Origin of the sequence: uncultured Muribaculum sp. (genome assembly GCF_910583865.1) — a bacterium.
GTDB lineage: Bacteria > Bacteroidota > Bacteroidia > Bacteroidales > Muribaculaceae > Muribaculum.
In genome coordinates, this window is the sequence record NZ_CAJTYX010000022.1 from 1 (window position 1) to 48,022 (window position 48,022).

The 48,022-nt window shown below is 52.4% G+C and carries 33 protein-coding genes and 2 pseudogenes; 23 read left to right on the forward strand and 12 right to left on the reverse strand.

All coding sequences use genetic code 11. The features are described 5' to 3' along the window. Positions 1–320 precede the first annotated feature (320 nt). Positions 321–1,025, forward strand: coding sequence for an outer membrane beta-barrel protein (locus tag QZ303_RS06435; RefSeq protein WP_295730771.1), 705 nt, complete (start codon positions 321–323; stop codon positions 1,023–1,025). 100 nt (positions 1,026–1,125) lie between these two features. On the opposite strand, the gene QZ303_RS06440 is transcribed toward QZ303_RS06435, so the two are convergent. The 5 genes and pseudogenes from QZ303_RS06440 to QZ303_RS06460 all read right to left on the reverse strand — a co-directional run bounded on the left by QZ303_RS06440 (position 1,126) and on the right by QZ303_RS06460 (position 8,433). Beyond that, positions 1,126–2,472 (reverse strand): sodium-dependent transporter, encoded by a 1,347-nt coding sequence (locus QZ303_RS06440; RefSeq protein ID WP_295730773.1) that lies wholly within the window; start codon positions 2,470–2,472, stop codon positions 1,126–1,128. Between the two features lie 16 nt (positions 2,473–2,488). Beyond that, positions 2,489–3,868, reverse strand: coding sequence for a sodium-dependent transporter (locus QZ303_RS06445; protein WP_295730776.1), 1,380 nt, complete (start codon positions 3,866–3,868; stop codon positions 2,489–2,491). Positions 3,869–4,048: 180 nt separating this feature from the next. Further along, positions 4,049–5,161, reverse strand: a pseudogene (locus QZ303_RS06450) (PIG-L family deacetylase); the annotation flags it as partial. Between the two features lie 95 nt (positions 5,162–5,256). Next, positions 5,257–6,042: a glucosamine-6-phosphate deaminase gene (gene nagB, locus QZ303_RS06455; protein WP_295730778.1), complete on the reverse strand. Its 786-nt coding sequence runs from the start codon at positions 6,040–6,042 to the stop codon at positions 5,257–5,259. Between the two features lie 42 nt (positions 6,043–6,084). Continuing rightward, entirely contained in the window at positions 6,085–8,433 is a 2,349-nt protein-coding gene (locus tag QZ303_RS06460; protein ID WP_295730781.1) for a family 20 glycosylhydrolase, read from the reverse strand. Between the two features lie 287 nt (positions 8,434–8,720). Here QZ303_RS06460 and QZ303_RS06465 point away from each other — a divergent pair, with 287 nt between their 5' ends. The 10 genes from QZ303_RS06465 to QZ303_RS06510 all read left to right on the forward strand — a co-directional run bounded on the left by QZ303_RS06465 (position 8,721) and on the right by QZ303_RS06510 (position 25,551). After that, a complete protein-coding gene (locus QZ303_RS06465; protein ID WP_295730783.1) occupies positions 8,721–10,091 on the forward strand; it encodes an MFS transporter in 1,371 nt (456 codons plus the stop codon). 62 nt (positions 10,092–10,153) lie between these two features. Continuing rightward, complete coding sequence (locus QZ303_RS06470) at positions 10,154–11,110, forward strand: glycoside hydrolase family 130 protein (protein ID WP_295730786.1); 957 nt, start codon at positions 10,154–10,156, stop codon at positions 11,108–11,110. Then, positions 11,107–13,335, forward strand: coding sequence for a GH92 family glycosyl hydrolase (locus QZ303_RS06475; protein ID WP_295730788.1), 2,229 nt, complete (start codon positions 11,107–11,109; stop codon positions 13,333–13,335). The genes QZ303_RS06470 and QZ303_RS06475 overlap by 4 nt, the downstream gene beginning before the upstream one ends. A 690-nt stretch (positions 13,336–14,025) precedes the next feature. Further along, positions 14,026–17,124, forward strand: coding sequence for a SusC/RagA family TonB-linked outer membrane protein (locus QZ303_RS06480; RefSeq protein ID WP_295730789.1), 3,099 nt, complete (start codon positions 14,026–14,028; stop codon positions 17,122–17,124). Positions 17,125–17,148: 24 nt separating this feature from the next. Then, entirely contained in the window at positions 17,149–18,735 is a 1,587-nt protein-coding gene (locus tag QZ303_RS06485) for a SusD/RagB family nutrient-binding outer membrane lipoprotein (RefSeq protein ID WP_295730792.1), read from the forward strand. A gap of 29 nt (positions 18,736–18,764) precedes the next feature. Further along, positions 18,765–19,850: a glycoside hydrolase family 18 gene (locus QZ303_RS06490; RefSeq protein WP_295730795.1), complete on the forward strand. Its 1,086-nt coding sequence runs from the start codon at positions 18,765–18,767 to the stop codon at positions 19,848–19,850. Between the two features lie 13 nt (positions 19,851–19,863). After that, positions 19,864–20,853 (forward strand): DUF1735 domain-containing protein, encoded by a 990-nt coding sequence (locus QZ303_RS06495; RefSeq protein WP_295730799.1) that lies wholly within the window; start codon positions 19,864–19,866, stop codon positions 20,851–20,853. Between the two features lie 38 nt (positions 20,854–20,891). Beyond that, positions 20,892–22,130 carry a DUF1735 domain-containing protein gene (locus tag QZ303_RS06500; protein WP_295730800.1) on the forward strand — a complete coding sequence of 413 codons (1,239 nt, stop codon included), beginning with the start codon at positions 20,892–20,894 and terminating at the stop codon, positions 22,128–22,130. Between the two features lie 235 nt (positions 22,131–22,365). Further along, positions 22,366–23,070 carry a DUF1573 domain-containing protein gene (locus tag QZ303_RS06505; RefSeq protein ID WP_295730802.1) on the forward strand — a complete coding sequence of 235 codons (705 nt, stop codon included), beginning with the start codon at positions 22,366–22,368 and terminating at the stop codon, positions 23,068–23,070. A gap of 183 nt (positions 23,071–23,253) precedes the next feature. Then, positions 23,254–25,551: a glycoside hydrolase family 3 N-terminal domain-containing protein gene (locus QZ303_RS06510; RefSeq protein ID WP_295730848.1), complete on the forward strand. Its 2,298-nt coding sequence runs from the start codon at positions 23,254–23,256 to the stop codon at positions 25,549–25,551. Between the two features lie 846 nt (positions 25,552–26,397). Here QZ303_RS06510 and bioA read toward each other — a convergent pair. Beyond that, positions 26,398–27,651, reverse strand: a pseudogene (gene bioA / locus QZ303_RS06515) (adenosylmethionine--8-amino-7-oxononanoate transaminase); the annotation flags it as partial. A gap of 50 nt (positions 27,652–27,701) precedes the next feature. Next, positions 27,702–29,369 (reverse strand): AMP-binding protein, encoded by a 1,668-nt coding sequence (locus QZ303_RS06520; protein ID WP_295730806.1) that lies wholly within the window; start codon positions 29,367–29,369, stop codon positions 27,702–27,704. A gap of 159 nt (positions 29,370–29,528) precedes the next feature. Between QZ303_RS06520 and mtaB the strand changes: the two genes are divergently transcribed. From mtaB to QZ303_RS06545, 5 genes are read left to right on the forward strand one after another with little or no spacing between them, the layout of a single operon-like run. Beyond that, complete coding sequence (mtaB, locus tag QZ303_RS06525; RefSeq protein ID WP_295730808.1) at positions 29,529–30,857, forward strand: tRNA (N(6)-L-threonylcarbamoyladenosine(37)-C(2))-methylthiotransferase MtaB; 1,329 nt, start codon at positions 29,529–29,531, stop codon at positions 30,855–30,857. Further along, entirely contained in the window at positions 30,854–31,801 is a 948-nt protein-coding gene (locus tag QZ303_RS06530) for a lysophospholipid acyltransferase family protein (RefSeq protein ID WP_295730810.1), read from the forward strand. The genes mtaB and QZ303_RS06530 overlap by 4 nt, the downstream gene beginning before the upstream one ends. Then, the gene (locus tag QZ303_RS06535) at positions 31,798–32,805 is read left to right on the forward strand and encodes a glycosyltransferase family 2 protein (protein ID WP_295730812.1); all 1,008 of its coding nucleotides are present in this window, start codon (positions 31,798–31,800) and stop codon (positions 32,803–32,805) included. The genes QZ303_RS06530 and QZ303_RS06535 overlap by 4 nt, the downstream gene beginning before the upstream one ends. A 17-nt stretch (positions 32,806–32,822) precedes the next feature. Beyond that, a complete protein-coding gene (locus QZ303_RS06540; protein ID WP_295730814.1) occupies positions 32,823–33,893 on the forward strand; it encodes an endonuclease in 1,071 nt (356 codons plus the stop codon). After that, positions 33,890–34,348, forward strand: coding sequence for a hypothetical protein (locus tag QZ303_RS06545; protein ID WP_295730817.1), 459 nt, complete (start codon positions 33,890–33,892; stop codon positions 34,346–34,348). Before QZ303_RS06540 ends, QZ303_RS06545 begins: the two co-directional genes overlap by 4 nt. 16 nt (positions 34,349–34,364) lie before the next feature. On the opposite strand, the gene lgt is transcribed toward QZ303_RS06545, so the two are convergent. The 5 genes from lgt to QZ303_RS06570 all read right to left on the reverse strand — a co-directional run bounded on the left by lgt (position 34,365) and on the right by QZ303_RS06570 (position 39,120). Beyond that, on the reverse strand, positions 34,365–35,234 hold the full coding sequence (gene lgt / locus QZ303_RS06550) for a prolipoprotein diacylglyceryl transferase (protein ID WP_295730819.1): 870 nt from the start codon (positions 35,232–35,234) through the stop codon (positions 34,365–34,367). Between the two features lie 42 nt (positions 35,235–35,276). Beyond that, the gene (locus QZ303_RS06555) at positions 35,277–36,176 is read right to left on the reverse strand and encodes a diaminopimelate dehydrogenase (protein WP_295730821.1); all 900 of its coding nucleotides are present in this window, start codon (positions 36,174–36,176) and stop codon (positions 35,277–35,279) included. A gap of 63 nt (positions 36,177–36,239) precedes the next feature. Further along, entirely contained in the window at positions 36,240–37,442 is a 1,203-nt protein-coding gene (locus tag QZ303_RS06560; RefSeq protein WP_295730824.1) for an acetate/propionate family kinase, read from the reverse strand. 13 nt (positions 37,443–37,455) lie between these two features. Then, entirely contained in the window at positions 37,456–38,469 is a 1,014-nt protein-coding gene (pta, locus tag QZ303_RS06565; protein WP_295730826.1) for a phosphate acetyltransferase, read from the reverse strand. A 189-nt stretch (positions 38,470–38,658) separates the two neighbouring features. Further along, positions 38,659–39,120, reverse strand: coding sequence for a peroxiredoxin (locus QZ303_RS06570; protein WP_295730828.1), 462 nt, complete (start codon positions 39,118–39,120; stop codon positions 38,659–38,661). A 190-nt stretch (positions 39,121–39,310) separates the two neighbouring features. Between QZ303_RS06570 and ftsY the strand changes: the two genes are divergently transcribed. The 7 genes from ftsY to QZ303_RS06605 all read left to right on the forward strand — a co-directional run bounded on the left by ftsY (position 39,311) and on the right by QZ303_RS06605 (position 47,903). Continuing rightward, positions 39,311–40,273 carry a signal recognition particle-docking protein FtsY gene (ftsY, locus tag QZ303_RS06575; RefSeq protein ID WP_295730830.1) on the forward strand — a complete coding sequence of 321 codons (963 nt, stop codon included), beginning with the start codon at positions 39,311–39,313 and terminating at the stop codon, positions 40,271–40,273. Positions 40,274–40,319: 46 nt separating this feature from the next. Next, positions 40,320–41,633, forward strand: a complete 1,314-nt coding sequence (rimO, locus tag QZ303_RS06580) for a 30S ribosomal protein S12 methylthiotransferase RimO (protein ID WP_295730833.1) — start codon at positions 40,320–40,322, stop codon at positions 41,631–41,633. Beyond that, a complete protein-coding gene (locus QZ303_RS06585; protein WP_295730835.1) occupies positions 41,626–42,684 on the forward strand; it encodes a chorismate-binding protein in 1,059 nt (352 codons plus the stop codon). The genes rimO and QZ303_RS06585 overlap by 8 nt, the downstream gene beginning before the upstream one ends. After that, complete coding sequence (locus QZ303_RS06590) at positions 42,681–44,165, forward strand: GDSL-type esterase/lipase family protein (protein ID WP_295730838.1); 1,485 nt, start codon at positions 42,681–42,683, stop codon at positions 44,163–44,165. The genes QZ303_RS06585 and QZ303_RS06590 overlap by 4 nt, the downstream gene beginning before the upstream one ends. Further along, positions 44,149–45,471, forward strand: a complete 1,323-nt coding sequence (locus QZ303_RS06595) for a GDSL-type esterase/lipase family protein (RefSeq protein ID WP_295730841.1) — start codon at positions 44,149–44,151, stop codon at positions 45,469–45,471. The genes QZ303_RS06590 and QZ303_RS06595 overlap by 17 nt, the downstream gene beginning before the upstream one ends. 5 nt (positions 45,472–45,476) lie before the next feature. Beyond that, positions 45,477–47,006, forward strand: a complete 1,530-nt coding sequence (locus tag QZ303_RS06600; protein ID WP_295730844.1) for an MBOAT family protein — start codon at positions 45,477–45,479, stop codon at positions 47,004–47,006. A gap of 435 nt (positions 47,007–47,441) precedes the next feature. Beyond that, entirely contained in the window at positions 47,442–47,903 is a 462-nt protein-coding gene (locus QZ303_RS06605; RefSeq protein WP_295730846.1) for a hypothetical protein, read from the forward strand. The last annotated feature ends 119 nt before the right edge of the window (positions 47,904–48,022 follow it).

Sequence of the window (48,022 nt, forward strand, 5' to 3'; positions counted from 1 at the left end):
CGACCTTTGGGTTATGAGCCCAACGAGCTACCACTGCTCCATCCCGCGATGTTTCTGTTTTGCGAGTGCAAAGTTAGTGCATGTTTTATTAAGATGCAAATAATATATGTGAAATAAGGTTAAAATGGTCTATGCGCTTGGACTTGTTATTGATAATCAGTTGGATATGTTGCCATCCGGTTTCGCGCTAATGACATGTGCGTCTTAATTTCCTCGTAATGTGAACAATACTGTATTTAGAATTGTCGTTTATATCAATAGGCCTTGAGGCGTGCTTATTCATTGGTCGCTTAAGGGCGTTGTACATAATATTGTCTATTATGAAAAAGTTATTATTGACTGCGATGCTTGCAGGAGCGGCATTCGTCGGTGTGGAGGCACAGAACACGATCTTCAACAATCCCGACAACGAGCCTTACGTTGGAGTACGTGCCATGTATAATCTGAAATGTCCGGGCGATCTGAAGATTGACGACGCCGGAAAGATGGGGTTGCTCGGCAAAGGATCAGGATTCGGTGTCGGTGTGATATACAATGTGCCCTTGTTCGCCAATCTTTACATTGAGCCGGGTGTTACGCTGTATTACAACACAGAGTCGATAAAGGCCGGTGCGATGGACGAGATGGTAGATACGGAAGGCGTGCCCTTTGATTTGAAGCATGCATCGATGCGAAAGTTCGGACTGCGGATACCTGTCATGTTCGGCTATCATTTCGATTTCACCCCGGATATAAAGGTGAGCGTGTATACCGGCCCGGAGCTTGATCTCGGCCTTTCCAATGACCAGTATATGACCATCGACGTTGTTGGCGAGCGCTTTCATGCGGCTCCTTCGGCCTATGGAGAGAATGCCATCATAGGCATGCATAGGTGTAATTGCAACTGGAAGTTTGGCGCGGGGGTGTCGTATGACCACTATTATCTCGGCATCGGTGGCGGCATTGGCATTCTCAACATGAGCGACATCAATTATACCACTCTATACGAGAATTATTTCGAAGTTTCCCTCGGCTATAACTTCTGACGCACCTCTTATAACCATTATTCAAGTACATACGACCATGTGCGATGCCGGACCTGTAGGTTGCGGCATCGCACATGGTCGTATATAGGCGTAAGTTTTTTCATATTATGTCAAGTCCGGAGAGGAATACAAGGAGGATAGCGGCCGGAGCCACATAGCGCAGGCAGAACGTGATGGTGCGGAGCAGTGGCGTGGAGATGCGCCCGGTGCCGGCAAGCTGTGAACGGAGTATGCGTCGGTCGACTATCCAGCCTGCGAAGATGGATATGAGCATGCCGCCGAGCGGAAGCATTATGTTGCTCGACAGATAGTCGAAAAGATTGAAGATGGTGAGCCCGCAGACGGTGAATCCAGAAAAGGCACCGAACGATAGTGCGCACAGAGTGCCGAGACTCATCGCTATGACGGTGTTGAGAAGTGTGGCGCGCCGGCGCGACATGCCAAGCTGTTCGCAGAAGAAAGCTATGCATATCTCGCTCATGGAGATGGTCGAGGTGAGTGATGCGAGGAACAGCAGGAAGAAGAACAGTATGGCCCATATGGGGCCTCCGGGCATCTGGTGGAATATGGATGGCAACACTTCGAACACGAGCTTGGGGCCTGCGGCCGGCTCGCATCCGTAGGTGAACACTGCGGGGAAGATTATAATGCCGGCAAGAATGGCCACGAGGGTGTCGAGCGAGGCCGTGGTGACGGCGCTTTTCACCAACGGTGTAGAATCGGAGAAGTAGCTCGAATAGGTCATGAGTGTGCCCAGTCCGAGGGAGAGAGAGAAGAACGCTTGTCCGAGCGCACCGATCAGCATTGATGAATCGACCTTGGTGAAGTCCGGACGGAATAGGAATCTCAATCCTTCGGCTGCCTCCGGCATGGTCAGGGAGTTGATGCAGAATATTATCAGGATGATGAACAGTACCGGCATGAGCACGTTGGATGCGCGCTCGATTCCTCCGCGCACTCCACGGAAGAGTATCACTGCGTTTATGGCGAGAAATATGAGCGTCCACATCACGGAGCGTGGGCCTGCTGCAAAGTTGTCGAAGGCGTCGTGCAGTTCACCGCCGGCAGATGCAGCGTCAAGAGTGCCCGTGAGCGCTTCCGCGAGGTATTCCATGGTCCATCCGGCCACCACCGAGTAGAACGACAGGATAAGGATGCTCGCGAGGATTCCCATGTAGCCTGTCCAGGCCCAGTAGCGTGACGAGTGGAGGGCGCGGAAGGCTCCGAATATGTTGCGGCGTGTGCCGCGTCCCATGATGAATTCGGCGCATATCACGGGGACGCCTATCAGGAATATGAATCCGATGTATATGAGCAGGAATGCTCCTCCACCGTGTGCTCCGGCCTCGTAGGGGAAGCGCCATATGTTGCCGAGTCCGACGGCCGATCCTACTGTTGTGGCTATCACGCCGAGACGTGTGCCGAACTGTGCACGCTGGTCTGTCATGTGTGTGTTGCTGGGTTCAGAGGAATGAGGCGATTAATATCAGTGCTATTATTGCCGGAGCCACGTAGCGTACGATGGCCTGTACGACGGGGTAGGCGCGTGAGGCTATGGCACCGTGGTTTGTAAGTTCGTTGCGCAGGTAACCTTTCGGTGCGAACCATCCTATGTAGACACAGGTGATTATGCTTGCTACTGGTAGCATGATGTTGGTGGCTACGGTGTCGAGCAGGCTGAAGATGTTGAGTCCTGCCACCTTTATCCATGACAGTGAGCCTTGCGACAGGGAGCAGATGGTGCTGAGCAGGAACAACGGGAGTATCACTGCGAGACAGGCCGTGGTGCGGCGCAGTCCGAAGCGGTCCTGCATGAAGGCTATCGATACCTCTGCGAGTGATATTGTCGACGTTAGTGCGGCCACCATCAGCAGCAGGAAGAAGAGCGACGACCATAGCTCGGTCAGCGGCATCTGGGCGAACACCTCCGGAAGGGTGACGAATACGAGCGTCGCTCCTTCGAGTCCTTCGCTGTCGAGTCCGAACGATTTTACCGCCGGGAAGATGATGAAGCCCATCATCACTGCCACAAGCATGTCGAGCAGAGAGACGGTGACAGCTGTGCGCGTCAGGCGCGTGTCTTTCGGGAAATAGCTTGAGTAGGTGATAAGAATGCCCATGCCGAGCGAGAGGGAGAAGAATGCTTGTCCGAGCGCGTTGACAACCACCGAGGCGTCGATCTTGCTGAAGTCGGGATGGAGGAAGAAGCGCAGCCCTTCAGCGGCCTCGGGGAATGTCATGGCCACGCAGGCGAAGGCGAGCAGCAGGGCGAAGAGCACAGGCATAAGCACGTTTGACATCTTCTCTATACCTTTCTGCACGCCCATAAGTAGTATGCCGAGGTTGATGGCGAGCATTATGTAGGTCATCACCAACGGACGCACGTCCTGAAGGATGTATTCTTCCATGCGTGTCTTGAACTGCACGTCGAGGGCCTCTATGCCGGTGTGTGCGGTAGCTTCGGTTACAGGGGCGTAGAGCGCTCCGGTGATTGACTGCCACATGTATTCGAGCGTCCATCCTGCCACCACCATATAGAACGATAGGATGAGGTAGCTCGCCAGTATGGCTATCGCTCCTCCTATCCACCACGATGAGCGTGGAGCGAGGCGCTTGAACACGCCCACGGCATCGGAGCGCTGTCCGCGTCCGAGCGAGAACTCGGCGAGCATCACGGGTATGCCGAGAAGGAACACGCATGCCATGTAAAGCAGCAGGAACGCGGCTCCTCCATTGGCTTGCGCTTCGGCTGGAAAGCGCCAAACGTTACCCAGCCCGACCGCGGAGCCTACGGTGGCTGCTATTAGTCCTATCTTGCTTCCGAATTGTGCCTTTGCGGCCATAAGGATTGAATTTTGTGGATAGATTGATAAAATCGGCTGCAAAGATAGGGATTATGCTATGAATTTTAATATTCGAGGGTGTTAAATAGTGTGATTTGTATCTATATGTGGCATATAAACAGAGGAGGTATGCCGTACACGGCATACCTCCTCTTATGATATGTTTAATGGGGTGGGAAATCAGATGTGATATTCGCGGAAAGCCTCCATGGCCTCATACGATGCAAGGCCGAGTGAGTCGTAGAGCTGCGCGGTGCCACGGTTGCGATCCTCCGCACGCTGCCAGAAAAGGCGCGAATCGTTGCCGAGGTAGGGTGCGCTCTCCATCTGTGAGGAGTGTTTGAGGATGGCGTTACGTTTCTGGAGCAGTTCTTCGGGGCTCATGGGCACGCACATCTCGATATCCTCGATTGGCCATTCTGCCCATGCTCCGCGATACATCCATACACGGCAATCGTTGAGCCAGCTTTCGCCGCGCTCTTTGGCCTGCGCGAGGGCTGCAAGGACAGCCTCCGTGCATTTGCGGTGTGTGCCGTGGGGATCGGCAAGATCTGCTGCCACGAAAATCTGGTGGGGTTTCACTTCGTCGATCAGTTTGGCTACAATGTCGACATCGGCCTGTGTCATCGGGAGCTTCTCTACACGACCGCTTTCATAGAATGGAAGGTCGAGGAAATGCACGCGCGACAGTGGGATGTTATTGAATGCTGAAGCCAGTCGTGCCTCGCCACGGCGTATCAGGCCCTTGATGGTGAGGACATCGCGGTTGTCCATCTCATTGGCTTTCTTTTCCTTGAGAAATTTCTTGATTTCCTGATATTTCGCAGGAATGACCCCGCCCATGGCATTGTTGTTTCCGAAGAGCTGGTTGAAACCGTTGATGAAGTGCATGAAGCGGGTCACCTCCTCGTCGTTTACGGCGATGTTGCCGGAGGTTTCGTACGCGATGTGCACTTCGTGGCCCTGACGCACGAGGCGGTTGATGGTGCCACCCATTGATATGACGTCGTCATCGGGATGGGGGGAGAACACAATCACGCGTTTGGGGAACGGAATGGCACGTTCGGGACGATGGGTGTCGTCGGCGTTGGGCTTTCCGCCGGGCCATCCGGTGATGGTGTGCTGGAGGTGATTGAACAGACGGATGTTGAGATCATAGGCCGAGCCGTATATGTCGGTCAGGACTTTAAGACCGGCTTCTTCATAGTCGGCATTGGTTATCTTTAGGATAGGTTTGTTGAGCTTCTGGCTGAGCCATACTGCTGCTGAGAATGCCAGACCGAGAGTCCATTGGTCTGGTGAGGTCGGACGGTTTTCCGGATTGAACCGTTCGGCCGATGTTATTTTTGAGGTCAGATTAAATTGCATGGTCTTTATAATGTTGTATATTATGCATTTTCTATTTGTTGGAAATATCTGTAGGTGCTTACCTTGAGTTCGTAGGTGGCCGCTTCGTCACATACGATGATAGCATGCGGGTGCATCTGAAGGGCGCTCACAGTCCATGCCTGCGTGACAGGCCCTTCGATAGCGGCCTGGAGCGCGCGTGCTTTTCCGTGTCCGTTGCAGAGGATCAATACCTCGCTGGCGTCCATCACAGTGCCGACACCGACGGTGAGGGCATGGAGGGGAACGTTCTCTGGATTGCCGCCGAAGAAGCGTGCGTTGGCGATGCGTGTATCATTGGTCAGGGTCTTTACCCGGGTGCGTGATGTGAGCGATGAGAATGGCTCGTTGAATGCGAGATGGCCGTCAGGACCTATGCCGCCGAGAAACAGGTCGATTCCGCCGAAGTTCTTTATGGCTGCTTCATATGCTGCGCATTCGGCCTCGAGATCGGGCGCGTTGCCATTGAGTATATGGATGTTTCCGGCCGGGATGTCAATGTGGTCGAAAAGGTTGCGGTGCATGAAAGAATGATAGCTTTCGGGATGGTCCTCAGGCAGCCCGACATATTCGTCCATATTGAAGGTGACGACATTCTTGAATGACACTCGTCCTTCTTTTACGGCTTTTACGAGCTGTTCGTACATGCCTATGGGCGAGCTTCCTGTAGGCAGACCGAGGACGAATGGATGCTCCGGGGTGGGGCACGCCTCGTTTATACGCTTGATTACATGCTCGGCTGCCGCACGCGACAGTTCGTCGTAGTTTTCTTTTATGATTACTCGCATAATGAATTTGAGATATGTGGTTAAGTTTGTTTTGTTGTCTGTTTAGTTTACTCCTATCTCGTCGATGAATACGAGTGGACGGGCTGTAGCGCTATAGTCGTAGTGCCATGTCGGAAGAAGTGGCGACGATGTGATTGTCAAGCGCACTTTCTCTGCCGTTACAGGCTCGAATGATGCATGATGCTTCACTACGTCGACATACGGCTGGCTGGAGGAACGGTCGGGAATCTTTTCTGAGGCCACTTCTTTCCATGCCGTCTTGCCATTGGCACCGACAGCGAGAACCTCCACTTTGAAAGCGGTGCCGTCGGTTATCCAGGAGTACTGGTCTATGCAGGAGTTGAAAGAAAGTCCACTGATTTTTGTTGGAGCGGGCAGTGTAACCGTGATTTTAGGATCGCAGTTGGCAAATCCTACCCAATGTCCGGTCTGGAAGGACTTTCCACCGATCTGGCCGTCGGTCAGTGTCGCCGGTCCGGCTGGAGCGTGATGCTTCTGGTAGGGATTTGATAGCTCTACTGTTCCGAAAGTGGCTGGATTGATGTTGACGGAATCGGAACGCAATCTTCCCGGTTTGCCCTTGAATATGGTGTTCGACTTTATGACAGATGTCTTGTCGAGTTTTATCGGGGCGGTGTAGGGCTTGGCTGTGGCTGAGGGTTTGCCGTCGGATGTCAGTGGATCGGTGCCGTCGGTGGTGTAGTAAATGTCTGCTCCGCCTATCGACGACAGGGTAGCTGTGATGCTCTTGGTCGCCGGATCTGATACGAGGGTCGCGTCGACGTCCGCCATGTGGCGTGCGTAATTGTAGCCGCGTGTGTCATAGAGACGCCACAGGGCGGGCATACGGTCGGAGAAACCGGCATAATCACGCATGTCTTGCGGTGTCCATCCTACTTCGGCAAGGGCTGCCATACGCGGAAGCTCCATGTACTCTACCTTGGGATAATTGTCTATATATTCTGTCCAGAGGTTTACCTGCGGGCCGACCACGAGTTTGCTCTGTTCCGGTGTGAGATCGGCAGTTGGGTCGAGGCTGTAGGTTTTCTTGACAGGCACATAACCTCCTATGGCTTCCGGCTCAATGTCTATGTCGGTCGACTGGTAATAGTCGAGGTAGCAGAAGTTGTTGGGCGTGAGGATTACGTTGTGGCCTTTCTGTGCACCTTCGATGGCGCCGTCACGGCCTCTCCACGACATTATTATGGCGTCCTGTGGAATGTCGCCTTCGAGTATCTCGTCCCATCCGATGGCACGTCGTCCGCGTGCTGCCAGGGTCTCGAATGCGTGGGTGGTGATCATGCCTTGCAGGCGATCCTCTGCCGAGAAGCGTCCCTTGGGCTTTATGCCGAGCTCGGCAATACGTTTCTGGCATTTGGGGCACTCTTTCCAGCGTACCTTGGGGCATTCGTCACCTCCGATATGGATGTATTTCGAGGGGAAGATGTCCATCACCTCGTTGAGCACGTCATCAAGGAATATCAAGGTCGAGTCGTTGCCGGCGCACAGCACTTCCGGCGATACTCCCCATTGTCCCCATACGGCATACGGGCCTCCGGTGCAACCAAGATTAGGATAAGCCGTGAGGGCGGCCAGCATGTGTCCGGGGAGATCGATCTCGGGAATCACATTTATGTGGCGCTTGGCCGCGTATTCCACGATATCTTGTGCCTGTTCCTTGGTGAAGTAACCGTCGACAGGCTTGTTGTCGTATTTCCCGGAATTATGGCCTATGACGGTCGAGTCGCGGTGTGAGCCGACTTTTGTCAATAGTGGATATTTCTCAATCTCCAGGCGCCATCCCTGGTCGTCGGTGATATGCCAGTGGAAGGTGTTAAGGTTGTGGAGTGCCATCATGTCGAGGAAGCTCTTCACGTTATCTTCGGTGAAAGGATGGCGTGACACGTCAAAATGTGCTCCTCGATATGCAAAACGTGGAGCGTCGGTAACCGTGACGGTCGGGAGAACGGGGCTCTCGCCTTCCGGAGCGGTATAGGCAGCCTTTCTCAGCGTCTGCACGCCGTAGAACACGCCGGCAGGGGATGCACCGTCTATGACGATACGCTCGGGCTGCACGTCGATGCTGTAAGCCTCGGGATTGTCTGATTTAAGTGTGCACTGCAGCACGATTTCTCCGGGATTCATCCATGCCTTCTTTATCCCCGGAATCTCGGACAGATATTCGCGAAGCATATCCATCTCGTTGGCGAGAGAGTCGGGAGCGACGATTTTTGCGTTGGAATACAATGAAAACCCGTCGGATGTCGCCGGAGTGGAGATGGACGAGGGAAGAGGTATGACATCGAAGCTGCCGTTGGGCACGCCTGAACCGGTACATGACGTTCCTATATATAATAAGGAAGCATGTAGAATTTTGGAAAGTTTGTTCATGGCTACGAATTGGGATTTGGTAGTCTTTGAAATTTGTTTGTTGATTGGTATGCGCAAATGTACGCTAATTTTTTTAATCATTCAATAGAAAAGCATGCGATAATTCGGTATTTTAAAAATTTTTAAAAATCTATAGGTCGCTTTGTGAAATTAACCGCTTTAACATAATTTTGCTCGTAGGATGGCGTTTTTTTAGTAACTTGCGCCGCTGAAACCGAGGAGCGCACTTGCGTTCCTGATGTGGGTATATGATTTTCCCATGAAAAAACTGCAACATAGTTAATTATATGAATTCGAAGAAGTCTCCTATCACTTGGATTCCTACGGCATATTTCGCCATGGGCCTTCCATTTGTCGTTTTGAACATGGTCGCTGTGCTGATGTACACCGACCTCGGGGTTGACACTGAAACCATCACATTTTGGACCTCACTCATCCTTATGCCCTGGACGTTCAAGTTCCTGTGGAGTCCTTTCATGGAAATCTTCGGCACCAAGAAAGTCTATGTGGTAACCACTCAGATTGTATCCGGAGCGGCTTTCGGATGTGTGGCGCTTGCGCTCGGTTTCTCCAATTTCTTTGCTGTCACCATCGCGCTTCTTGCCGTTGTGGCATTTTCCGGTGCGACACATGATGTGGCCTGCGACGGTGTATATATGGGTGAACTTTCTTCATCGCAGCAGTCGAAATACATAGGATGGCAAGGCGCGTTCTATAATATTGCAAAGATCGTAGGTACCGGCCTGCTCGTGTATCTTGCCGGCGCGCTGTTCAAGTCGTTCGGTGGCTCCGGCTCCGAGGCGACAGCTGTCAATCATGCCGCCAACCAGAAGTCATGGATGATAGTGATGCTTATAATAAGCGCTACGATGATACTGATAGGCATCTACCACATATTCTTCCTGCCTTCCTCTGCCAAGTCGGCAAAAAACGTGAAGCGTAGCGGCTCCGAGGTGATGCATGAGCTTGGAAGCGTGCTGATGCAGTTCTTCGGCAAGCGTCATATATGGTATTATATAGCGTTCATTATCCTCTATCGTTTTGCGGAAGGGTTTGTGGTGAAAATAGTGCCCATATTCCTTAAGGATGGCGTGGATGTCGGCGGCCTCGGCCTCAGCAACGAGCAGATAGGTCTTTACTACGGAACATGCGGTGCTGCGACTTTCGTGCTCGGCTCGCTTCTTGCCGGATACTATATCTCCGCACGCGGTCTTAAAAAGACGCTTTTCTCACTGGCGCTCATTTTCAATCTTCCGTTTGTCGTCTACACGCTGTTTGCGATATTCCAGCCCTCCAACGGCTTGCTGATCGCTACCGGCATAGGCCTGGAGTATTTCGGCTACGGGTTCGGCTTTGTCGGCCTTACGCTATTCATGATGCAGCAGGTCGCTCCCGGCAAGCACCAGATGGCCCACTATGCATTCGCTTCAGGTATAATGAATTTCGGCGTGATGCTTCCGGGAATGCTTAGCGGCTTCGTGCTCAACAAGCTCGGCGGCTATGAGAATTTCTTCATTTTTGTGCTGGTGGCAACTATAGTCCCTCTGCTCATCACATGGTTTGTGCCGTTTAAGTACAACGACGACGGGACTCCCATAGCCGGTGCTGTCGAGGAGTCCTTGACGGATGAAGAGGGGACTCTCCCGCCGTCGGTATGATTCTATGAACCTAATTTACTGCTACATATCTTACATTAGTATTTATTGAAATCCTATTTACAGTGAAACAGAACAATCTTTTCCCTTGGCAGGACCGTCCTGCCGGCTGCAACGAAGTCATGTGGCGCAAGAGCGACAATCCTGTCATCGACCGCTATTCCATACCTACCTCCAACAGTATATTTAACAGTGCCGTCGTGCCTTTCGGTGAAGGTTATGCCGGGGTGTTCCGTTGCGACAACCGTGCGGTGCAGATGAATATATTTGCCGGACGTAGCGCGGACGGGGTGCACTGGGACATCGAGCATGAGCCTATTCATTTCGAAGGAAACAAAGAGAGTGACTATAAATATGATCCACGCGTGACCCGTATCGGCGACCGTTTCTGGATCACATGGTGTAACGGATATCACGGCCCCACGATCGGCATAGGATACACTGACGACTTCAAGACATTCGTACAGTGTGAGAACGCTTTCCTGCCGTTCAACCGCAACGGTGTGCTCTTCCCCGAAAAGATCAACGGCAAATATGCCATGCTCAGCCGTCCGAGCGACAACGGCCACACTCCTTTCGGCGACATATGGCTTAGCTATAGCCCCGACATGGTTTACTGGGGCGAGCATCGCCACGTCATGTCGCCTTCGCGTTTCGAGGACAGCGCATGGCAGTGCACCAAGGTCGGTGCGGGAGCCGTGCCTATCCGTACGTCTGAGGGATGGCTTGTGTTCTACCATGGAGTGATCACCACCTGCAACGGCTTCCGTTACTCCATGGGTGCTGCATTGCTCGACCTTGAGGATCCTTCCAAGGTGATAGCGCGCACTCAACCCTATCTGTTGGCTCCCGCAGCCCTCTACGAAATGACCGGCGATGTGCCTAATGTGGTATTCCCCTGCTCGGCGCTTACCGACGGCGACCGTGTGGCCGTGTACTACGGCGCTGCCGACACTTCGGTATGCCTTGCTTTCGGCTACATTTCCGAGATTATCGAATTCATCAAACGCAATTCTTTATGATAGGCCGTTTCCGTGCTCCGGTTATTGCCGGGGTGCTTATTGTCTCAGGAACGCTTGCGTCCGGGGCAGCCAAGAAGTCGCAGGAGCCTGCGGGCGATCCGGTTGATTTTGTCAATCCGTTTATAGGCACTACCAATTTCGGCACCACCAATCCTGGTGCCGGGGTGCCAAATGGATTGATGCGCGTGACCCCTTTCAATGTCATGGGTTCGGACAATAACCGCTACGACAAGGATGCACGCTGGTGGTCGACTCCCTATGATAATACCAACTCATTCTTCACCGGATTTGCCCATGGTGCATTGAGCGGGGTAGGGTGTCCTGATCTGGGCGCGCTCCTGCTCACCGCTACCGCAGGCAAGCTCGATGTCGACTACCACAACTACGGTACTGCTTATTCCGATGAACAGGCTTCGCCGGGTTGGTATTCTGTGAATCTCGATGCTTACGGAATCACTGCGGAGACTACAGCTACCACGCGCACGGCACGCACGCGCTTCACTTTCCCGGCCGGCGAGGGCAATATCCTTTTGAATCTCGGTGAAGGTCTTACCAACGAGTCGGGTGCTACGGTGCGCCGTGTCAGCCCTACGGAGATTCGTGGCTCGAAGCTTCTCGGCACATTCTGTTATGTCGCCGACCAGGCTGTCTATCCTGTCTATTTTGTGATGCGCGTAAACCGCGTTCCCTCGAAGCAGGGTATGTGGAAGAAGCAGCGTCCCGGCGCCGAATGGGAGGCAGAGTGGAACAAGGACCAAGGGAAGTATAAGCTATATCCCGGCTATTCCAAGGTAATGTCGGGCGATGACATAGGTGTATGGTACAGCTACGACTCCCTAGCCGCCGGCGAGACCGTTGAGGTCTCGATGGCCATCTCCTACGTCAGCGAGGAGGGTGCGTTGCGAAATCTTGAAGCCGAGCAGCCCGAAGGTACTACCTTCGACTCCATCAAAGCCTCGGCGCGCAGTATGTGGAACGATGATCTTTCGCGCATATCTGTTGAAGGGGGCTCGCTGCGCGATAAGGTTGTTTTCTATACGGGTCTCTATCATGCGCTCATACACCCCAACATCCTTCAGGATGTCGACGGTGCGTACCCCGTGATGGAGAGCGACAGCATAGCCTATATGCCGGAGGGTCGCAACCGCTATACCGTGTTCTCACTATGGGACACTTACCGCAACCTGCATCAGCTGATGACTCTCGTCTATCCGGAACGGCAGGTCGACATGATCAACACCATGCTCGACATGTACCGTGAGCACGGATGGCTGCCGAAATGGGAACTGTATGGCCGCGAGACGCTTACCATGGAGGGAGATCCTTCCATACCTGTGGTCGCCGACTCGTATCTGCGCGGTCTGCGTGGATTCGATGCCGACCTTGCGTGGGAGGCCATGCTCAAAGGGGCCACTACCAAAGGCTCCGACAACCTTATGCGCCCGGATGCCGACGACTACTTCAGCCTCGGCTATGTACCTCTGCGTGAGCAATACGATAACTCCGTAAGCCATGCGCTTGAGTACTATACCGCCGACTATGCCCTCAGCCGCTTTGCTGCAGCTACAGGCAGGCCCGATTCTACGTTGTTTGCCGACCGTGCCCGTGGATGGACCCACTATTTCGACCCGGAGCTTGGAGTGCTCCGTCCGCGTCTGCCGGACGGTTCATTCCTCACCCCCTTCAATCCGCGTCAGGGCGAGAACTTCGAGCCTTCGCCCGGATTCCATGAAGGCAACTCTTGGAACTATTCCTTTGCCATGCCACACGATGTGGAAGGCATGATTAAGGCACATGGAGGGAAGAAGAAATTTGTAGAGAGGCTTCAGGCTGTGTTCGACAACGGTCTGTATGACCCCGCCAACGAACCTGACATAATTTATCCGTTCCTGTTCTCCCGAGTGAAGGGCGAGGAATGGCGCACGCATAAGCTCGTAGGCGAACTGCTTGACAAGTACTTCACCACTGCCCCCGATGGAATTCCCGGTAATGAGGACTGTGGTACCATGTCTGCCTGGGCCATATGGTCGATGATGGGCATGTACCCCGATACCCCCGGAGATCCGGCGTTCACTCTCACCGTCCCGCGTTTCGAAAAGATCACGGTGAAACTCGATCCGGAAGTATGGGGCAAGGAATCGCTTGAGATAAAACGTTCCAGAAGTGCCAAGGCCCATTCCGGCCGTATCTCCCACGACGAAATGCTACGTCGCTACGGACGATGACCTTTTGATTAAAGTATTTTCCGGAGAATGCCATGAGCATCTCTCCAACGGCCGACTGATGCCGACCGGGCGATGTGTCGATTTCGACGCATCGCCCTTTTTCATTCCGGGAACATGATTCACGAAAGTATGTAGGCAATCTCTAAGTCAAATCCCCTCGATTGTCAAGTGGATAGATTGTATAGTCTGATTTTTCGGATGATGAGTCGGCAGGTTATTAACCATCCCCGTTAACGTATTTTAACCATAAAAACTTTATTGGCATTACGCTAATTGCTAATTTTGCATTATAAAAATGTAAGTCAGTAAATACATAAGTCATTAACCGCTATTCTCTTTCAAGATATATTCTACCGGTATCGATAGGGATATAGGCGGTTTTTGAAGTGGTCAAGTATAGTTATTATTCATGAATTAATGTTTAACCTTAATATCTCCTCTCTAACCGCTATGCCGATTTGATGGCCGGTTGGCCTCGATTGGCGGTCTGTTCTCACGTCTCCCTCCCCTGTTTGTCTCCGGAATTCTTTTTTTGGAAGGTTCCGGGAGTCTATTGATGTTGATAATGTACCGTTGTGGCGGATTTGATAGCTTCCCGGTCGGGAATGGTGCTCATATCCGGAGCAATGGATATTATAAATGTAGTAGTTATTATTTATTTAATTCATCGTTAACCAGTGCCATGAATCTATGAATGTAGATTATGTAAAAGCAAGTTTATTGGCAGCTTCCGTCATAGCATGCGGACAGTTGCTGAGTGCCGCACCCTCCAACGCCCCCGAGCCTCAGGCCGCCACGGCTTCCGCCTCCGACGGAACTGCCACGGGCGTGGTTCTCGACGAGTCGGGAGAGCCGCTCATCGGCGTTTCTGTCTCGATAGAAGGAAAAGGTGCAGTCGGCGTTACCGACATGGACGGTCGCTTCTCAGTGAAGGCCAAGCCCGGTCAGACGCTAAAGTTCACTTACGTGGGCCTTTCGCCCGAAACAATCAAGGTGCCTGCCGGCGGACAGCCGGTCACCGTCACCATGAAAGAGGACTCCAAGCAGCTCTCCGAGGTAGTAGTGACCGCCCTCGGCATAAAACGCGCCACCAAGTCGCTTACCTACAATGTCCAGGAAGTGAAGGCTGATGAACTTACTACCGTAAAGGATGCAAACTTCATCAACTCCCTTAGTGGTAAAGTGGCGGGTCTTAACATCAACGCCTCTTCGGCAGGCCCCGGTGCCTCGGCCAAGGTGGTGCTTCGTGGTTCAAAATCACTTTCAGGCAACAACAATGCCCTCTACGTGATTGATGGTATACCCATGCCGTCCCTCGGAAGTCTTGAGCAGCCGAATGACACCTTTACCGGTATGGGGCAGTCAGGTGACGGGGCTTCGATGCTCAACCCCGAGGATATCGAGTCGATGTCGGTGCTTTCAGGTGCTGCAGCATCTGCTCTATACGGTAGCCAGGCCTCCAATGGTGTCATCCTTATCACAACAAAGAAAGGTTCTGACAAGGGCCTGCGTGTCACCTACAGCAACTCGACACAGTTCTACCGAGCATTGGCTACTCCCGAGTTTCAGAACACTTACGGCGCCGCTACGGGTGAGTTCGCAAGCTGGGGCGAGAAGCTCAACACTCCTTCCGACTATGATCCGGTCGATTTCTTCCAGACCGGCTACAACGAAACCAACGCTATCACGGTTTCGACCGGCAATGAAAAGAGCCAGACATTCCTTTCGCTTGCCGCTACCAACGCCGAGGGCATCATCAAGAATAACACTCTCGACCGTTACAACTTCACCGTACGCAACTCGACCTATCTGATTCAGGACAAACTGCGCCTTGATGTAAACGCATCGTACATGAATGTACGCGAGCAGAACATGACAGCTCAGGGACAGTATTTCAACCCGCTGGTGGCTACTTACCTTATGTCGCCCGGTTATGGTCTCGATCCCTACAAGAACTACGAGCGCTACGATGCATCACGCGGATTCAAGGTTCAGTATTGGCCTTGGGGCAACCAAGGTCTCGGTATGCAGAACCCTTACTGGATCACAAACCGCGACAAATTCATCAACCACAAGAACCGCTACATGATCACAGCAGGTCTTTACTGGGACAATGTGCTCAATGTAAAAGGTCTGAATATCTCCGGACGAGCCAAGGTCGACGGTACCGATGCAATCTACGAAAAGAAGTATGCCGCCACTACCGACGCCATCTTCGCAAATGAGTTCGGTGGTTACTATAAGAGCGATGGAAATTTGCGCCAGATTTACGCTGACATCATGGCCAAGTATGACCGCTCGTTCGATTTTCTCAACCTGACTGCCGTTGTGGGCGCGTCGATTGAGGATACGCGTTACCGCATGTCGGGAATCGGTGGCTCGCTCAATTCTGTAGCCAACAAGTTCACTCTCCTTAATCTTGACTACACCACAGCTAAGCCGGAGCAGGAAACAAAGCGCATGCAGAACCAGGCCGTGTTCGGCACACTGTCGCTCGGATTCTGGAACAAGGTTTACCTTGACGTTACTGAGCGTATAGAATGGGACTCCAATCTCGGTGGCGCCAATACCGACCACTATAGCTATCCATCTGTTGGTTTGACCGGTATTCTTACCGACATATTCCCCGTTATCAAGAACGATGTGCTCTCCTTCCTCAAGATTCGCGGTGCATATTCCGAGGTTGGTAACACTATCAATGCGTTCATCGCCAACCAGACCTATCCGTTTGAACTCGGTTCACCCACACCGTCAACTACAATGCCCAACAGCGACCTTGAGCCGGAACGTACAAAAGCTTGGGAGGTCGGCCTTGAAGCTCGTCTGTGGATGGATAAGATCCGGTTCAACATGTCGCTCTACAAGACCTCTACATTCAATCAGGTATTCAAGGTGCCCCTCTCGTCGGGATCGGGCTATAGTGCTGTTTATGCCAACGGGGGTCAGGTCGACAATAAGGGAATAGAGCTTTCGCTCGGCATCAACCAGCCTCTCGGCCCTGTGGAGTGGACATCCACATTCACCTACTCGCTCAACCGCAACAAAGTCAAGAAACTGCTTCGCCCAACCACTCTCGCCAATGGCCTCTCCATCTCGCAGGACGTGTATGATGTGCTCGGACTCGGCAATGTGAAGAGCCGTCTGATGGAGGGTGGCTCTGTGGGTGACCTTTATGTGACTGTCCTGAAGCGTGATGTACATGGCAATGTTATTGTCGACTATATGGACAATACCGTTTATAAGGACGAAACTGCCGGTCCTAAAGGCGACGGTTGGGTATATGCCGGTAATGCCGAGCCTAAATATACAATGGGCTGGCGCAATGATTTCCATTGGAAAGGTTTCAGTCTAGGATTCCTTATCAATGCCCGTATTGGAGGCCGTTGCGTGTCGATGACTCAGGCTTATATGGATGCCTACGGTACTTCCAAGACTTCCGCTGTCGCACGCGACAACAATGGCGTGATGATAAACGGCAACAAGATGCCGAATGTAAAGAAGTACATTCAGTTTGTAGGTAACAACATCGGTGAGAATTACGTTTATTCTGCTACCAATGTTCGTCTCGGTGAACTTAACTTCGGCTATGACATCCCCGTCAACAAGTGGGTCAATTGGATTCAAGGTGTCAACGTGTCGTTCATCGGCCGTAATCTTTTCTTCTTCTACAAGAAGGCGCCCTTCGATCCCGAGTCGACCGGTTCTACAGCCATGGGTATGAACGGCATGGACTACTTTATGATTCCCTCCATGCGTCAGCTCGGTTTCTCAGTTAAAGTTTCCTTCTAATCCCTTCACACAGCAATTTATAATATGAAAAATAAAGTTTTTTCCGCAGTCCTTTGCAGTGTGTTGGCCGGAGGCGTTTTCAGCTCCTGCACCGACTCATTCGAGTCATGGAACACTAATCCCAATGAGGTGACTCCCGAGGAGATGATGTATGACAACCTCGCTACCGGCTCAAATTATGCCACCATGCAGCGCGGTGTCTACACCGTCGGCAAGGACAACGGCGGTACATATCAGATAACCCAGATGCTTACCGGCGATATTTTTGCTGGTTACTTCGCAGACCTGAAGGGTACATACAATATCGGTAACCTTCACCTCGACCACTATGTGATGCAGGACCACTGGTACAACATGCCTTTCAACCTGGCCTACACCCGTATCATGGAGCCTTACCGTCAGCTCTGTACCTATGCCGACGAAAACTCCGTCGACCGTGCGATGGCTACCGTAGTGCGCGTATTCGGCATGCATCGTATAACCGACAAGTACGGCCCGATCATTTACTCGAAGTATGGTAACGACATGCAGACAGGTTACGACTCGCAGAAGGATATCTACACCTCCTTCTTCTCCGAACTCGACCATGCCATCGATGTGCTCGGTACATATGTCGATCAGAATCCCGGCAAAACATATATGGCCCGCTATGACAACATATATTCAGGTGATGTAAGCCGTTGGGTCAAGTTCGCCAACACCCTGCGTCTGCGTCTCGCAATGCGTGTAAGCTATGTCGACAAGGCTCTCGCCACCAGCGAGGCAACTGCTGCTATCGATGAGCCTCACGGACTTATGAGTTCGGTCGCCGACGATGCCACTTTGCATCAAGGTAATGGCCTGTCTTTCTCTAACTCGCTTTGGGAGGTTACTCAGTCATGGGCCGATCTTGGTATGAGCGCTACAGCCGATTGTTACCTTAACGGCTACAATGATCCCCGTCTCGAAAAGTACTATACCAAAAACGGCGACGGTGTCTATCGCGGCGCTCGCAACGGTGTGGTGAATCCCCAGTCTGCACTCCTTAAGACTAAGGTTTCTGCCGCTAATTTCGCTCAAGGCAGCGACCAGCCCTGGATGAAGCATGCTGAGGCTTACTTCCTTCAGGCCGAGGCCAAGCTTCGTCTTGGTGTAGGCAGCGGTGATGTAAAGTCTCTCTACGAGCAGGGAGTACGTGCCTCGTTCTCAAGCGCAGGCCTTTCCGACGCCGATTCCTATCTCAATAGCGATGCTCTTCCGTTGGAGTCGTGGGTGAATCCTCAAGGTGACCGCAGCGTCAACGTTTCTTCGATGCTCTCCCAGGTATCGCCTAAATTCGATGATACCGCTTCCGACGAAAAGAAGCTCGAACAGATTATCACACAGAAGTGGATTGCGCTTTATCCCGACGGGATGGAGGCTTGGAGTGAGATCCGTCGTACCGGTTATCCCGGCTGGGTGCGGATCGACAGCTACTCCAACACCAATGAGGTCAGCAATAACGACATAATTCGTCGTCTGCGCTTCCCCTCTACCGAGTATTCCAACAATGGTGCCAATGTCAACGAGGCCATACGCATGCTCGGTGGTTCCGATATCGCCGGTACTCGCCTTTGGTGGGATGCTAAATAATTATTCAGTAAACATATTCTGAAAATACAATGAAATCATATAAATTCATTATTCCCGTTCTTGCTCTCGGTGCTTTTGTCGCATCTTGTGATACCGATATCGAGACAATACATGAGCAAGGGGATTATGTGGTGGATCCGACTCAGGTTTCTGAGCTCTACTACCAGAATCTCCGAGAATATAAGGCTACCGACCATGAGATTGCTTTCGGATGGTTCTCCAAATATGGCGGTGCATCTTCGATGGCTCTCCGTTTTGCCGGACTGCCCGACTCAATCGACCTTGTGTCGCTGTGGGGCGGCATTCCCACTGATCCTATTGATATGGCCGAGATGCGCATGTGCCAGCAGAAGAAGGGCATAAAGTTCATGCCGGTGTCAATCTGCCGTATCAACAAGATTGACAACCAGACACCGTTCAAGCAGCATTGGCTTGAGATTTTGGCCCAGAACGAGGCCGGCACTCTTACCGGTGACGCATTTGAGGAGGCCAAGCATGAGGTGATGCGTGAGTTCGGACTTCACAATGTCGATGAGGTGTTCCTCAACGATCTTGACGGCTATGATATAGACTTCGAGCCGGAAGGCGACCCTGTGCGGGGCGAACTGTTCTACACCATGCTTGACGAAATGGCCAAATATCTCGGACCGAATCCCAACATCACAAAGGAAGAGCGTTATGCCCTTATCGAGGAGCGCTACGGTACTGCTGTGGCTCAGAAGCCGGGGAGCTGCGATAAGTTCCTCTGTATCGATGCATATGGTCAGGATCCGGGCGCGGCACATTGTGCGCCATTGATCAACTACTTCCTCTCGCAGTCATACCATGGTATGATTTCCCGAAATGGATATCCTCAGGAGAAAGTCGTACATTGCGTATCTATCGGAGAGGGATGGAATGTTGATCCGGCTACCGGCTCCACTCCTCAGGTGGGTGATTTCAACACCAAGACCGGCCTTATGTATGACTATGCCCGTTGGAAACCTGCAGGTGGCAAGAAAGGCGGATTCGGTGGATTCATCATGAATGATGATTACAACGTATGCAACCTTAATCCCTATCCTTACGCCCGTTTCCGCGACTGCATACAGATTTGTAATCCTGCAATATATTAATTGAACCAAGAATATGAAACCATATAAATTCTTTTCAATAATCGGCGCTCTCGCTCTCACCGCAGGATTCACATCCTGTAGCGATGATGACGAAGTGTATACTCCCGGTTTCGAGGGAATCGAGGGGCAGGTCGTTCTTGCTCCAACGGTAAATGAGTCTTACAAGTTTATAAAGATTCCTACCGGCGATGTCAAGACCCCAAATCTTGTATGGAGTGTTGCTCCACGTTCACGTGTTCGTGCCGGCGAGGAACTTAAGATGAAGTTTTTGATTGACAATTCTTTGATTGATGAATACAATAGTCTGAATTCTACAGACTATGTTGCCCTGCCTGACGGTATTGCGACTCTCGTCAATGATGAGCCGAGCATTGCTGTTGGAAACACTTCCTCTGAGGTACCTGTTACAATCCAGCTGACTGATGACAAACAGCTGCTTTCCGGTCTCAGTACCGACAAGACTTATCTCCTTCCGGTACGTCTTGCCGGTGTTATTCAAGGCTCTGCGCGTATTGCTGTAAGTTCATCCAACATATCTTACGTCACATTTAATGTGTCTGAAGAGATGCTCAACGCGAATGGCAATCCAACCGGAACTATCGTGCCGGTAGCTGATCGTGCCGGTTGGTCAGGTACTCCCGGTGATGGTGCTGAAGAATGGAAGGGAGATAATGCGTGGAATAATCCTATTATGGAAACTGGAAGTTACAATTTTGGCAACTATCCGACTGGTTCAACCGTTACAATCAATCTTGGCAAAGAGTATTCTTTTGATGGAATTTATTCCTATCCGTACTACGGACAGTCTGTTTATGCCATATTCCGTCCTGATACGGAAATCCTTATCGGTTCAGACGGTGAGTCTTGGACATCTCTTGGCAAGATGAGCCGTTACCAGACTACGATAGCGTTTTATGCACCTGTGACCGCCCAGTATATAAAGTTCATTCTTGGCCCCGGCGAACAGACCGCTACTACTGCTTTCTCGATATATGCTCTTTAATGCCGGAATAAGTCTACCGACCTTAAAAATCATCAAAAATGAAATTTAAATATATATCATATCTCGCGATAGGGGCAATGGCTGCTCTTACCGCATGCACCCACGAGGGCGACGATTTTGGCGACCGTGTATTGTTTACGGGCACCGAGACATCACCTGTGGTGAAGTTTCTCTGCGACGGACTGTCAAGCACCGCTCTGACTGTGACCTCGACAGCAAAGGCTACTACCGATGTGCATATCACTGTAAAAGCAGCACCCGAATTGCTCGATGCTTACAATAAGAAGTACAATCGTGCGTTCGTGGCTCCTGCCTCCAACATGTATCAGCTTGATAATACCGATCTTGTTATAAAGGCCGGTTCCAATATGTCATCGCAGGTGAAGATAACATCAAACAGTGAGGATCTTGAGGAGGGTGTAGGTTACATGCTTCCTATTACGATTACTTCCGTCAGCGGTGACGGACTTGGTGTTATCGAGGATTCGCGAACAGCTTATGTGCAGTTCACCAAGGTCATCACTATCAAGGCCGGATTCTTGAATGGCGGCTCTTCTTATGAGATTCCCGGATTCAAATGCACTGATGCCAGCGATCCTCTCAGCAGCCCTGTCGCCGCACTCGGTCAGATGACTATAGAGATGAAGGTGCTCCCGCTGAGGTTCGGAACCAATCCTAATCAGGCAAGCGGTATCTCTACTCTTTGCGGTAATGAAGAGAATTTCTTATTCCGATTTGGTGACGGTGGCGGTCAGCCCACCAACCAGCTGGAACTTGTGAAAGGTTGCATCGGCACTGACCCGAACCCTGACAAGAAAGAGCACTATGCCGACCCCAACATCCACATGGGTACGTTCGACACAGGCCATTGGATTCATTTCGCAGCTGTATATGATGGTACTATGCTTCGTGTTTACCGCGACTGTGAGCAGATTGCCGCCATCGAGACAGCCGGCGGACAGATTAACCTTTCCACCGCCTACAACGGTTCATCCGGCTGGTATGACACATTCACTATCGGTTCTTCGTGCCATAGCCGATTCTTCAACGGTTATGTGAGCGAGTGCCGTGTATGGAGTGTGCCCCGTTCGGTAGCGGAATTGGAGAATGGTCTCTGCTATGTGGATCCCACTTCGGAAGGACTTATCGCATGCTGGCGTTTCGACGGCGAGACCAATGCCGATGGCTCTATACGTGACGTGACCGGTCATGGCTATGATGCCACGATGCTTACCGGTAGCGCTACTTGGGCCGAAGGCCAGAAGTGCCCCTATTGATCCCATGATAGTACATCTGTTAAATGAATGAAGAGTTCTCCTCTGCTCCTTTATTGTTTCAGGTCGGCGCCAAATATGCCGGCTTGTCATTGTCGACAATAATTCTCCCTCTCCAATCTATTTGATCAAACGTCGGGGCATGGAACTTCCCTCACTTCCGGGAGGCCCGTGTCCCGCTTTTTTCCTGATTGCTTCGTTATCCAACAATCCATAATCTCTTTCTCCTACAATTAACATGAAATTTCTTATCCCCGCCATATCATCGATTCTCATTCCTTGCGCCATGTCGGCCGCCACGTATCATCATGAGTTCGGAACCATCGCTGAGGATGGCGGTGTGGTATCGCATACTTTCACTCTTTCCTCCGGCGATAAGCCGATATCCGTGGTCAATGCCTTCCCCGGCTGTCCGTGCGTTACCGTCGATTACCCCCGACGTCTGGTCAAGGGGGGTGAACCGTTGAAAATCCTTCTCAAATACGACCCGGAGCGACAGAAAGGGCATTTCACCAAATCGGTGTATCTAAGGCTCAGTGGCGGACGGCGCGACACTCTTGTTGTTACCGGCACTGTAAAGAGGTTGCGCCCGCGTGTTGATCCGTCCCGATATCCTAATGAGTTCGGGTTAGGGCTGTGTCTCGACCGGGAATTCATTGACTTCGGTACAATGCGTAGGGGCACTGCCAAGACATTGACCATTCCGATGGCCAATTCATATCAGATAGGCATGGCGCTCGACCTTCGTCCCCAGGGACGCGACTCCTCGATGCTATCCATACCTTTTGGCCTGAAAATCGGGCCTGAATCATTGTCGCAGTTCAAGGTGTCGCTATCCATTCCGGGCGATGCGCCGGAAGGTACTCCCCGTTGCCATATCCGACCGGTAATACATGGCGTCGAGGTCGATTCGATTCCTGTAAGGGTGAGGATCATACGCTGATTTTATGCTAATTTCACATCCGGAATCATTATTTGCCTTGAATGATTTAATTATTTGACGGAAACTTGCTAAATTTGTGCTGACTTAGGAAAGTATTCCTTTCAGTCTTGTACCAAACATATAATCAGACCTTATTGCATGAAAAAAATAATTTTGGCCTTGACGCTCGCCGCCGCCGTGGGCATGCCTTCTATCCATGCCCGCACGGAAAAAGGCGCGTATCTCGATCCGAAGCTCCCGGTGGAGCAGCGTGTCGACGATTTGCTTTCACGTATGACTGTCGAGGAAAAGGTCGGACAGCTTCTTTGTCCACTCGGTTGGGAAATGTATGAAATCACCGGCCCGGAGTCGGTCGAGGTCTCGCAGAAATTCCGTGATCTGGTCAAAGAGACAGGCGCAGGCATGCTGTGGGCCACATACCGTGCCGATCCATGGACCCGCAAGACACTTGATAACGGTCTGACACCCGAACAGGCTGCCCGTGCAGGGAATGCCATTCAGAAATATGTCATTGAAAACACCCGTTTCGGAATCCCCGTATTTCTTGCCGAGGAAGCCCCCCACGGCCATATGGCCATAGGCACTACGGTGTTCCCTACAGGACTCGGCATGGCTGCTACGTGGAATCCGCAGCTCATACGTTCCGTAGGCGAGGTGATTGGCCGCGAAGTGCGCAGCCAGGGCGGCCATATCAGCTACGGTCCTGTGCTCGACCTCACGCGTGACCCCCGGTGGAGTCGTGTCGAGGAGACTTTCGGCGAGGATCCGCTTCTTGCCGGACGCATAGGTGGCGGAATGATTGCCGGCCTCGGTGGTGGAGACTTGTCGAAGCCAAACTCCACCATCGCCACTCTTAAGCATTTCCTCGCCTATGCGGTGCCCGAAGGTGGGCAAAACGGAAACTATTCCGTTGTCGGCAAGCGTGACCTTCTCCAGAACTTCCTACCCCCGTTTAAAGAGGCCGTTGATTCCGGTGCATTGTCGATAATGAGTTCATATAACTCCATCGACGGCATCCCGTGTACGTCCAATAAAGAGATTCTTTACGACATTACCACCGACTGGGGATTCAATGGCTTCGTGGTGTCGGATCTTTACTCAATAGAGGGTATCCATGAGACCCACCATGTGGCTCCTACCATGGAGGATGCCGCTGTCATGGCGTTGAATGCCGGTCTTGACGTGGATCTCGGCGGTGACGCTTTCCGCAACCTTGTGTCGGCAGCGCGTTCCGGCAAGCTCGATGAAGGTGCTCTCGATCGTGCTGTAGGACGCGTGCTTAAACTGAAGTTCGATATGGGGCTTTTCGAGAATCCATACGTCGATCCCAAGAAGGCACGCCGTGTCGGTGATTTCCGCTCGGGCGAGGTGGCACGGGATGTCGCCCGCCAGTCAATCACGCTTCTTAAGAATGACGGAGGAGTGCTCCCTCTCAAAGTTACACCTCGATTGAAGATCGCACTTGTCGGGCCTAATGCCGACAACGCCTACAATATGCTCGGCGACTATACGGCTCCGCAACCGGAAGGTCGCGTGGTGACCGTGCTCGACGGATTGCGACGCATGAATCCCGGCGTGGAGATAGAATATGTGAAGGGGTGCGCCGTGCGCGATACCCTCACTGCCGACATAGATGCGGCCGTCAATGCCGCCCGGCAGGCCGATGTGGTGATAGCCGTGGTCGGAGGTAGCTCGGCACGCGACTTCAAGACTTCCTACAAGGAGACCGGGGCTGCCGTGGTGGATGCCGCTACAGTGAGCGACATGGAGAGCGGTGAGGGTTTCGACCGCGAATCTCTTTCCCTCCTCGGGCGGCAGCTTGATCTGCTTAAGGCTGTCAAGGCCACAGGCAAGCCACTTGTGGTGGTATATATCGAAGGTCGTCCGCTCGACAAGGAGTGGGCCGCTGAAAATGCCGATGCCCTACTGACCGCATATTATCCCGGACAACAGGGCGGCAATGCCATCGCGGAAGTGATTTACGGAATGTATAATCCCGCAGGTCGGCTTCCGGTCACCACTCCGCGTTCCGTAGGTCAGATTCCGTTATACTACAACCGTAAGGCTCCTAAGCTTCATGACTATGTAGACGGTTCTGCCACTCCACGTTATCCTTTCGGCCACGGATTGAGCTATACTTCGTTCGGGTACTCCGGACTTTCCGTCACCTCTGCGTCCGACGGTTCGGTTGATGTCGGGCTTACTGTCACCAACACCGGCGACAGTGACGGAGAGGAGGTCGTGCAGCTGTATTTACATCCTGAGTATGCCTCTACTGTACAGCCCATGATGCGTCTTGCCGATTTTCGCCGTGTCGCGATTCCCAAAGGTGAATCACGTGAGGTGCATTTCACCCTGCCGCAGTCGGCTTTCGAGATTATCGGTCCGGACTATAGGCCGATGCTCCAGAAGGGTAATTGGGACGTGATGGTGGGCGCATCATCCGCCGACATCCGCCTGAGCGCCACGCATGCTCTCTGATGTGGATCAATAATCAGGGCATGCTTGCGTACACGTATTGATAAGAAAATCTTTAATCTGTTTTATTTTCAATAGTTAGTCTGAATGTCACAAACCAGGGGGCGCGTCATCGTGATTGATGGTGCGTCTCCGCCTTTTTTTGCAATTAGCCCAATTAGTCCCATTGGTTCAATTAGACTAATTAGTCGAATTGGAGGTTGTTTAAAAACAAAAGTGAAATACCGGGTTCGCAGATTTGCGATGGATTTCGCCTTGCGGATTCAGGAGCATAGTGGGCTATGCGACTGAATCAAAAGGTGAAAGGCATCCAAAGATGCGAAACCAAGGGTATTCTAATTTCACCATGGATAGACTATATTTTAACATCCTGAAATAATCGGAAACGGAAATTACCTTTCTACTGCCGGATTTTTGTGAAATCGCATTCGCGTCTCAGTCACATAGCCCACTATGCTCCTTCGTCTTAAATCCGATTTCACTAAAAATCCGACAGCCCGGTATTTCACTTTTGTTTTTAAACAACCTCTTGTCCAATAACTCTCCTCATGACTTAGGAGACAAAAAAACGAAAGGCCCTCGACACACGTCGCAGACCTTCCTTATGCCAAAAAGTAGATAGATAATTGGCATGTGCGAATTATTTTAGGCTAATTATAGATTAGTTTTGTTTTATGTCGGAAAATCATGCCGGAATAATTCCGGAGGATGATTTGTAAAATATATTAGTCGATTAAACTATGTGCAAATTTAAAAATAAGATTGATAAAATGCAAATATTTGTGTAAATTATCTCAAAAAACTTAATCCTGTTCAAAAGTGTTTCAGTTGGGATTATGCACTTGAACATCAATGTATGATCTTCAAAAGCTTGCGGCACAGGATGATAAGTTCTTCGTCGGGAATCACGTATGGCGGCATTATATAGACGTTGCGTCCGAACGGACGTATCCACACACCCTCTTCAACACAATGTTTCTGGAAAGCGCCTACATCGACTGGCTCTTTCATTTCGACCACTCCGATCGATCCAAGCACTCTCGTCTCTGCTACGTTGGCGTAGGTGGATGCGGGTGCCAGTTCTCGTCTCATTATTTCTTCGATGTGTGCCAAATGTCCCTCCATGTCCTTCTCTTCAAGCATACGTAGCGATTCGATTGCTATGGCGCATGCAAGAGGATTGGCCATGAATGTCGGTCCGTGCATCATCACTCCCGCCTCGCCGCGTGAGATCGTGTCGGCTATGTCGGTGGTGGTAAGCACGGCGCTCATGGTAAGATATCCTGCCGTAAGACCTTTGCCTATGCACATTATGTCGGGCTCGACTCCGGCCCATTCCCATGCGAAGAATTTCCCCGTACGCCAGAATCCGGTGGCTATTTCATCGAAGATGAGGTAGATGCCGTATCTGTCGCATAGCCTGCGTGCCTCTACGAGGAACTGCGGATGGTAGAAATACATTCCACCGGCACCCTGCACCACGGGTTCGAGTATCAGGGCCGCTATCTCGTCGGCATGTTCCTCAAGTACCTTTTCAAGTGGGGCTATGTCGACTGGATTCCATTCTTCTCCGAATTTCGATGAAGGGTGGGGGATGAAGTAGCGTATCGGAAGGGCCGTACCGAATGCTCCATGCATTCCTGTCACGGGATCGCATACACTCATGGCGTTCCATGTGTCGCCGTGATATCCCGAGCATATCGTCACGAAGTTGGTCTTGTCGTGACTTCCCGACCGTGATATCGCTGCCTGTATGGCCATTTTCATGGCCACTTCCACAGCTACGGAGCCGGAGTCGGCATAGAATATATTGTGCATTGACGGTGGTGTCACCTCCAGCAGCATTTTACCGAGGGTTATTGCCGGATCGTGGGTAAGTCCCCCGAACATCACGTGCGACATTCGGTCAATCTGTTGCTTGGCGGCCTCGTTGATGCGAGGATTATTGTATCCATGAATCACACACCACCAAGATGACATTCCGTCGATAAGCTCACGTCCGTCCGCGAGGCGTAGCCTGGCGTCATGCGCCGATTCTACTTTGTATGTCGGGAGAGGGTCGATAGTCGATGTATAGGGATGCCACAGATGTTCGCGGTCCCAGGAATCATGCAATATTGATTGGTCGGGCATAGATAATGTACACGTATTGGTTATGCGTTATACAGATAGCGCTTTATTGAGCGCTTGGGAGTCTTTTCAAATTCGTTGGCTATAAGTTGTATCTTTGACACTCGCTCGTAGGGCGCTACGAGTTTGTTGAGGTCGGTAAGCACGTTTTCCATTTCCGTGGCCAGGTCTTTGTTGGATATTCCGAACCTGTCCATGGCTTCGTAGTCCGGATATACGAGGGCCACAAGCTGGTTGTTGCGCTCTATCACAAGGCTTTCGGCCACAAGTGGCATGTTGTTGAGTTTGGCCTCGATCTCTTCGGGATATATGTTCTGCCCGTTGGATGAAAGAATCATGGTCTTGTAGCGTCCGCGGATGAAAATCGTGGCATCCGGCGAGCGTGTGCCCATGTCCCCCGTGTGGAGCCATCCTTCGTTGTCAAGCACCGCTTCGGTGGCTTCAGGATTCTTGTAATATCCTTTCATCACGTTCACGCCGCGCACACATATTTCCCCGGGGATATTTTCAGGATCCGTACTGTCTATACGGCTCTCCATGAATCCCGCGAGCGTGCGCCCCGACGATCCTACGATAAACTGTCGCCATGGCGTATAACTGATAAGCGGGCCGCATTCGGTCATACCGTAGCCTACGGTGAACGGGAACTTGATGCGATGCAGGAATTCTTCCACCTCATGGTTGAGCGGTGCGCCACCTACGATCACTTCCTCAAATTCCCCTCCGAATGCCTCGACGAGCTTGCGGCGTATCATCACATAGAGTGCCTTGTCAAGTCCGGGAATGGCGAGAACCCATCGCATCGGTTTGCTCGTGATCATAGGCAGAATCTGTTTGCGGTAGATTTTCTCGAGTATGAGTGGCACGCATATGACCAGATTGGGACGTACTTCGGAAAGGGCTTTCAGAAGCACGTTTGGTGCCGGCAGCTTGCCGAACACGTTGATGTGGGTGCCCGTGGCAAGAGGCACAAGCATGTCGAACGCACATCCATAGGCATGGGCGAGAGGCAGGAACGCCAGACAGCGCGAGCCTTGGAAATGCAGCCGCGACTGCACGCCGAATGTCACGTTTCCCCAAAGATTGCGGTAGGTCAGCATCACGCCCTTTGAGAACCCCGTAGTGCCTGAGGTGTAGTTGAGCACGGCGATATCATCGGCAGAGGTCTCGGCATATTTTATGTCGGCGGGGCCAAAGCCGTTCTTGTAACGTCGGCGGAACTTGCGGTTGATGTTCTTCAGCTCATAGGCCATTTTCCCCTTGTTGAGCGGATGTTCTGCCAGAAGCTTGCCTGTGTTGAGTGAGATTACGCCCTTTACATTCGGCATACGGTCGAATTCGAGGTTTTCCCAGATATGGTCATCCACGAACAGCAGCACCGACTCCGAGTGGTTGAGGATATGTGTGGCATCCGTAGGGTTGAAATCCTGCAATATGGGCACTATCGTGGCTCCATATGTGATTGTTGCCATGAAAGCCACTATCCAGGCCGGTGAATTACGTCCGATTACAGCTATCTTGTCTCCTTTCCTGATACCGGTAAGTTCATAGGCGAGATGCGTGCGCGCTATCTCCAGGGCCAGGTCGGCATAATTCATTGTCGAGGGTTTGCCGTACTCTGTAAGCGCCGGGAGCGCCCAGTTGTCACGAAAGCTTTGTTCGTATATCGGATTGAGCAGTTGGGTATCCATATGCGGTATGGTTGTTTTGAGGGCAGGTAGTCCCGGCCTCGTTTACAGTATGCAAAAATAGCATAAAATATTAAGGTGGGAGTGTTATTCTGTATGAAAAACACAAAAAGAGGTGTGTTGAGTCATGAGTAATGAGTCAAAAAATGTAAATTTGCGGTTATGATTGATGAATCGGTGTTTACGGGCCGAAAGGCTTTGTTCCATACTTTCGGCTGCAAACTTAATTTTGCGGAGACTTCGACCGTGGCGCGGTTGTTTGCCGAGAAAGGCATAAGGCGCGTACAGACAGGCGAAGTGCCTGATTTCGTCGTGGTCAACACATGCAGTGTCACGGAAGTGGCCGACAAGAAATGCCGTCAGGCCATACGTGGATTCGCCCGGCGTTATCCCGATGCCGCCATAGTGGTGACAGGCTGTTATGCGCAGCTCAAGAGCGACGAGATTGCATCGTTGCCGGGAGTTGCCGTTGTTGCCGGGAGCGACCGGAAAGATATGCTGTCGGTATATCTTGACCGGTGGATGTCGGAGCACGCCGTTGTAAGGGAGGTGACTCCGACGAAGGACATACGCGTGTTCACTCCGTCATGTTCCGCCGAAGATCGTACACGCCATTTTCTCAAAGTCCAGGACGGGTGTGACTATTGGTGCACCTACTGTACCATACCGATGGCCAGAGGACGTAGCCGTTCGGGGACTATACCCGACATAGTGGCACAGGCCGAGAAAGTGGCCCGGGAGGGCGGACGAGAGATTGTGCTGACAGGTGTGAACATAGGCGATTTCGGCAAAGGGCGCGAAGATACATTCTTCGATCTCATAAAGGAGCTCGACAGGGTGGAGGGGATAGAGCGTTACCGAATATCATCAATTGAACCGAATCTGCTTACCGACGAGATTATCGACTGGGTGGCAGGCTCGCGTGCATTCATGCCCCATTTCCATGTGCCCCTCCAGGCAGGAAGCGACGAGGTGCTGCGGCTCATGCGCCGCCACTATGACACGGCCCTGTTCCGTCATCGAATGGAGCGAATACGAGCCGAGATGCCGCATGCTTTCATCGGGGTAGACCTTATAGTGGGAGCGCGCGGAGAGACCGACGAACTTTTCGCCCGTAGCCGTGATTTCGTAGAGAGCCTCGACATAAGCCGCCTGCATGTGTTTCCATATTCCGAACGACCCGGCACGCGTGCTCTCGACATTGAAGGTGTAGTCCCGCAACAGGAGAAGCATCGGCGCACCAATGTCATGCTCGGCATATCCGAGCGGAAGCTTTCCGACTTTATGGCGCGCTTTGTCGGAACGGTACGTCCGGTTCTTGCCGAGCATCCGCGTAAGGGAAGGCCTATGATGGGATTTACCGACAATTATCTGCGTGTGCGCATGCGCCCGATGCCTGAACTTGACGGACGCGTGATCGACGTTCGTCTCGGTGTCCCGCTCGATTCCGGTGAGGAGATTGATGGAGAAATCATAATGCCGTGTGTATGAAGGATAAGTGGTATTACAGGTTGCTCGGAGGAGCGTTGGACGCCATGGCACGTCTGCCGTTCCGTGTGCTTTATGTGTTGAGCGATCTGATTTTCGTTATACTCTATTATGTGGTACATTACCGCCGCCGTGTCGCTTATGAAAATATACGGGCTTCATTCCCTGAAAAGTCAGATGAGGAGTGCCATCGCATCTGCCGGCGCTTTTTTCGCAATTTCGCGGACTACGTCGTTGAGACCATAAAACTTGCCCACATCAGCGACGAGCAGATAAAGAGCCGTTTTGAGATAGTGGGCATAGAGCATGTCGACAGGCTTTTTGCCGAGGGACGCAGCATAGCCATGTACTTCGGGCATTGCGGCAATTGGGAGTGGGGCACTTCGATAACCCTTTGGTCGCGCTTCAAGCCATCCGACAGGATTGTCTACGCCCAGGTCTACCGCCCGCTCACCAACGAATGGTTCAACCGCTATTTCCTGAAGCTGCGCAGCCGTTTCGGGTCTGTGAGCTATGAGAAGAAGCTTGTGTTCCGCGATCTCCTCATGCTCAGGCGCGACGGCAAGCAGGCCATTGTAGGATTCATGAGCGACCAGAAGCCGAGCGCCGGCGATGTGGCACACATAGTGAAATTCCTTAATCACCCTACGGCCATGATCACCGGTACGGAGACGATAGTGCGTCGTCTCGACATGGCCGCCCTTTACTGGGATGTCGAGAAACCTTCACGCGGGCATTACCGCATGACGGTGCGCCCTCTCACTGAAGATGTTTCTTCGCTTCCGCAATTCGGTCTTACCGATATGTATGCGCGCCTTCTTGAACAGACCATCCGTCGCTCTCCCGATATATGGCTGTGGACTCACAAGCGGTGGAAATACGCCGTCGATTATCCCGAAGGCTTTGTTGACACGATACATACTGAATCATCATACCACGGATCATGAATACCGATTCACGACATGCGCCTGTGTCAGTGATAATACTGAACTGGAACGGCGCTTCCATGCTGCGCCGCTATCTGCCTCACGTGCTCGCCAACACCGACCCGGCGCTCGGCGAGGTGATTGTGGCCGACAACGGTTCGACCGACGGTTCTATCGATCTGCTTGCCTGTGAATTTCCCGAAGTACGTGTGCTCAGGCTCGACAGGAACTATGGCTTTGCCGAAGGCTACAACCGCGCCATAGCTATGGTAGACACGGAATTCGTGGTGCTGCTCAACAGCGATGTGCGCCCCTCTCCGGGATGGCTCGCGCCATTGTTGGAGCATATGCGCGGCAATCCATCGACGGGAGCATGCCAGCCCAAGATACTGAGCGATCTGGATACCGACAGTTTCGAATATGCCGGCGCGTGTGGCGGTTTCCTCGACTGTAATGGATATCCCTATTGCCGGGGGCGTATTTTCGATACAATAGAGTATGATCGTGGACAGTATGACACTGTAATGTCTGTCGATTGGGCTTCCGGAGCGGCTTTGATGGTGCGTCGTGAGGTCTATGAGAATGCAGGAGGGTTGGATGCCGCATTTTTCGCCCATATGGAGGAAATAGATCTGTGCTGGCGCATACGTCTTGCCGGAATGGATGTATGCGTTGTGCCGCAGAGTATTGTCTATCATCTTGGTGGTGGTACGCTTCCGCAAGGCAATCCGCGAAAGGTATATCTGAACTTCCGCAACAATCTGCTCCTCCTTCATAAGAATCTCCCTGTAAAGGTGCGTGGGCGCAGGCTGCTTATACGCCGGCTTTATGATACACTTGCATGGGGTATGTTCCTGTTGAAATTTGATTGGAAGAGTGCCGGTGCGGTGCTTAGGGCGCATCGTGATTTCCGCAGGATGCGTAGTGGTTATTACACGTATCCGGCAGGTGATCTTCTTTCCGGACACCGTAACATCATTCTCGACTATTATCTCAAAGGCAAGAAGAAATACTCTGATTTGTGACATAATTTGATTTCCATATGAAACATTACTCTCTCCTGCGGGTGGTCGCGATGCTTTTCATCACGGCTGCCGTGACACCGGTCTCATCCGGTGTCGTTGATGATTACGCCGTTGGACGCGAAGGTGCGTCATTGAAGCGGACTTTGCGTAACCACTGCGCGCCATCTGCGATGATTGATGTCGTTTCGATGCCATGGGAAACCTATTTTGAGATTCTGGCCGCCATGCAGACCGATGATGCTGCGATGGTGGTCGATGGCGTGACAGCACGTGCCTGCACCATGGCCGATGCCCGCATGTCGCTTACCACCTGCAATGTCATTGACAAGAGCTGGTTCGGTTTTCCGGCCGATTATAAAAATAAGTCTGTTTGTGACCTATACAATGGACTTCTGACATGTGCCGATGTGGTGCAGGCGCGTTCTTCCGGAGAAGGCTTCGCTTCCGTGGCAGGTGCGTCAGAGGTGGTGCCGGCTTCCGGATGGAGCAGAGGCGTCATAGACCTTGATGGTTGGTCGATGCCGGTGGTTGAGCCTGCCGATGCCATGAAAGGGATGATAGCGCGCCGCATGTTTTACATGGGAACCATCTACCCGTGCTCGATCTGGTGTGCCGACGGCGAGAAGTTTTTCGGCGGAGCGGAATATCCCGGACTTTCGGACTTCTCGATCGGCACATATCTCGTCTGGCACAGGTCGTGGCCGGTGGCTGATAGCGAACGCCGTTGCAACGATGAGGTGGAGCGGCGTCAAGGCAATCGCAATCCTTTTGTTGATTATCCCGATCTTGCGGAATATCTGTGGGGAGAGCATGCCGGTAAACCATATCCGGGTGCGGATGCTCCCGGAGGTGACGATGACGATCCATCTGCCGGTGTACGGATTCCTCTGAGAGGCGTATATTCCATTTCCGACAAGTGGATAGATTTTTATTCGCCATATGTACCGGAAAATGCTTCGTGGAGCATCGACGGGCGCGGTGTGACGGACTCTCGTGTGAGTCCGGCCGACTTAGGCCCGGGTGCGCATGAATTGAAATATCGGAGTGGCGTATCTTCAGGAAAACTTATAATCAAGATAGTGCCATGAAAACACCTTTTTTGTTTGCCATAGTAGTGGCCATGTTCTGTGGCTCATGCCATAAGACAGATATCCCAACCAATCACGGACTTATAGGAGATGATGGCATCGTTGACCCGGCAGAGACATATGATTTCTCACCGGAACTTGCCGATGGATCGACGCGTTACATATCCTCCGATGTCGTGTTGCGGTATGATGAAGGAGGAGTGCTTGCGCAATATGATATCGTCTCCGGACGCTCGGTTTACCGGTTTGTGGAGCTGTCGACAGGATGTGTGGTGGAATTCTCATGCCGCACTGTCGCCGGCGAAGGGGAACTGACAGACGCGCATCTTTACGTAGAGGGATCGGAAATCGGGATAGCACGCGCGTACATGCACCGTGTAAACAGCACGGGCGCATGGATCGAAATCCTTGCGCCCGGCGACAAGCATTATGTGCTCGTTATGACAGGTATGTGATGCCCCCGTTCGTAAGTCAGCGGCGTTTCTTCGCTTTCGTTGGCTCTTTCTCGTCGGCAAACCGGTTGGGGAATGTCAGATGGACTCTCGGACGCATCATCGCGTACATCACCAGACCTATTCCTAACAATATGAACGGTATGCTCAGCTGTTGGCCGAGATTTAGCGTCATGGTGGCCTCACGGGCTACCTGGTCGTTCTTTATGAACTCGATAAGGAAGCGCGGGAGGAAAATGCCTATGAAGAACACCCCGAGAATCAGTCCCGGACGTTCCTCGGCATTTTTCTTCCAATACATCCACATGAGCAGCCCGAACAAGGCGAAATAGCATAGTGCCTCATAGATTTGTGTGGGATGCACCGCCTGCCCTTCGTAGAGCATATGCCATTCGCGCGAACGCACGAACATGAACCCCCACGGCAGTGTGGTAGCTGTGCCGAAAATCTCGGAGTTGAAAAGGTTTCCGAGCCTGATCAGACCTCCGACAAGCGCTATTGCTATCACCAGACGGTCGAATGTCCATAGAGGGCTGCGTTTAGTCACGAAGATGGAATAGAGTATCACGGCGAGTATGATGGCTATGGTGCCTCCATGACTGGCCAGACCTCCCTCCCAGATGTATAATATGCGTATCGGGTCCTGGCTGTAGACATCCCACTCGTAGAAAAAAACGTGTCCGAGTCGTGCGCCTATTATCGTGGCTACCACCACGTAGATTAGCAGTATGCCGAGCCAGCGCTCAGGTGCCCCTTCATGACGGAACATTCTGGCTACGATTTCATATCCGATGATAAAGCCTATGGCGAACATCAGTCCATACCATCTTATTGTGATAGGACTCGAGATTATGTCGGGGTTGGCGGCCCAGGTGATGTAATCGAGCATGCCGGTTTTACTGTTGATTGATTAGGTGAAGTGAGTTTTGTCTTATACAAGATGGCGGATAAGCTCCTCGCGATCGCCGTAGAGCATGTCGATTACAGGTATCTCGATCATGGTGTATGCTCCGGGGCGCTCCACCATAGTGGCGCGTGCTACCCCTACGAGTATCTGTGCGGTAAGGGCCGGGTTGTTGATCGACATGTTGAATTCGAAACGCTGGTTCTGCGTGGAGCCTGACACCCCCTTGCGCACCATGTTGACTCCATGGCCCATGTCGCGCACTTCGTCGACTGAGGATACGGCCATCACGTGGGTCTCGTCGGAAGCGAAGTAGGGGTCTGATTTCACCGCCTGCGCCACTTCGTCGAGTGTCTTTGTCCCGTCCAGTTCCACATAGACCATGCGGCGATGTATGCCCGTGCCGAGAGGTATGGTCATCGAGAGGGCGTTCTTCACGCCTGCCTTAGACTTGACGGCTACAGTGTGGCCCATGCTCATGCCGGGCCCGAAGTTGGTGTATGTGATTCCCTTGGGTGCGGCGGCCTGCATGAGGGCACGCACGATAGAGTCGCTGCCCGGATCCCAGCCGGCCGAGATTATGGCCACTGATCCGTGGGCCTTTGCTATGGGGTCGAGAGTGGCACGCAGATCCGCTATGCCGGTGTGGATGTCGAAACTGTCGACCGTGTTGATGCCTTCGGCAAGCAGTATGCGGGCATGGCTCTCCACCTCGCGGGTTGGTGTGCAGAGTATGGCCACTTCTACGTTGTCGAGTTGCATTGCGTCTGCTACTACGGGATAACCGCTGAGTTCTTCAGGTTGCGGTGCATCCGGATTGCGGCGTACTATGCCGGCAATCTCAAAGTCCGGCGCCTCCTTGAGCGCGTCAAGCACGTAGCGCCCGATGTTGCCATATCCTACGATGGCTGCTCTTATCTTTTTCATACGTATAATGTGTTAAACCGCACGGCATGTCATGGTTTCGACATGTCGTGCGGTGGTCTGGAATTATTTCTTGTTGACAATCTCTTCGGTGTCCTTGGCGATCATCATTTCCTCGTCGGTGGGGATGACTACGACCTTTACCTTGGAATCAGGAGTTGAGATGAGCTTCTCCTCGCCGCGCGAAGCCGCATTGACCTCAGCGTCGATTTTTACGCCGAGATATGCCAGGTGGTCGCATACGCGCTGACGCAGAGGTTGCTGGTTTTCACCCACGCCGCCGGTAAACACGATGACATCCACGCCGTCAAGCACAGCCGTATAAGCGCCGATATACTTGATGATGCGGTAGATATACATGTCGAGCGCCAGTTTGGCACGCTCGTTGCCCTGAGCTATGGCCGCATCTATGTCGCGCATGTCCGATGAGATGCCCGACACGCCGAGCACACCGCTTCGCTTGTTGATGAGGTTGGAGATTCCCTTGGTGTTGATGCGGTCCTTCTCCATGATGAAGGTGATGGCTCCGGGATCGATGTCGCCGACGCGTGTGCCCATCATCAGGCCTTCGGTAGGAGTGAGTCCCATAGAGGTGTCGATGCTCTTGCCGTCGAGTATGGCTGTGATGGAGCCTCCGTTGCCGATGTGGCAAGTGATAATGCGTTGCTTCTCGTAGGGAAGTCCGAGGAAATCGCATGCGCGACGCGACACGTAACGGTGGCTTGTGCCGTGGAATCCGTAGCGGCGTATGCCGTACTCTTCATATAGACGGTAGGGTAGGGCATACATGTATGCTTCCTTGGGCATCGTCTGGTGGAATGCCGTGTCGAACACCGCTACCTGCGGGATGCCGGGCATAAGTTCGGTCACGGCGTCGATGCCTGCCATGTTGACGGGATTGTGGAGGGGTGCCACATCGTAGCACTCCTTTATCTTCTCGATTACCTCTTCGTCGATGAGCACGCTCTGGTTGAATTTCTCACCTCCGTGCACCACGCGGTGGCCTACGGCATCTATGTCCTTGAGGCTGGTGATACATCCGTATTCCTTGCTCGTAAGAAGTTCAAGGATATCGTTGACGGCTGTGCGATGGTCGGGAATAGACTCTTCCTTCACTTTTTTGCTGCCGTCATCGAGGCGGAATTTTATGAACGAGTCGGGGAGTCCGATTTTCTCTACTCCTCCCTCGGCGAGCACATGCTTGTCGGCGGTGTCGATAAGTTTGTATTTTACGGAACTGCTTCCGCAGTTGAGCACTAATATGTTCATTGCTATACTGTGTTTATGCATGCTTGGCACCGATGGCCTGGTTGCATGTGATGATTATGGTCTTATAGATATCCTCGGGGAAGCATCCGCGCGACAAGTCGTTGACAGGTGCTGCAAGGCCTTGCAGGATCGGGCCTACCGCCTGCACGCCTGCCAGGCGCTGCACGAGTTTGTAGGCGATGTTGCCGGTCTCGAGCGAGGGGAAGATGAGAACGTTGGCATTACCTTTGAGAGGACTGTCGGGAGCCTTGCTCTTGGCTACGCCGGGCACGAGGGCGGCATCGGCCTGTAGCTCGCCGTCCGCGGTAAGTTCGGGATGCGCTTCGCGGAGCATTTTTGTGGCCTCGATGACCTTGTTTACGCGCTCATGCTTTGCCGAACCTTTTGTCGAGAAGCTGAGCAACGCTATGCGCGGAGTGATTCCGGCTATGTCGCGTGCCGTGTCGGCAGCGGAAAGCGCTATTTCAGCGAGCTGGTGTGCGTCGGGGTCGGGGATTACGGCACAGTCGGCGAATACGAGGATGCCATTGTCGCCGAAAGGTGAATTTTCCGGGAGGAGCATCACGAATGCGCCGCTCACGGAGTTGATACCCGGTTTGGTCTTTACCACCTGGAAAGCGGCGCGGAGCACGTTGCCCGTGGTGTTGAGTGCGCCGGCTACCTGGCCGTCTGCATCGCCGTTCTTTATCATGAGGCATCCGAGGTAGAGAGGATTGGCTACGGTAGCTCGTGCCTCTTCCATCGTTATGCCTTTCTTCTTGCGGAGTTCGAAGAAAATAGGGGCGTACTTGTCGATCACTTTCTCATCGGCGGGGTTGACAACACGAGCCTTGCATATGTTGGTCAGTGACAGTTCGGCTGCTGCTGCGGCAATTTCTTTGGGATCGCCGATCAGGATTACGTCGGCTATGCCTTCGACAATGATTCGGTCGGCTGCTGTGAGCGTGCGCGGTTCAGTTCCTTCGGGGAGCACTATGCGTTGGCGCTCCGCTTTGGCTTTGCTTGTAAGCTTTTCAAAAAGTCCCATGATATGTATGGTCTGTATTTGGTTATGGATATATGTAAATTAATTCATGATTAATATGCCGTTGCATCAAACGGCAATGCAAAGATACGGATAAGTCGAGTGCAAAGCCAAATTTATTTGGGCTTTGCCGAGCGTGAGTATCTAAGACCGTGGTCAAAGATACGGATAAGTCGAGTGCAAAGCCAAATTCTATTTGCTTTTGCCGAGCGTTTCAAGTATCTGCTCTGCCGCGCGTTTGGTGTCGACCTTGTTTATGATGTGGGTGATCCGGTGGTCGGCGTCGGTTATGAATGTCGTGCGCACCGTGCCCATGTATTCTCGCCCGGCCATCTTCTTTTTCTGCCATACTCCGAAAGCCTGGTTTACCTCCGTGTCCGGGTCGCTTAACAGCAGGAATGGCAGTGAATACTTGCCGGCAAACTTCTCGTGGCTCACGACGGAGTCCTTGCTTATGCCGATAATTTCGTATCCGGCATCGCGCAGGCTGTCATAGCCGTCGCGCAGCGAGCATGCTTCGGCAGTGCATCCGGGAGTGTTGTCTTTGGGATAAAAGTAGATTACCAACGGTTTGCCTGCGAATTGCGAGGCATCGACCGGTTGTCCGTCACGTCCGAGTCCGAGTCGGTCGGGGATTATGTCGCCTATGTTCATTTTTGTTGTTTTTAAATTGTATGTGAATGCATCCGTTGCATTTATGCAAATATACGGATAATACTTGATTTATATGGTGCGGTCATGCTGATTTGTGTTGCCTATGAATGCAGAAAGCATTAACTTTGCATGAAAGTCGGCATGGTGACATGGATAGCCGGCTTATTAGTAAAAACTTATCATAATATAGATGGGCTTTTTCAATTTCTTCTCAAAAGAGAAAAAAGAGACACTTGACAAAGGTCTGGAACGCACCAAGCAGGGCGTGTTCTCCAAGTTGGCACGAGCCATAGCCGGTAAATCGAAAATCGATGACGAGATTCTCGACAATCTTGAGGAGGTGTTCATAACCTCGGATGTCGGTGTGGAGACCACGCTTAAGATTATCGATAGGATTGAGAAGCGTGTGGCCCGTGACAAATATGTGAATTCAGCGGAGCTTAACACTCTACTGTGCGAGGAGATTACCGATTTGTTGGCTGAGAACGACAATGAATCGTCGTTGCCCGATTTCACGGTGCCCGAGGCCCATCATCCCCATGTTATAATGGTGGTGGGAGTGAACGGTGTGGGCAAGACCACCACCATAGGCAAGCTCGCCGCACAGTTCAAGAAAGCCGGCAACAAGGTGGTGCTCGGGGCTGCCGACACATTCCGTGCGGCTGCCATCGAGCAGCTTGACGTGTGGGGCGAACGTGCAGGAGTGCCTGTGGTAAAGCAGAAGCTCGGCAGTGATCCCGCATCGGTGGCCTATGATACGCTTCAGAGCGCCAAGGCCACAGGCGCAGACGTGGCCATCATAGACACTGCCGGACGCCTTCACAACAAGAAAGGGCTTATGGATGAGCTGACGAAGATACGCAACGTGATGCAGAAGGTCGTGCCCGACGCTCCACATGAGGTACTGCTTGTGCTCGACGGCTCAACCGGTCAGAACGCGTTTGAACAGGCCCGTCAGTTTGTTGCCGCCACTTCTGTCAACGAACTGGCAATCACCAAGCTTGACGGCACTGCAAAGGGTGGGGTGGTGATCGGCATTAGCGACCAGTTCCGCATACCTGTCAAGTATATAGGGTTGGGAGAGGGTATCGACGACCTGCAGGTGTTCCATAAGAAGGAGTTCGTCGAGTCGCTTTTCGGCAATGCCGGATAAGTGGCATCTTCCATTCGGAGAAGTCCGGTTACTTAGTATATAGGAAATGACATCATCGAGAAACAGAATTGACGTGGTGACTCTCGGATGCTCGAAGAATCTTGTCGATTCGGAGCGCCTTATGGCCATGCTGCGTCGCAACGGTTTCAATCCCAGGCATGACCCTCCCGAAGGGAGCGTACCGGCACCTGTCGTGGTGATAAATACCTGCGGATTCATAGGGGATGCTAAAGAGGAGTCTGTCAACACCATACTTGAATATGCTCAGGCCAGGACCTCGGGCCGCGTCAAGCACCTGTATGTGATGGGATGCCTGTCGGAACGCTACCGCGATGAACTTCGTGCGGAGATTCCTGAGGTAGACGAGTGGTACGGAAAGTTTGACTGGAACGCCGTGGTCGGAAAGCTGCATGGCGACAATCCTGCGGTCACTCCTTACGAACGCATCATCACTACGCCCTCACATCATGCCTATGTCAAGATTGCCGAGGGGTGTAACCGTTTCTGCGCTTTCTGTGCGATTCCGCTTATCACGGGACGCTTCAAGTCGCGTCCTGTCGAAGAGATACTCCGGGAGGTTGGTGAGCTTGCAGAACGGGGGGTGAAGGAATTCAATATCATAGCACAGGACCTCTCGAGCTATGGCACCGACATCTATGACGGGCGCATGGCGCTTCCGGAACTTATCGACCGCATGGCTGACCTTCCCGGAGTGGAGTGGATAAGGCTTCATTATGCCTATCCCGCTCAGTTTCCCATGGAGATTGCCGACGTTATGGCGCGCCGCAGCAATGTGTGCACATATCTTGACATAGCCCTGCAGCACATCAACGACAAGGTGCTCGCCAACATGCGCCGGCACATCGACGGGAAAGCAACACGCGCACTCCTTGCCGAGCTGCGTCGTCGAGTTCCGGGCATACACCTGCGCACTACCCTCATGGTCGGTTTCCCCGGCGAGGGAGAGGCCGAGTTCGAGGAACTTCTCGACTTTGTGAGGGAACAGCGCTTTGAGAGGATGGGGGCATTCGCATACTGCGAGGAAGATGACACCTATGCCGCGCTGCATTTCGAGGACTCTGTGCCGCAGCAGGTCAAGGAAGAGCGCCTTGCGCGACTTATGGCCGTGCAGGAGGAGATTGCATTGGAGAGCAACGCCTCCAAGGTGGGTCGCACGCTTCGCGTGGTTATTGACCGTGAGGATGCCGACTACTATGTGGGTCGCACTGAGTGGGATTCTCCCGAGGTCGACCCGGAGGTCCTTGTGAAAAAGACATGCCGGCTCAGCCCGGGCGAGTTTATAGAAGTTACTGTAGAGGAGGCTCTCCCGTTTGAACTTATTGCCGTTCCAAATGCCTGATAAGCTCATAGCATCTGTTGATGATGCCTTGCGCCGTAGGGTGGCTGCGGTGCTGTATGCTATGCCCGGCTGCGGCGAGCGCTATCGATTCTTCGAAGCGCGCGATGGCGGTCCGCTCAGGGATGAGGAGGCTGATTTCGGCTTTTTCTATGCGCCTTTCGCTGTCGGTCCGGACGCCGGATTCCCGCGTCTGTTGCAGCCTTGTACGGAAGGGGATGTGCTCTCTGCCGCGAAGGTGGCCGATATTGTACTGCCTGCTTCTACCTGTATGACCGAGTATCGTGAATGTGTGTCGATGATTGCGGAGCGGCATGCTTCATACGGGGGCGGAAAGACAGTATATTCTCGCCGCATATCCGACCAACACTCCGTTGTCGGTTGGGGTAGGACGGCTTTCGATTATTTCGGGCATTTCCCCGACACTTTCCGCTTTCTGTTTACCACTCCGGACTGCGGTTGCTGGCTCGGGGCCTCTCCTGAACTTCTTCTGCGACGCGATGCCGGAGATTCGATTCTGACAACTATGGCCCTTGCCGGCACCCTTCGTGATGACTCCGCCGGATGGGATGCAAAGAATATAGAGGAACATGACTATGTGACCCGCTTCATTGTTGATACTCTTGCCGATTTCAGCATAAAGGCCGAAGTCGCTCCTGCCGGGGAAGTGCGCTTCGGATCGATTCGTCATCTGTGCCATCGTATCACGGCACGGTATTCCGGCCCGATAGTGCCGTTGCTCAACGCCCTCAGTCCTACGCCGGCTCTTTCGGGTTTTCCGCGTGACGAGGCTTTGCGGCTTATAGGTGAGGTGGAAAGCCCTCGAGGACTTTACGGCGGTTATGTCGGAGTTAATTCTCCGGAGGGTATTCGGGCTTTTGTGAATCTGCGCAGCGTGTGCTTCAACCCCGGCGGAGGTTATTGTGCATATGCCGGCGGTGGTATCACGGCGCTTTCCGATGCGTCCGATGAGTGGCTTGAGACCGAGGCCAAGAGTGCCGTGCTCAGGCGCTGCATATCGGCAAATTGCTTATCAAAGACTTCCGACCTATGAAACTGCATGACGGCTCTGACAGGGCCTCTTATATATTGCTCGTGGCGCTCGCCATCATCTTCGTGATATCGCTTCTTCCGCTCAATCGTCTGACGGGAGGAGCATTGCGCGATTTCTCGCTTTTCGATGACATTGTTGCCGAACGTTATCGTGTACCGACAGAAGAGATAGAGACCGACGAGGCGCCTGTCGACAGCGCTCTGACGGCCATGCAGCGTGAACTTGAGGAGGAAGAGGCGACAGTACGCAGGAGTGTGGCGAATGATACCACGGCTCTTGTCTCTGCCTCCGCTGCATTTTCCGACAGTGCTGTCGCTGAAGAGGTGGCCTCACGCGAGATTCCCGCTCCGATCGATCCTATGCGCGACGGGTATGTGGCAATTGAGGATTATACTGCCGGCGGAAGCGGCATGGTGCGTTTGCGTGCGGCTTTCTCGCAAAGCCGGAGCAGATGTGTAAGGCTGGCTTTCGTGGGCGATTCCTATATCGAGGGTGACATATTCACGCAGGATGTGCGTTCGCTCCTTCAGACGAGTTTCGGCGGTAGCGGCGTGGGCTATGTCAACATGTACAGCGAGTTTCCCGGATTCCGCCGCTCCGTGCGGCAGAGCGGCGGAGGATGGTCGGTAAGCGTTGCCGGACACAAGGGGTTCAAGCGTTCATATGCGTGGCTCAGCGAGCAGTATTCCACACCGAAAAGCGGGGAGACGGCTACCGCCCGTTATGCCGGAACGGAAAAGGTAGCGCATGCCGCCACGTGGTCGCGCTCCGTTCTCGCTTTCTGGGCGCCTGAAGGGGGAAGCGTGAAAGTGCGTTCCAACGGTGGCCGGTGGGACGTGCACGACGTGGCGCCGGGCGAAGGTATTTCCACCGTCACCGTCGACAGCGCTTCGACCAAATCGTTCGAGGTGGGCATCCCCTCCGGCATGGGTATTACCGCCCTTGGTGTGTGGCTCGACGCTCATACCGGTGTTGCTGTCGACTGTATGTCGTCGCGCGGGTTCTCAGGTGTGACGCTTCGCGATGTGTCGCCACAGGTATGCCGTCAGCTGACCGATGCCGGACTCGGCTACGACCTTATCGTGCTTGAATTCGGCATCAATGCCATGTCGGCCTCACAGACCGATTATACCTCTTATGGCAAGCTGATGACCAAGGTCGTTGACCACATACACCAATGCTATCCGGATGCCGTCGTCATGCTGATGGGCATAGGCGACAGAGGGCAGAAACGCGGGGCCGACGTGAGGTCGATGCCTGCGGCCGTTGCGATGATTGCTGCCCAGCGCGATGTGGCCAGAAACACGGGATGTCTCTTCTGGGATACACGTCAGGCTATGGGTGGCGACGGGGCAATAGTGGCCTGGGCGAATGCTTCGCCTCCGCGTGCCAACAAGGACTACATACACCTCAACCATCACGGCGGTTCGGTACTTGCCGCAGAGTTTGTAAAATCGCTCAGACATGCACTTGAAGATTAAATATATAATAGCCTCCTTACTTATATGGACAGTGCCTTTGCAGGTACTGGCTGACCATGATACCGTCGTTTCCCCCGACGGGGAAGAGTCCGACATACGGATAAATCCTCAGGTTGACTACACCTCGGCCCCCGAACCGGAGGAACGGATAGAGATTCCGCGTTTTATAAACCGGAACGCTAATCATATACGCATGAACAGGGCCGACTGGGGTGGCTTGTCGGAAAATCTCGCGCATGCCGATTCGTCGCGTGTGAGCATCGTTCATGTAGGTGACTCGCATCTTCAGGCCGATATGGCTACGGCGGTTGCGCGCCGGCGGCTGCAGTCGGACTACGGCGACGCGGGGCGCGGACTCGTCGCTCCACTGAAGATGGCGGCCACGAACGAGCCTCGCGACTACGCTTTCAAAGGGGTGGACGGCGTGTGGGTGTCATCCAAGCTGATGAAACGTCCATGGACAGTAAAGATGGGATTTACCGGTGTGTCTACAGTTCCGATGTCGGGTAAAGGGACTCTGGAGGTGTCCACATTGTCGCGTACAGGCAACCCTCAGACGTTCGACATAGTGCGCATGTTCCATAGCGCGCAGCCCGAGGTGGCTGCTGCGGTTCCTTATGCAGTTTCCGGAGTGCGAAACGATTCGCTTGTATCGGTAATAACTTTGCCTGAACCGTTATCCACAATCGGACTTGACGTGTCGTTACCCTCCGACGAGGCTATCTACGGCATGTCGCTTGAACGCTCTCGTCCCGGTGGGTTGCTCTATCATGTGGTGGGCAATAACGGCGCCACCTACACGAGCTATAACGGCATAGATGGTTTCGCATCAGGCGTTGCATTGCTTAATCCCGATCTTATCATTCTTAGTCTTGGCGCGAACGAAGCGTTCAGCCGCATGACCTCCGACGAGATGTACAGCTCGATAGGGGTGATGGTTGACAGGCTTAGGAAGGAGTGTCCCGACGCCGGGATTCTGCTGACGACTCCTATGGAATGCCTGCGTTCCACAGTGACGCGTCGCCGCAAGGGGCGTCGCCGTCGTGTGCGTTCCTATGCTGTCAATCCGAGAGTGTCGGCCATGCGTGATGTAATTTTGCGCTACGGCCGCGACCACGGCATAGCCACCTATGATTTTTACGAGGTGGCCGGTGGGGCAGGTGCGTCCGCTAAATGGATTTCGGCAGGGATGATGGCCCGTGACAGGATACATAATTCTGCCAAAGGCTACGGCGTGCAGGGCGAACTGCTCTATGAGGCCTTGAAGGATGCTTTTTCAAATCATGATTTATCGGACAAGAAATGATGCCCATGCTTGAGATAGTGACCCCGTTTCACCGTCTATGGGAGACGGTCACGTCGTGGATTGATGCCGAACGGCTGCGTGCGGTGATGCTTTTTGATCCGACCAGTCCGTTGCTTTTCAATACCGGACTGTTTTTGCTGCTCATAGTGGCTTTCTTCATGTTCTATCGCCTGTTGAGCCGGTGGTCGGGAGCAAGGATGGTGTGCCTGATATTGTTCTCGTTGTATTTCTATTATAAGTCGAGTGCGGAATGCTGTTTCATATTGCTCGGGGTGTGCATCTCCGACTATTTGCTCGGGCTGTGGCTCGGAAATGTGCGTAACGACTTGTTGCGGCGCGGTATAGTGGCGTTGAATGTGGTGATGAATGTGGGCATGCTTGTCTATTTCAAGTATCTCAATCTTATTTTCGCCACATTTGCCTCGATAGGTAATACCGGGTTTGACGCTCTCGATATAATTCTTCCGGCGGGCATATCTTTCTTCACATTCCGGTCGATAAGCTATATCGTCGACATCTATCGCGGCACGTTGAGACCTGCTACAAATCTGCTCGACTATATATTCTTCCTTACGTTTTTTCCGCCGTTGCTGGCAGGGCCTGTGGTCAGGGCTGCCGACATGCTGCCGCAGATACGCCGTCGTCCGGTGGCTACCCATGCCATGGTCGGCGCCGGCTTGTTTCTTATCATGGCCGGTCTGATAAAGAAAGTGATTGTGGCTGATTATATTAGCGGTAATTTCGTGGATCGCGTGTTTGACAATCCGGCTATGTTCACCGGTCTGGAAAACCTTATGGCGGTCTACGGCTTCACGCTTCAGCTATATTGTGATTTTTCCGGATATTCCGACATGGCTATCGGGCTTGCCCTGCTGCTGGGATTTTCGTTCAAGGATAATTTCAATGCACCGTTCAAGTCGCAGAGCCCCACGGAATGGTGGCGGCGCTGGCATATATCCCTGTCGACATGGCTTCGTGACTATCTCTACATACCTATGGGCGGCAGCCGCTGCTCTACGCGCAGGGCTTATGCCAACCAGTTCAATACCATGTTGTTGGGTGGGCTGTGGCATGGTGCGTCGTGGATGTATATCATATGGGGTGCATGGAACGGTCTGCTCTTGGTGCTGCACAAAGCGTTGCGGAAGGCTTTTCCAGCCGCCCCGGGCGTGAGACGCGATCAATGGTGGCGACGTGTGGCCAACATATTCCTGACGTTCAATCTCATGGCCCTCGGGTTCATGTTTTTCAGAGCACGTTCCATGGAGCATGTCGGGCAGATGGTGGGTCAGATTTTCACCAATTTCCATGCGTCGGTGGCTCCTCAGCTTGTCGAGGGTTATTTGGCTGTGGTGCTGGTGATGGTCGCCGGCTATCTCATGCACTTCGCTCCGCGTAGCTGGTCCGACAAGCTGCGTGATCGCTACAGCGCCCTCACTCCGGTTTGGCAGGCTGTGATTCTTGCCCTCGTCGTTCTGGTCATCATACAGGTACGATCATCCCGCATAGTCCCGTTCATATACCTGCAATACTGATAATCTGCAATACTGATAATATTGTACATAGATGACCCCAAAGCCGCACCTCCTGTGGCTTCGTATTCAATTTTCTTGCAGTCTGTTGAGATACTTTTGCAAAAATGTTTAACTTTGTAGCCGGAACATAGAGTCGAAGAGTCGGCTTCTACATCTGAAAAGGTGTTATTTGAATTATCTTATTTTAGTAAATTCTCGCAAAATTCGCTAATAGACAGAAAGATAATGATAATAGCACCTACATCGTTTGCGTATACTTACCCCTTTTGGGTATCTATATAGCTTCTCGGTGTGGGTTTGCTGTATATCTTCTGTCTAAGGCAATGCGAGAAGCCTACTAAAAGAGATATGCAGAGTACAATCCCACACCTTTTCTGTATAACTTCGTAACGGTTTCATCGGGATTGTGAAACACATAAAGACTTGTTTTAATATATGAAACACAAACTTTTACATCTACAGTCGTTAGTTTCTGTAGCTCTGTGTGTCATCATGTCGATGGTTTTTGTCGGGTGTGGTGATGATGACGATGAACCAAATGGAACTGATTTGGCTGAAATCGTAGTAGGAACCTGGGCCCAGGATGGTGATAACGATATTCTTACCGTTAACGCCAATGGAAGCGGAGTGGGATATGATAATCCTACTGCTTATCAGAATAATCAGGTTGGCTACTCGTTCAATTGGTCTTATGGAGAGGGTTGGGTCAATATTACTTTTGATATTGACGGTGAATTGCAGCTTGAGAGAATGAGGGCAAAATCCGTATCTCAAAATATAATTGTATGGCAACGCTATGCAATCCCCACAGAGGACTACGATCCATCGGAGGATGAATGGGACGGTCACGATTCATTTGGGTACTATGACCTTTGGACCTGGGAGCGTTACAAATAACCTTTTCGAATAACATAATCAATAGGGGTGATGCGTCAGATTTTTGATACATCGCCCCTATTGTTTCACGGCTGACGCATCTTAATTTTATACAACATCAAAACTTTTTAAAGCATAGA

What these genes read in the sequence shown, in the direction of transcription:
- QZ303_RS06585 (WP_295730835.1), top strand. Translation starts at nt 41,626, where the DNA reads ATGCCTGATAAGCTCATAGCATCTGTTGATGATGCCTTGCGCCGTAGG.
- QZ303_RS06465 (WP_295730783.1), top strand. Translation starts at nt 8,721, where the DNA reads ATGAATTCGAAGAAGTCTCCTATCACTTGGATTCCTACGGCATATTTC.
- QZ303_RS06445 (WP_295730776.1), bottom strand. Translation starts at nt 3,868, where the DNA reads ATGGCCGCAAAGGCACAATTCGGAAGCAAGATAGGACTAATAGCAGCC.
- QZ303_RS06530 (WP_295730810.1), top strand. Translation starts at nt 30,854, where the DNA reads ATGAAGGATAAGTGGTATTACAGGTTGCTCGGAGGAGCGTTGGACGCC.
- QZ303_RS06490 (WP_295730795.1), top strand. Translation starts at nt 18,765, where the DNA reads ATGAAATCATATAAATTCATTATTCCCGTTCTTGCTCTCGGTGCTTTT.
- QZ303_RS06500 (WP_295730800.1), top strand. Translation starts at nt 20,892, where the DNA reads ATGAAATTTAAATATATATCATATCTCGCGATAGGGGCAATGGCTGCT.
- QZ303_RS06435 (WP_295730771.1), top strand. Translation starts at nt 321, where the DNA reads ATGAAAAAGTTATTATTGACTGCGATGCTTGCAGGAGCGGCATTCGTC.
- QZ303_RS06505 (WP_295730802.1), top strand. Translation starts at nt 22,366, where the DNA reads ATGAAATTTCTTATCCCCGCCATATCATCGATTCTCATTCCTTGCGCC.
- rimO (WP_295730833.1), top strand. Translation starts at nt 40,320, where the DNA reads ATGACATCATCGAGAAACAGAATTGACGTGGTGACTCTCGGATGCTCG.
- QZ303_RS06595 (WP_295730841.1), top strand. Translation starts at nt 44,149, where the DNA reads ATGCACTTGAAGATTAAATATATAATAGCCTCCTTACTTATATGGACA.
- QZ303_RS06535 (WP_295730812.1), top strand. Translation starts at nt 31,798, where the DNA reads ATGAATACCGATTCACGACATGCGCCTGTGTCAGTGATAATACTGAAC.
- QZ303_RS06485 (WP_295730792.1), top strand. Translation starts at nt 17,149, where the DNA reads ATGAAAAATAAAGTTTTTTCCGCAGTCCTTTGCAGTGTGTTGGCCGGA.
- QZ303_RS06600 (WP_295730844.1), top strand. Translation starts at nt 45,477, where the DNA reads ATGCTTGAGATAGTGACCCCGTTTCACCGTCTATGGGAGACGGTCACG.
- QZ303_RS06545 (WP_295730817.1), top strand. Translation starts at nt 33,890, where the DNA reads ATGAAAACACCTTTTTTGTTTGCCATAGTAGTGGCCATGTTCTGTGGC.
- QZ303_RS06460 (WP_295730781.1), bottom strand. Translation starts at nt 8,433, where the DNA reads ATGAACAAACTTTCCAAAATTCTACATGCTTCCTTATTATATATAGGA.
- QZ303_RS06560 (WP_295730824.1), bottom strand. Translation starts at nt 37,442, where the DNA reads ATGAACATATTAGTGCTCAACTGCGGAAGCAGTTCCGTAAAATACAAA.
- QZ303_RS06540 (WP_295730814.1), top strand. Translation starts at nt 32,823, where the DNA reads ATGAAACATTACTCTCTCCTGCGGGTGGTCGCGATGCTTTTCATCACG.
- mtaB (WP_295730808.1), top strand. Translation starts at nt 29,529, where the DNA reads ATGATTGATGAATCGGTGTTTACGGGCCGAAAGGCTTTGTTCCATACT.
- QZ303_RS06520 (WP_295730806.1), bottom strand. Translation starts at nt 29,369, where the DNA reads ATGGATACCCAACTGCTCAATCCGATATACGAACAAAGCTTTCGTGAC.
- lgt (WP_295730819.1), bottom strand. Translation starts at nt 35,234, where the DNA reads ATGCTCGATTACATCACCTGGGCCGCCAACCCCGACATAATCTCGAGT.
- QZ303_RS06605 (WP_295730846.1), top strand. Translation starts at nt 47,442, where the DNA reads ATGAAACACAAACTTTTACATCTACAGTCGTTAGTTTCTGTAGCTCTG.
- pta (WP_295730826.1), bottom strand. Translation starts at nt 38,469, where the DNA reads ATGGGACTTTTTGAAAAGCTTACAAGCAAAGCCAAAGCGGAGCGCCAA.
- QZ303_RS06510 (WP_295730848.1), top strand. Translation starts at nt 23,254, where the DNA reads ATGCCTTCTATCCATGCCCGCACGGAAAAAGGCGCGTATCTCGATCCG.
- QZ303_RS06555 (WP_295730821.1), bottom strand. Translation starts at nt 36,176, where the DNA reads ATGAAAAAGATAAGAGCAGCCATCGTAGGATATGGCAACATCGGGCGC.
- QZ303_RS06475 (WP_295730788.1), top strand. Translation starts at nt 11,107, where the DNA reads ATGATAGGCCGTTTCCGTGCTCCGGTTATTGCCGGGGTGCTTATTGTC.
- QZ303_RS06495 (WP_295730799.1), top strand. Translation starts at nt 19,864, where the DNA reads ATGAAACCATATAAATTCTTTTCAATAATCGGCGCTCTCGCTCTCACC.
- QZ303_RS06480 (WP_295730789.1), top strand. Translation starts at nt 14,026, where the DNA reads ATGAATGTAGATTATGTAAAAGCAAGTTTATTGGCAGCTTCCGTCATA.
- nagB (WP_295730778.1), bottom strand. Translation starts at nt 6,042, where the DNA reads ATGCGAGTAATCATAAAAGAAAACTACGACGAACTGTCGCGTGCGGCA.
- QZ303_RS06590 (WP_295730838.1), top strand. Translation starts at nt 42,681, where the DNA reads ATGAAACTGCATGACGGCTCTGACAGGGCCTCTTATATATTGCTCGTG.
- QZ303_RS06440 (WP_295730773.1), bottom strand. Translation starts at nt 2,472, where the DNA reads ATGACAGACCAGCGTGCACAGTTCGGCACACGTCTCGGCGTGATAGCC.
- ftsY (WP_295730830.1), top strand. Translation starts at nt 39,311, where the DNA reads ATGGGCTTTTTCAATTTCTTCTCAAAAGAGAAAAAAGAGACACTTGAC.
- QZ303_RS06570 (WP_295730828.1), bottom strand. Translation starts at nt 39,120, where the DNA reads ATGAACATAGGCGACATAATCCCCGACCGACTCGGACTCGGACGTGAC.